General features: G+C 58.5%; 49 protein-coding genes. 17 read left to right on the top strand and 32 right to left on the bottom strand.

Features of this window, described 5'->3' with window-relative positions; genetic code table 11:
- Positions 1-94 precede the first annotated feature (94 nt).
- From GGR28_RS04535 to sucC, 3 genes are read left to right on the top strand one after another with little or no spacing between them, the layout of a single operon-like run.
- Positions 95-982, top strand: a complete 888-nt coding sequence (locus GGR28_RS04535; protein WP_183494554.1) for an AAA family ATPase — start codon at positions 95-97, stop codon at positions 980-982.
- A gap of 5 nt (positions 983-987) precedes the next feature.
- The gene (locus GGR28_RS04540) at positions 988-1,656 is read left to right on the top strand and encodes a DUF3226 domain-containing protein (RefSeq protein ID WP_183494555.1); all 669 of its coding nucleotides are present in this window, start codon (positions 988-990) and stop codon (positions 1,654-1,656) included.
- Positions 1,657-1,711: 55 nt separating this feature from the next.
- Positions 1,712-2,914, top strand: coding sequence for an ADP-forming succinate--CoA ligase subunit beta (gene sucC / locus GGR28_RS04545; RefSeq protein WP_183494556.1), 1,203 nt, complete (start codon positions 1,712-1,714; stop codon positions 2,912-2,914).
- 62 nt (positions 2,915-2,976) lie between these two features.
- Here the strand turns inward: sucC and GGR28_RS04550 are convergent, their stop codons facing one another.
- The gene (locus tag GGR28_RS04550) at positions 2,977-3,669 is read right to left on the bottom strand and encodes a hypothetical protein (RefSeq protein WP_183494557.1); all 693 of its coding nucleotides are present in this window, start codon (positions 3,667-3,669) and stop codon (positions 2,977-2,979) included.
- A 77-nt stretch (positions 3,670-3,746) separates the two neighbouring features.
- Complete coding sequence (locus GGR28_RS04555) at positions 3,747-7,247, bottom strand: pyruvate carboxylase (RefSeq protein WP_183494558.1); 3,501 nt, start codon at positions 7,245-7,247, stop codon at positions 3,747-3,749.
- A gap of 209 nt (positions 7,248-7,456) precedes the next feature.
- Here GGR28_RS04555 and GGR28_RS04560 point away from each other — a divergent pair, with 209 nt between their 5' ends.
- The 4 genes from GGR28_RS04560 to GGR28_RS04575 are packed head-to-tail and all read left to right on the top strand — an operon-like array spanning position 7,457 to position 13,572.
- The gene (locus tag GGR28_RS04560; RefSeq protein WP_183494559.1) at positions 7,457-8,674 is read left to right on the top strand and encodes a DUF4856 domain-containing protein; all 1,218 of its coding nucleotides are present in this window, start codon (positions 7,457-7,459) and stop codon (positions 8,672-8,674) included.
- A 12-nt stretch (positions 8,675-8,686) separates the two neighbouring features.
- Positions 8,687-9,715, top strand: a complete 1,029-nt coding sequence (locus tag GGR28_RS04565) for an imelysin family protein (RefSeq protein WP_183494560.1) — start codon at positions 8,687-8,689, stop codon at positions 9,713-9,715.
- Positions 9,699-11,042 (top strand): HTTM domain-containing protein, encoded by a 1,344-nt coding sequence (locus tag GGR28_RS04570; RefSeq protein WP_183494561.1) that lies wholly within the window; start codon positions 9,699-9,701, stop codon positions 11,040-11,042. The genes GGR28_RS04565 and GGR28_RS04570 overlap by 17 nt, the downstream gene beginning before the upstream one ends.
- Positions 11,032-13,572: a TonB-dependent receptor family protein gene (locus tag GGR28_RS04575; RefSeq protein ID WP_246416352.1), complete on the top strand. Its 2,541-nt coding sequence runs from the start codon at positions 11,032-11,034 to the stop codon at positions 13,570-13,572. Before GGR28_RS04570 ends, GGR28_RS04575 begins: the two co-directional genes overlap by 11 nt.
- On the opposite strand, the gene GGR28_RS04580 is transcribed toward GGR28_RS04575, so the two are convergent.
- The 12 genes from GGR28_RS04580 to GGR28_RS04635 all read right to left on the bottom strand — a co-directional run bounded on the left by GGR28_RS04580 (position 13,573) and on the right by GGR28_RS04635 (position 27,120).
- Positions 13,573-14,061: a phosphoribosyltransferase family protein gene (locus GGR28_RS04580; protein ID WP_183494562.1), complete on the bottom strand. Its 489-nt coding sequence runs from the start codon at positions 14,059-14,061 to the stop codon at positions 13,573-13,575.
- 20 nt (positions 14,062-14,081) lie between these two features.
- The gene (glgX, locus tag GGR28_RS04585; RefSeq protein WP_183494563.1) at positions 14,082-16,358 is read right to left on the bottom strand and encodes a glycogen debranching protein GlgX; all 2,277 of its coding nucleotides are present in this window, start codon (positions 16,356-16,358) and stop codon (positions 14,082-14,084) included.
- Between the two features lie 128 nt (positions 16,359-16,486).
- Positions 16,487-16,846: a CoA-binding protein gene (locus tag GGR28_RS04590; RefSeq protein WP_183494564.1), complete on the bottom strand. Its 360-nt coding sequence runs from the start codon at positions 16,844-16,846 to the stop codon at positions 16,487-16,489.
- Positions 16,847-16,969: 123 nt separating this feature from the next.
- The gene (locus tag GGR28_RS04595; RefSeq protein ID WP_183494565.1) at positions 16,970-17,620 is read right to left on the bottom strand and encodes a MarC family NAAT transporter; all 651 of its coding nucleotides are present in this window, start codon (positions 17,618-17,620) and stop codon (positions 16,970-16,972) included.
- A 198-nt stretch (positions 17,621-17,818) separates the two neighbouring features.
- On the bottom strand, positions 17,819-18,991 hold the full coding sequence (locus GGR28_RS04600; protein ID WP_183494566.1) for a thiolase family protein: 1,173 nt from the start codon (positions 18,989-18,991) through the stop codon (positions 17,819-17,821).
- 21 nt (positions 18,992-19,012) lie between these two features.
- Positions 19,013-21,412, bottom strand: coding sequence for a 3-hydroxyacyl-CoA dehydrogenase/enoyl-CoA hydratase family protein (locus tag GGR28_RS04605; RefSeq protein WP_183494567.1), 2,400 nt, complete (start codon positions 21,410-21,412; stop codon positions 19,013-19,015).
- 94 nt (positions 21,413-21,506) lie between these two features.
- A complete protein-coding gene (locus GGR28_RS04610) occupies positions 21,507-22,280 on the bottom strand; it encodes a hypothetical protein (protein ID WP_183494568.1) in 774 nt (257 codons plus the stop codon).
- Positions 22,277-24,766, bottom strand: a complete 2,490-nt coding sequence (locus GGR28_RS04615) for a YfhO family protein (protein ID WP_183494569.1) — start codon at positions 24,764-24,766, stop codon at positions 22,277-22,279. The genes GGR28_RS04610 and GGR28_RS04615 overlap by 4 nt, the downstream gene beginning before the upstream one ends.
- 9 nt (positions 24,767-24,775) lie before the next feature.
- Complete coding sequence (locus tag GGR28_RS04620; protein ID WP_183494570.1) at positions 24,776-25,816, bottom strand: NAD(P)H-dependent glycerol-3-phosphate dehydrogenase; 1,041 nt, start codon at positions 25,814-25,816, stop codon at positions 24,776-24,778.
- A 60-nt stretch (positions 25,817-25,876) separates the two neighbouring features.
- Positions 25,877-26,278, bottom strand: coding sequence for an RNA-binding S4 domain-containing protein (locus GGR28_RS04625; protein WP_183494571.1), 402 nt, complete (start codon positions 26,276-26,278; stop codon positions 25,877-25,879).
- Complete coding sequence (locus tag GGR28_RS04630; protein WP_183494572.1) at positions 26,278-26,499, bottom strand: hypothetical protein; 222 nt, start codon at positions 26,497-26,499, stop codon at positions 26,278-26,280. The genes GGR28_RS04625 and GGR28_RS04630 overlap by 1 nt, the downstream gene beginning before the upstream one ends.
- A 78-nt stretch (positions 26,500-26,577) precedes the next feature.
- A complete protein-coding gene (locus GGR28_RS04635; RefSeq protein ID WP_183494573.1) occupies positions 26,578-27,120 on the bottom strand; it encodes a GNAT family N-acetyltransferase in 543 nt (180 codons plus the stop codon).
- A 140-nt stretch (positions 27,121-27,260) separates the two neighbouring features.
- Between GGR28_RS04635 and GGR28_RS04640 the strand changes: the two genes are divergently transcribed.
- The 7 genes from GGR28_RS04640 to GGR28_RS04670 all read left to right on the top strand — a co-directional run bounded on the left by GGR28_RS04640 (position 27,261) and on the right by GGR28_RS04670 (position 34,119).
- Positions 27,261-28,166 (top strand): MBL fold metallo-hydrolase, encoded by a 906-nt coding sequence (locus GGR28_RS04640; RefSeq protein WP_183494574.1) that lies wholly within the window; start codon positions 27,261-27,263, stop codon positions 28,164-28,166.
- A 110-nt stretch (positions 28,167-28,276) separates the two neighbouring features.
- Positions 28,277-29,698 (top strand): glucuronate isomerase, encoded by a 1,422-nt coding sequence (gene uxaC / locus GGR28_RS04645; RefSeq protein ID WP_183494575.1) that lies wholly within the window; start codon positions 28,277-28,279, stop codon positions 29,696-29,698.
- Entirely contained in the window at positions 29,695-30,729 is a 1,035-nt protein-coding gene (locus GGR28_RS04650) for a sugar kinase (protein ID WP_183494576.1), read from the top strand. Before uxaC ends, GGR28_RS04650 begins: the two co-directional genes overlap by 4 nt.
- A gap of 37 nt (positions 30,730-30,766) precedes the next feature.
- A complete protein-coding gene (locus GGR28_RS04655) occupies positions 30,767-31,435 on the top strand; it encodes a bifunctional 4-hydroxy-2-oxoglutarate aldolase/2-dehydro-3-deoxy-phosphogluconate aldolase (protein ID WP_183494577.1) in 669 nt (222 codons plus the stop codon).
- Positions 31,432-32,415: a TRAP transporter substrate-binding protein gene (locus GGR28_RS04660; RefSeq protein ID WP_183494578.1), complete on the top strand. Its 984-nt coding sequence runs from the start codon at positions 31,432-31,434 to the stop codon at positions 32,413-32,415. The genes GGR28_RS04655 and GGR28_RS04660 overlap by 4 nt, the downstream gene beginning before the upstream one ends.
- Complete coding sequence (locus GGR28_RS04665; protein WP_183494579.1) at positions 32,405-32,833, top strand: TRAP transporter small permease; 429 nt, start codon at positions 32,405-32,407, stop codon at positions 32,831-32,833. The genes GGR28_RS04660 and GGR28_RS04665 overlap by 11 nt, the downstream gene beginning before the upstream one ends.
- A complete protein-coding gene (locus tag GGR28_RS04670) occupies positions 32,833-34,119 on the top strand; it encodes a TRAP transporter large permease (RefSeq protein ID WP_183494580.1) in 1,287 nt (428 codons plus the stop codon). Before GGR28_RS04665 ends, GGR28_RS04670 begins: the two co-directional genes overlap by 1 nt.
- 72 nt (positions 34,120-34,191) lie before the next feature.
- On the opposite strand, the gene GGR28_RS04675 is transcribed toward GGR28_RS04670, so the two are convergent.
- Positions 34,192-34,884 carry an SDR family oxidoreductase gene (locus GGR28_RS04675; protein WP_183494581.1) on the bottom strand — a complete coding sequence of 231 codons (693 nt, stop codon included), beginning with the start codon at positions 34,882-34,884 and terminating at the stop codon, positions 34,192-34,194.
- A 66-nt stretch (positions 34,885-34,950) separates the two neighbouring features.
- Here GGR28_RS04675 and GGR28_RS04680 point away from each other — a divergent pair, with 66 nt between their 5' ends.
- Positions 34,951-35,361 (top strand): OsmC family protein, encoded by a 411-nt coding sequence (locus GGR28_RS04680; RefSeq protein ID WP_183494582.1) that lies wholly within the window; start codon positions 34,951-34,953, stop codon positions 35,359-35,361.
- 201 nt (positions 35,362-35,562) lie between these two features.
- Here GGR28_RS04680 and GGR28_RS04685 read toward each other — a convergent pair whose 3' ends face one another.
- The 14 genes from GGR28_RS04685 to mraZ form a co-directional block, all read right to left on the bottom strand.
- Positions 35,563-36,489 (bottom strand): DUF302 domain-containing protein, encoded by a 927-nt coding sequence (locus GGR28_RS04685; protein WP_183494583.1) that lies wholly within the window; start codon positions 36,487-36,489, stop codon positions 35,563-35,565.
- Positions 36,490-36,673: 184 nt separating this feature from the next.
- Positions 36,674-38,140: a cell division protein FtsZ gene (gene ftsZ / locus GGR28_RS04690; protein ID WP_183494584.1), complete on the bottom strand. Its 1,467-nt coding sequence runs from the start codon at positions 38,138-38,140 to the stop codon at positions 36,674-36,676.
- Positions 38,141-38,271: 131 nt separating this feature from the next.
- Complete coding sequence (gene ftsA / locus GGR28_RS04695; RefSeq protein WP_183494585.1) at positions 38,272-39,600, bottom strand: cell division protein FtsA; 1,329 nt, start codon at positions 39,598-39,600, stop codon at positions 38,272-38,274.
- 74 nt (positions 39,601-39,674) lie between these two features.
- Positions 39,675-40,487, bottom strand: coding sequence for a cell division protein FtsQ/DivIB (locus GGR28_RS04700; RefSeq protein WP_183494586.1), 813 nt, complete (start codon positions 40,485-40,487; stop codon positions 39,675-39,677).
- Positions 40,477-41,862 (bottom strand): UDP-N-acetylmuramate--L-alanine ligase, encoded by a 1,386-nt coding sequence (gene murC / locus GGR28_RS04705; RefSeq protein WP_183494587.1) that lies wholly within the window; start codon positions 41,860-41,862, stop codon positions 40,477-40,479. Before murC ends, GGR28_RS04700 begins: the two co-directional genes overlap by 11 nt.
- Positions 41,849-42,976, bottom strand: coding sequence for an undecaprenyldiphospho-muramoylpentapeptide beta-N-acetylglucosaminyltransferase (gene murG, locus GGR28_RS04710; RefSeq protein WP_183494588.1), 1,128 nt, complete (start codon positions 42,974-42,976; stop codon positions 41,849-41,851). Before murG ends, murC begins: the two co-directional genes overlap by 14 nt.
- Positions 42,966-44,126, bottom strand: a complete 1,161-nt coding sequence (locus GGR28_RS04715; protein WP_183494589.1) for an FtsW/RodA/SpoVE family cell cycle protein — start codon at positions 44,124-44,126, stop codon at positions 42,966-42,968. The genes murG and GGR28_RS04715 overlap by 11 nt, the downstream gene beginning before the upstream one ends.
- A complete protein-coding gene (murD, locus tag GGR28_RS04720; RefSeq protein WP_183494590.1) occupies positions 44,123-45,445 on the bottom strand; it encodes a UDP-N-acetylmuramoyl-L-alanine--D-glutamate ligase in 1,323 nt (440 codons plus the stop codon). The genes GGR28_RS04715 and murD overlap by 4 nt, the downstream gene beginning before the upstream one ends.
- Positions 45,446-45,452: 7 nt before the next feature.
- Complete coding sequence (gene mraY, locus GGR28_RS04725; protein WP_183494591.1) at positions 45,453-46,709, bottom strand: phospho-N-acetylmuramoyl-pentapeptide-transferase; 1,257 nt, start codon at positions 46,707-46,709, stop codon at positions 45,453-45,455.
- Entirely contained in the window at positions 46,699-48,174 is a 1,476-nt protein-coding gene (locus GGR28_RS04730; protein ID WP_183494592.1) for a UDP-N-acetylmuramoyl-L-alanyl-D-glutamate--2,6-diaminopimelate ligase, read from the bottom strand. Before GGR28_RS04730 ends, mraY begins: the two co-directional genes overlap by 11 nt.
- Positions 48,175-48,178: 4 nt before the next feature.
- On the bottom strand, positions 48,179-50,302 hold the full coding sequence (locus GGR28_RS04735; RefSeq protein ID WP_183494593.1) for a penicillin-binding transpeptidase domain-containing protein: 2,124 nt from the start codon (positions 50,300-50,302) through the stop codon (positions 48,179-48,181).
- Between the two features lie 53 nt (positions 50,303-50,355).
- The gene (locus GGR28_RS04740; RefSeq protein WP_183494594.1) at positions 50,356-50,667 is read right to left on the bottom strand and encodes an FtsL-like putative cell division protein; all 312 of its coding nucleotides are present in this window, start codon (positions 50,665-50,667) and stop codon (positions 50,356-50,358) included.
- A gap of 122 nt (positions 50,668-50,789) precedes the next feature.
- On the bottom strand, positions 50,790-51,692 hold the full coding sequence (gene rsmH, locus GGR28_RS04745) for a 16S rRNA (cytosine(1402)-N(4))-methyltransferase RsmH (protein WP_183494595.1): 903 nt from the start codon (positions 51,690-51,692) through the stop codon (positions 50,790-50,792).
- Complete coding sequence (mraZ, locus tag GGR28_RS04750; RefSeq protein ID WP_183494596.1) at positions 51,693-52,172, bottom strand: division/cell wall cluster transcriptional repressor MraZ; 480 nt, start codon at positions 52,170-52,172, stop codon at positions 51,693-51,695. It abuts the gene before it with no gap.
- A 429-nt stretch (positions 52,173-52,601) separates the two neighbouring features.
- Here mraZ and GGR28_RS04755 point away from each other — a divergent pair, with 429 nt between their 5' ends.
- Both GGR28_RS04755 and GGR28_RS04760 read left to right on the top strand, forming a co-directional pair.
- On the top strand, positions 52,602-53,093 hold the full coding sequence (locus GGR28_RS04755; protein WP_183494597.1) for a sterol desaturase family protein: 492 nt from the start codon (positions 52,602-52,604) through the stop codon (positions 53,091-53,093).
- Positions 53,094-53,105: 12 nt separating this feature from the next.
- Positions 53,106-53,675, top strand: a complete 570-nt coding sequence (locus GGR28_RS04760) for a hypothetical protein (RefSeq protein ID WP_183494598.1) — start codon at positions 53,106-53,108, stop codon at positions 53,673-53,675.
- Here the strand turns inward: GGR28_RS04760 and GGR28_RS04765 are convergent.
- The 3 genes from GGR28_RS04765 to guaA are packed head-to-tail and all read right to left on the bottom strand — an operon-like array spanning position 53,672 to position 57,587.
- Positions 53,672-54,571 (bottom strand): histone deacetylase family protein, encoded by a 900-nt coding sequence (locus GGR28_RS04765; protein WP_183494599.1) that lies wholly within the window; start codon positions 54,569-54,571, stop codon positions 53,672-53,674. The two genes, GGR28_RS04760 and GGR28_RS04765, sit on opposite strands and share 4 nt — an antisense overlap.
- A gap of 3 nt (positions 54,572-54,574) precedes the next feature.
- Positions 54,575-56,089, bottom strand: coding sequence for an ABC transporter substrate-binding protein (locus tag GGR28_RS04770; RefSeq protein ID WP_183494600.1), 1,515 nt, complete (start codon positions 56,087-56,089; stop codon positions 54,575-54,577).
- On the bottom strand, positions 56,046-57,587 hold the full coding sequence (gene guaA, locus GGR28_RS04775) for a glutamine-hydrolyzing GMP synthase (RefSeq protein WP_183494601.1): 1,542 nt from the start codon (positions 57,585-57,587) through the stop codon (positions 56,046-56,048). The genes GGR28_RS04770 and guaA overlap by 44 nt, the downstream gene beginning before the upstream one ends.
- Positions 57,588-57,671: the final 84 nt, after the last annotated feature.

Here is a 57,671-nt window from a genome sequence, read left to right on the forward strand (position 1 = left end):
GTTCGAGGATTTTTCAGGTATATACGGACGATTAGCCGAGCTCTTTGGCGTACAATTGGTCTGATTACGTGTACACCTTACCTGGGGAACTGCTGTGCTAGAACGGCTTCAAATTGACAATTTCCTCACCTTTAGGCACTTGGACATCAAGAAGCTGAAGCAGATCAATTTGATTGCCGGCAGGAATGGGGTAGGTAAAACAGCGGTGCTTGAAGCTATTTTTCTTTATTTTAAAAGGAATGAAACAGCTACGTCATTCATCTTGAATCAGAGGGGCCATTCACTATCTAATCAAACCGACTTAGGCAATCTAATTCATAAGGAAGACTTGACCACCAAAGTTGAAGTAGTAGGAATTAACGATTGGAAATGGAAGTTGAAAACCGCTCCCCGGGCGCTTTTGATACAGAAGTCGGATTTTAATAAGACCCCTGTTTACTACTCGACCTCGACGGTAAATTTTCAATCCATCGAAGATCTTTGGAAACAGACTGTACTCACTTCAAAGGAGGAAGAGGTACTTGACATATTAAGGTTTTCGGTAAGAGACGATATTGCCAGAATTTCTGCAGTGGGTGGGAATGTTTTGGTAAAACTTGAGAAGAATTCCCAGCCCGTACATCTTTCAGCGTTAGGAGATGGGGTTACGCGGATCCTTTACTTAGCTCTTTCGCTGGTGAATACAAAGGATGGAATCTTGCTCATTGACGAGATTGAAACCCACCTGCACTACACGGTGATCCAAAAGCTCTGGCAGATGCTATTCAAGTATGGCAAAGAGTGGAACATTCAAATCGTAGCCACGACCCATAGTGACGATGTGATCCGGCAACTGTTTTATGTGGCATCCGCTAACTCTGAATACAGAGATATGGCTCAGTTTATCCGCTTGCAACTTAGTCGCCAGGGCCAACATGAGGCGCTGCTGTATCCCATTGATGACCTGGAGAAAATGTTGCAGCTGGAACTAGAAATCCGCTAGTCTCGATGGCGCAACGGTTAATAATTGAAGGCAAGGATGCATACGTACTTTCTGAACTCTGCAGACTTTGGAGACTGGGGTTGCCGGTTGGTTATAACGCCGCAAGCTATGGCAGAGAATTTGTGAAATCCGCCGGTGGAATTGACAACGTTCCCACGATCATAAGGGAGGAACTACGATCACCTGAAGTAACTAATATCGGTATTGTTGTGGACGCCAATAGTGTTGGAGTCCGGACTCGTTGCCAGAGTATTGTTGCTATCATTGCTGATACACTGCCAGAGGCTTCTCAACCTAAAGTTGAAACCATCGGATCTGAAGGATTGGTTTGGGATGCGCTTGGAGGTCCGGGAAGACTTCGTGTTGGAATATTCATCATGCCAGACAACAGACACGAAGGATACCTCGAACACTTTCTGGAAAGTATTATCGTCAAAAATACTGAGCAACTCAGAGCAAGTCAGGCTTTTCTTGACGAACTTTCAGCCGCGAGTCTTTCACTCTTCAAACCCACCCATAGGCAGAAAGCCCTGATGTATACTTTTCTCGCGATTCAGTATCCCCCCGGGGATTCCGCGACCACCGCTCTAAAGAAAGGAATCTTCGATTACCGAGCGAAACCTGCCGAGCATTTCATCAATTGGTTTCGAAACACCTTTCAGTTAGAAGGCTGACGTGGGTGACCTACCTACCTTTTCCCTACCTTCACGACCCACTAAAATCTACTCCATGAACCTCCACGAATACCAGGGCAAATCCATCCTCACGAAGTACGGCGTACCGATCCAGAACGGCTACGCGGCCGATACCGTCGAGGAAGCCATGACCAAATACGACCAACTGGCCAAGGAAACGGGCAGTCCCTTCGCCGTAGTCAAGGCCCAAATTCACGCCGGCGGGCGCGGTAAGGGGGGCGGAGTGAAACTCGCCAAGAATCGGGAAGAGGCCAAAACCCACATCTCCAACATCCTGGGCATGCAGCTCAAAACGCCCCAGACCCCGGGCGGAATGGAAGGCGAGGGCAAACAGGTCAATAAGATCCTGGTAGCCGAAGATGCCTACGCCCCCGATTTCGACGCCAACAAGGAATACTACGTTTCGATTCTGATGGACCGGGAGCGGAAGCAGAATGTCATCATTCACTCCACCCAGGGGGGAATGGACATCGAGGCCGTTGCGGAAGAAACGCCCGACCTGGTACACAAGACCTACATCGACCCCGAGCTCGGCATGCAGGGCTTCAACGCCCGCGAGGTGGCCTTCAACCTTGGACTGGAAGGCACCGCCTTCAAGAACATGACCAAGTTCATCAGCAAGCTCTACCAGGCCTACCTGGCTGCCGACGCGAGCCTGATCGAGATCAACCCCTGTCTGCACACCGGCGACGATCGCATCATCGCCGTCGACTGCAAGTTTAGTGTAGACGACAACGCCCTCTACCGCCACAAGGACATCGCGGAAATGCGCGACACCACGGAAGAAGATGCCACCGAAGTCGAAGCCCAGAGCTACGGCCTGAACTTCGTCAACCTCGACGGCAACGTAGGTTGTATGGTCAACGGAGCCGGACTGGCCATGGCCACGATGGACATCATTAAGCTTTCCGGGGGGGAGCCAGCCAACTTCCTCGACGTGGGAGGTACGGCCGATGCCGCTCGCGTGGAGCAGGCCTTCCGGATCATTCTGCGCGACGACAACGTTGAAGCCATCCTGATCAACATCTTCGGCGGTATCGTGCGCTGCGACCGGGTCGCTCAGGGGGTGGTCGACGCCTACAAAAACATCGGCGACATCAAGGTTCCGATCATCGTTCGCCTGCAGGGCACCAACGCCGACATCGCAAAGGACCTTATCGATAATTCCGGACTGAACGTACGCTCCGCAATCTCACTCCAGGACGCCGCCCAGGAAGTACAGGCCGTACTCGCCTAACGGGGGCGTTCGCCGAATTCAGGGGGGGGGCTCCGGCAGATGCCGGAGCCCCCCTTTTTGGTTTACCGCAGTTCCGCCTCCCGTTTACTGATGTCGATGCGGATCTCACGCACGTTCATTCCGATGGACTGGATCGCCGGGTGGTTGCTGGCAACCGGCACATCACCCAGCAACTGCGGATCGAGTCCTTCGGCGGGCAGTCGCTCCGGAGCGTAGGTGAGACGCACCAGGATACCCTCCAGTTTACCTCCCTTCCAGTCCGTTACCGTGCCGCCGTAGTCCCAGCCAAAGCCGGTGAATTCAAAGGGCTTACCGTTCATTTTACGCAGCTCGGTTAGCGTAGTTCCGATGGTGAGTCCGGTCGTTTCTTCCACCCACTTCGACCGCGGATTACTGAAGCTCACGGTCGCGGGTTGCTTGTCTTCACCGAGTTCGATGAGCAGTTCGTCGTGGGTATTCGGGAAAAGTGCGTATCCGGGGACGGTTTGCCCCTCCCCCACCTCAATCTCGCGGCTTACCAGTTCTCCGGTGCCGTAGAGGTTCTCGATTTTCGCCATGGGCATTCCGGGGGTGATCATGCCGACCCGGCCGTCGGCCCGAAAGGTACGGTCACTCTGGGGCGGGACTTCGACTCCGTCCGACGTGCCGGTGTACAGGGAGGCGGCATCGTTCTCTCTTCCAGCGGGATCGTCCCCACTTTCCATACATCCACCCAGCAACAGGGCTCCTACGGCAATGGCAATACATCTATACATTCAGGTCACTTAGCTTACCAACGGAGACCGCCGGAGGTACCGAAAGGTTCAGCCGCGACTTTCGGCGGTGCGGGTCGCTATTCTACTCTGATGATCAGGTCGTTTGCCTCCACGAGGGTTTTCTCCTTCAGCGGGATCAGGGTTACTTCTCCGGCGATCGGACTGGTAATGGTCGATTCCATTTTCATGGCTTCGATCACGAAGAGCGGATCGCCCGCGGCTACTTCATCTCCAACCTTCACGAGGATGCGGCTGAGGTTGCCCTGCAGGGGGCTGCCTACTTCGTTCTTTCCTCCCGCCTTGACGTTGACCGCCACCTTGCTGTCCACCTTCCGGTCGCGTACGGTGATGCTCCGCGTCTGTCCGTTTAAGCTGAAAAAGACCAGGCGGTTGCCGAGTTCGTCAGCATTCGTCATGTTCAGGTACTTGATCGTGATGCGCTTACCCTCGCTGATCCGGACCAGAATCTCCTCATTGGGCTTCAGCCCGTAGAAAAAGGCCGGGGTGGGGATATTGGCCACTTCGCCGTATTCCTGCTGGAAATCCTTGAAGTCGGCAAACACCTTGGGATACAGTTGCTGACTGAGGAGGTCCTTGATGCTAGGCTCCTCGTCGAAGGTCGTGCGGTATTCCTTCGCCACGGCATCGAAGTCTACGGGCTCGAGGTGGGCGTTCGGCCGGTCGGTGTAGGGCTTTTCACCCTTGAGCACCATTTGTTGTACTTCCGGGTCGAAGCCACCCTCGATCTGGCCGAGGTCGCCCCGCATAAGGCTCTTTACACTATCGGGGAAGTCGAGTTTGCTGCCGCGCTCCCGTACGTCGGCCTCGGTAAGCCCGTTGCTGGTCATGAACATGGCCATGTCACCCACGACCTTTGAGGACGGCGTGACCTTGACCAGGTCACCGAACAAGCGGTTGGCGGCAGAATAGTTCTCGCGGATCGTGCTGAACTGCTCCTCCAGGCCCAGTCCACGCGCCTGGGGCCGCAGGTTAGAGTACTGTCCGCCCGGAATCTCGGTGTCGTAAATGGTTGCCGTACCGGCGCGCAGCTCGGTTTCAAAGGGGTAATAGTAGTTGCGGACGGTCTCGAAGTAGTCGGCGTATTTGTTGAGCAGTGGCAGGTCGACGGGGTTCTCCCGCGGGTGGCCCTGCATCATCGCTACGATGCTGTTGTAACCGGGTTGCGACGTGAGGCCGGACAGGCTATTCAGCGCCACGTCCACAACGTCGACTCCCGCGTTGATGGCCTCCAGGTAGGTGGCACTCTGGATGCCGCTGGTGTCGTGGGTGTGCAGGTGAATGGGCAGCGAAACTTCTTCCCGCAGGGCGGTAATCAGTTCACGCGCGGCGAGGGGTTTGAGCAGACCGGCCATGTCCTTGATGGCGAGGAGGTGGGCACCGGCACTTTCGAGCCGCTTGGCCAGGTCCACGTAGTACTGCAGCGTGAATTTGGTCTTCCCCGGATTGGTGAGGTCACCGGAGTAACAGATGCAGGCCTCGGCCAGGCTGTTGGTATTCTCCCGGACGGTTTTGATGGAGACCTCCATGTTCTTGACCCAGTTCAGGGAATCAAAAATGCGGAACAGGTCGATGCCGCCGGCTAGTCCCTTCTCCCTCCCTTCGGTATCGTAGAGCATGGAGCCCTGGGCAGCCTCTTCGATGAACTTGATGATGAGGTTGTCCGGATAGGCCTTGTAGCCAACGCCGTTGCTACCGCGCAGCAGCATCTGGAAGATGGTATTGGGAATAGCGGTGCGCAACTTCCGCAGCCGCCGCCAGGGGTCTTCTTTAAGGAACCGGAGGGCAACGTCAAAAGTGGCCCCCCCCCACACTTCCATGCTGAACAGGTCGCCGGGCCGGTTGGCGGCATAACTGCGCGATACGTTCAGCATGTCGATCATCCGCATGCGGGTGGCCAGGAGGCTCTGGTGGGCGTCGCGGAAGGTCGTGTCGGTGTACTGGATGCGGTTCTCCTGCTTGAGCCAGTCGACGAAACCGTCGCGGCCGAGCTCGATCAGCCGGTCGCGACTGCCCTTCGGCACCTCGGCGTAGGGATCAAATTTGGGGACCACGGGTTTGAGGAAGGTCTTGCTCGAATCGATGTAGCGAACGTCGGGGTTGTCGTTGACGATGACTTCGGCGAGATAGCGGAGCAGTCGGGTACCGCGGTCCCGGAACTCAGGAAGCTCCATCAGTTCCGGATGATCGGGGATAAAGCGGACGGTGGCCCTACCCTCCTGAAAATCTTCGTTCTCGAGCAAGTTGAGCAGGAATCCGATGTTGGTCTTCACGCCGCGCACCCGGAATTCACGCAGTGCCCGGTGGAGTCGCTCCGCCGCCCCCTTGAGGGTACGGCCCGAACCGGTCACCTTCACCAGCAGGCTATCGAAGTAGGGCGAAATGATGGCACCGGGGAAGGCCGAGCCGGCGTCTAGGCGAATGCCCATTCCGCTGGCCGAGCGGTAGGCAATGAGGGTGCCGTAATCCGGCTTGAAGTCGTTGCTCGGGTCTTCGGTAGTCACCCGGCACTGCACGGCGAAGCCGTTGGCCCGGATGTCTTCCTGACTCGTAATGAAGATCGTCGGGTGATCGAGGCGGTAGCCCATCGTGACTAAAAACTGGGTACGCACCAGATCGATGCCGGTGATCTCTTCGGTGATCGTATGCTCGACCTGGATGCGGGGATTGACCTCGATGAAGTAGATCGAATCGTCCTGATCGACCAGAAATTCTACGGTGCCGGCGCAGTAATAATTGACCTCCCGGCCGAGCCGCAGGGCGTAGTCGTAGAGCTTTGCCTTGGTTTCATCGCTGAGGTTCGCGGCCGGAGCCACTTCGACCACCTTCTGAAACCGCCGCTGTACCGAGCAGTCGCGTTCGAAGAGGTGGACCAGGTTGCCGTGGCGGTCGCCTAGCAGCTGTACTTCGATGTGACGGGGGTTTTCGATAAACTTCTCCAGGAAGATCGTGCCGTTACCGAAGGCTTTCTCGGCCTCGCTGCTGGCTTCTATGACTTCCGCCCGTAGTTGTTTTTCGTTGCGTACTACCCGCATGCCGCGCCCGCCGCCGCCGGCGGCGGCCTTGATGATCACCGGATAGCCGATTTCCGCTGCCTCGGCGGCGGCAATCTCCGGATCGGAAATGTCCCGGTCGCTGTCCTGGATCAGGGGCACCCCTACCCTTCGCGCCAGCTCCTTCGCGGCGACCTTGTCGCCGAGCTGGTCCATGCTATCGGGGGAGGGACCGACGAATTCGATTCCTTCGGCCAGGCAGGCGCGCGCGAAATCAACATTTTCCGACAGGAAACCGTAACCGGGGTGAATGGCATCGACATTTTTTTCCTTCGCCAGCTTAATGATGGCCTGAATATCGATGTACGGCCGCAGCGGCTCATCGTCGGGACCGATCTGGTAACTCTCATCGGCCTTATACCGGTGGAGGCTGTACCGGTCTTCGTAGGTGTAGATCGCCACCGTCCGCATCTGTAACTCGCTGGCTGCGCGGAGGATGCGAATGGCGATCTCACCGCGGTTAGCGACGAGGATTTTCTTAAATCTTTTTCTTTCCTGGGTGGCCATAGCTTCTCATTTGGGGTGGGCCAATATACCGCTTCCCCTGCGACCGGCTCCGGCCCGCCCCCAATTCCCTTGCCGCTATTTACGATGGGGCACAGTACGGGGAATTTTATTTAGACCAGTTCAAAATAGTTAGCGAATAGCTTGGCGGTGTTTGGCCCTTAGGGGTACTTTTGCCCTTATTAAGATTCAGTACAGATAATATCAGCATAATGACCCGCACCTCACTTCTACTGCTCTGCCTGACCGTCTTCCTTACGTCCTGCCAGGACGACGACGACCCCATCTCAATTATCGACGTTCCGACGAGCTATTCGTTCGAACGAAACGGCAACCAGACCGTCAGCTTCGACGGTCAAACCACCCGTATCGCCATGGCGGAAGAGTTGGTTGCAGCGTTCTCCGATCCCGGCAACAGCCAGGAGGACCTGATGAATATGTTCCGCAACGCCGGACCGAACGACGAAGATGTAGCCCCGTTTGCCACCGCCGAACTGAACGCTTCCGACAAATCGATCCGCAGTAAGATCGCCGCAAGCGCCGACTACTTCTCGGCCAACGCCACCGGGTCTACGGCCGTACGCAATGACTTTGAAGGTTGGATTGCGGGTCAGGCCACCGAGGTATTCCCCCGCTGGAACGAACTTGCCGCGCCCGGCGAGGCCGGTCAACTCGCGGTCGGTAGCCGCGTCCGTTACGTCAACGCGAAGGGGCTGGAATACAACCAGGTATTCGCGAAATCTTTACTGGGCGGACTCATGCTCGACCAGGCACTCAACAACTACCTCAGTCCGGCAGTCCTCGACGCCGGCACCAACCGCGCGGACAACCTAGCGGCGACCACCGAGGACGGCAAGCCCTACACTTCCATGGAACACAAGTGGGACGAAGCCTACGGCTACCTCTTCGGCCAGTCTGCCGACCCCGCCAACCCACTGGCTACCCTGGGTGAGGACGACCAGTTCCTCAACGAGTACATTGCCGCGGTCGATGCCGACACCGACTTCAACGGCATTGCCCAAACCATCTTCGACGCCTTCCTCCGTGGCCGTGCCGCCATCGTTGCCGGTGACTACGGAGAGCGCGATCGTCAGGCTGACATCATTCGCGAGCACCTCAGCCGCGTGATTGCCGTACGGGGCACCTTCTACCTTGCCCGGGGAGCCGATGCTACTGAAACCGAAACGACCCGTGGCGGTGGCTTTCACGCACTCAGCGAAGCTTACGGATTCGTGTACAGCCTGCAATTCACCCGCAAGCCCGGGACCGGAGCGCCCTACTTCAGCCGGGAGGAAGTGCAGCAACTACTTGCTACCCTGACCGAAAGCTCTCCGAACGGGCTGTGGGATGTAACCCACGACGACATCCGCTCCGTAGCCCAGCTGGTTTCCGATCGCTTTGGCTTCTCCTTTGACGCCGCCGCCAACTAAAGACCGCCGCTTATGTACCGCTACGTTTTATTGCTATTCCCCATTTTCCTCTGGACCTGCGACCCCGCCCAGGACGACGATACCACTGCGGGCAACACCTTCGACCGGGAGTTGATGCTGGCTCACTGGGCCGACGATATTGTCACACCGGCCCTCAATGACTTTACCTTTGAGTACACCGAGCTTTCCGCCGCGGCGGAAGTCTTCGAAGCTTCACCCACCGCTGCCGACTTAGCAACGCTGAAGGACCGTTTTGAAGCAGCCTATGTATCCTGGCAGCGCTTCGCCCCCTTCGCGGGCGTGATCGGCGATGAATACCGCCTGGTCGAGCGACTCAACACCTACCCCACCGACACCGAGCGGCTGGAGAATGAAGCGGGGGCCAACCTGGAGCTTCCCTCCAACGATGCCATTCAGGGCTTTCCGGCACTCGACTACCTGCTCTACGGCACCGAGGATCCGGCGAGCTACCGTACGCAAATACGGGAAATCGTAAACAGCGTTGCGCTCGATAGCCCCCGACAGGCCTGGCTCAACGGCGGAAGGGATCGCTTCGTCAGCAACTCCGGCAACAGCGCGACGGCTTCGGTCGACCGTACCGTGAACGACCTGATCTTCTACTACGAAAAGCACCTGCGGGCCGGCAAGGTGGGCATTCCGGCCGGCGTGTTTTCCAACGGACCCATGCCCGAACTCGCCGAGGCGCCCTACCACGGCGAGCTGTCCCGGCAATTATTTCTCGCGGGACTTGACGCTATTTCCGACTTCTTTTCCTCCGACCCGAGCCTGGCTTCCTACCTCGATGCCCTGTCGGTCGAGCGCGAGGGTCAGTTGCTCAGTGCACGGATCGATGCGGGTTTCGCAACCGCGCAGGCGGCTGCGGAGGGTCTGGATCAGGACTTTGCCATCCAGGTAAGCAACAACAATACCGCCATGCTGCAGCTTTATGACGCGCTACAGGCCAACGTCATTCTCCTTAAGGTGGACATGCTACAGGCACTGGGCATCAACGTAGACTTCGTGGATGCGGACGGAGACTAGCGCGGCACCCCTCATCGTGTTTCGCACGGGATTCGGGTTGATGATGCTGCTGAGTATCGTCCGCTTCTGGTCCTATGGCTGGATCGACAAGCTCTACATCCAGCCCGACTTCTTTTTTACCTATCGTTACTTTGAGTGGGTAACCCCGCTCGGGCCCTGGACGTATCTGCTGTTCGCAGTTGTCGGGGCCGCCGCCTTTTGCGTGATGATTGGGTACCGTTACCGGATTGCGATGCTGGTATTTTTCCTCGGCTTTACCTACATCGAGCTGTTAGACAAGACTACTTATCTCAATCATTATTACTTCGTTAGCTTACTTTCCCTCTTGCTGTTCTTTATTCCAATTCCCGCAGGATTTGGGTCGGAGCACCGGCGGGACATGCCGACGACGCATCCAATTTACATTCATGCCCTCCGCCTTTTCGTAGCCGTAGTTTACTTCTACGCCGGTCTCGCGAAGTTGAACTCCGACTGGCTGCTGCACGCCCAACCACTGGCCATCTGGCTGCCATCCAAGTACGACATTCCCCTGCTCGGCGACCTGCTGCAGCAACGCTGGGTGCACTTTGCCTTTGCGTGGGGGGGAGCGGTGTACGATCTGCTCATCCCCTTTCTACTGCTGTGGCGGCGCACCCGGGTAGCGGCATTCATCCTGGTGGTCGTATTTCACGTACTCACGCGGGTGCTGTTTCCGATCGGGATGTTCCCCTACATTATGATTGTTAGCGCACTGGTTTTCTTCGGTCCGGAATTTCACGAGCGCATCCTGGCTGCAATTCACCGAACGGCAAGCCAAATTCGCCACTGGTTGCCCATCAAGAAGCTCGGTATCTCCGTGCTAAAAACAGGTAGCGGTACGGCGCATTCGTGGCGGCTGGTACCGATCGGGGCGCTGCTGATTTTTCACCTGTTGTTCCCCTTTCGCTACCTGGCCCATCCGGGCGAACTCTTCTGGACCGAGAATGGCTACCGCTTCTCGTGGCGCGTCATGCTGATGGAAAAGGCGGGGCTTGCGACCTTCCGGGTGATCGACGCGGCGAACGATCGGCGGGTGATCGTCGACAACCGGGACTACCTTACCGTGTTCCAGGAGAAGCAAATGGCGACCCAACCCGACTTCATCCTCCAGTACGGCCACTTCCTGGCCGAACGTTTTCGGCAACGGGGGTTTGCCGAGCCGCGGGTGTACGTCGACAGCTACGTTGCGCTGAACGGTAGGCTCAGTCAGCGCTACGTCAACCCGGACCTCGATTTACTTACCATTGACCGGGACGATCCCGTGGAGGAGTGGCTGCTTCCGTTTAAAGACACGATTCATGGCATGTAGAAGCTTTACCCAACGGACAATTCGGAGGGCGGGGGCGCAGGTGCAATGTAATTCCCTACGCAAAGCCATCTTCCTGTACCTGATGCTGCTGGTGACCAGTAGTGCAACCGCCGTAGCTCAAACAACCGTAGAGCTGACCATCGTGGACACCGCCGCCGTGACCGTAAGCGGCGTTGAGGTATTTGCGGAGGAGACCGGTGAGCTATACAACGGCGGCGGCAGCGGCAGAGTAGTGGTCGAATTTCCCGAGCCGTACGACCGGATCACGGTGACCGTCTTCGCCGCCGGTTACACCACCCGGCAACTAATGATCGGGGCAAGCGAGGGAGATCGAACAATCACGCTTTCTCCCCTCGTTCGGGACCTGAGTTCCGTGACCGTAGTCGCCGAGGCCCGGCGCAGGGAAGCGCTAACCAGGCTGCGGGCCGTGGAGGGCACGGCCATTTACGCGGGACGCAAGACGGAGGTAGTCGCACTCGAGGCACTGACCGTAAACCTCGCCAGCAACCAGGCCAGACAGATCTATGGAGAGGTATCGGGACTGAACATCTACGAGAACGACGACGCCGGCCTGCAGCTCAACATCGGGGGGCGCGGCCTCGATCCCAACCGTTCGGCCAGCTTCAATACCCGGCAGAATGGATACGACATCAGTGCGGACGTACTGGGTTACCCGGAAAGTTATTACACTCCTCCGGCGGAAGCCCTATCGCGTATTGAGGTGGTCAGGGGTGCGGCCAGCCTGCAGTACGGCACTCAGTTCGGCGGACTGGTCAACTTTGTCTTTCACCAGCCAAACCGGACGAAGAAGGTCGAATTGATTACACGGCAGACTATCGGCTCATATGGGCTGTTCACTTCATTCAATAGTGTGAGCGGTCAGGTCGGTCCGCTGGGGTACTACGGTTTTTACAACTACAAGCGCGGCGACGGATTTCGGCCCAATTCCGGCTTCCAGTCCCACAATGCTTTTATCCACGTCGACCTTGCTTCTGCGTCCGCGCCCGGAACGAAGGTCAGCTTTGAGTACACCTACCTCGACTACCTGGCCCAGCAGGCCGGCGGGCTTACCGACGCGGAATTCTACCGCGACCCGTTTTCCAGCAACCGGGAACGCAACTGGTTTGCCGTGGACTGGCAACTGTACAGCCTGCGCCTCGACCATAAATTCAGCGACCGTACCCAATTCAGTCTCAATGTCTTCGGACTGGATGCTTCGCGGCAGGCCGTCGGTTTTCGCAGCAACCGGGTCAGTCAGGTCGACGATCCGACTACGCCGCGGGACCTGCTGATCGGCGACTTTCGCAACTACGGCGCCGAGGCGCGCTTACTCACCCGTTACCAGCTCGGCAGTCGGGATGCCATCGCGCTAGTCGGCCTAAAATACTACCGGGCCAACAACAGCGCTGTGCAGGGTCCGGGGACAGCCGCATCCGACCCCGACTTCAGCCTGGCCACGGCGAGCTTTCCGAGTTATCCCAACCAGTCCTCCTTTACCTTCCCGAACCGCAACGTGGCCCTGTTCGGCGAGCACATCTTTTACCTCAACGACCGCCTGAGTATTACCCCCGGCGCGCGATTCGAGTACATCCGTACCGAGAGTGAGGGCAGCTATAACCGCTTCGATTTCGACCTGGCGGGCAATCCCATTCGTGAGCAGGAATTCACGGACAACCGGGTGTTCGGGCGCAGCCTGCTGTTACTGGGTCTGGGCATCAGTTACCGCCGTAATGCGGAGCTGGAATTCTTCGCCAACCTCAGCGAGAATTACCGCTCGGTCACGTACAACGATATTCGGACCGTCAATCCCAGCTTTCAGGTCGACCCCGATATTCGGGACGAACGCGGCTACACCGCAGATGCGGGAGTAAGGGGACGGGTTAGGCGGTGGTCCTATACTGCGAACGCCTTCCTGATCCGCTACGGCAACCGACTGGGAGAAGTGCTCACCCCCGAAGTGCGGCGCACCGCGGACGACCGGGAGGTGGAAACCGGCCGTATTATACGTTTGCGCGGCAACATCGGGGCGGCCCGTATTTATGGCGTCGAAACGCTGGTAGAATGGCACATTCTGGAAAGGCCGGAAGGGTCGGCGGTACCGTATACGCTCACGGCATTTGCCAATACAAGCCTGACGCATTCCAATTACATCGAGTCGGAGATCGCGGGAGTCGCCGGTAATGAGGTGGAGTTCATTCCGCGGGTAAATTTCAAGACCGGTCTACGCTTCGGTTACGGCAACCTCCTGGGATCCGTGCAGTACACAAGGCTGTCGCGGCAGTTTACCGATGCCAGTAATGCCCTACAAGATCGTAGCGATAACCAGAGTGGCATCGTAGGCAGCATACCCGCTTACGGCGTGGCCGACCTTAGTCTCAGCTACCGGTGGAAGTGGCTTATCCTGGAAAGCGGCGTCAACAACCTCACCGACGAGCGGTACTTCACACGCCGCGCTACCGGATATCCGGGCCCCGGCATCATTCCAAGTGCTCCGCGAAGTTTTTACCTGACGGTGGGCGCCCGGTTCTGATTATTCCAGAACAGCGCGGTCCTCGGTGCCGAATTCTACGAGAATGTTGTCCCCCAGGGTAGTCGAGAGCACCATGCCGCTGTAGGTGACGTAGATGGGCCAGGCCTTGTGACGGCGGTCCACCAGCACGGCTACTTCGATCTTCTTCGGCAGCACGTCCTGTAGCACCCCCATCGCGTAGAACAGCGTTCGTCCCGTATTGGCCACGTCATCAACCACCAGGACCGGCTTGTTCCGGAGTTCGGCCACGTCGTGGTCGAGGGTTGGTCCGAAAGCAAGCGGGTCCGAGGGGGAGATGTTGAGGTTCCACAGGTGTAGGGGGGCATCCGAGAGCCGTTGCAGGTCCTTACTGAGCCGGCGGGCCAGTTCCATGCCGCGATTGTTAATGCCGAGGATATAGAGTTCGGTTTCCTCGGTGTTACGTTCGAGGATTTCCATGGCCAGTCGGGTCACTTTGGCACCGATCTGAAAGTCATTAAGTAGCTGCACGGCGGAAGCGGTTTGGGAGGTTACTCCTGAATCATTTGCAGCAATTTACGCACCTGATCGACAATGGTGACCTTACGCTTGCCCTCCGCGGTACGGTTCGCGCGACGAAGCTTGAGGCGGAAGAGGTACAGGCTGCGGGGCCCCAGGAGGAACGACTCGTCGGCCAGGTAGTCCTTGCCTACCGGAATTTCGTCGGTATGAGTATCGACGAGCATTTCCCAGCGGGTAAATTCCTTCACGCCAGGAAGGGTGAATTCGACGCCCTCCCAGTATCCGTTGAGGATGAGCAGGAAGATATCGTCCTTAATGCGCCGGCCGCGCTCATCGTACTCTTCCATGCCCTCGCCGTTCAGGATCATGCCGAGACTGAGTTGGTTTCCGTCCGCCCAGTTGTCTTCGGTCATTTCGTGGCCGCTAGGGTTGAGCCAGATGACGTCGCTCAGGTTCTTATCCTGGATTTTGCGTCCGTTAAAGAAGCGGCGGCGGTGGAATACGGGATTGTCGCGACGCAGTTCGACAAGCTTGCGGGTGAACGAAAAGAGCTCGGTCTGCTCTTCGGTCCAGTCCCAGTCGAACCAACTGATGGGGTTATCCTGACAGTAAGCGTTGTTGTTTCCCTGTTGGGTGCGTCCGTACTCGTCGCCCATGGTGATCATGGGTACGCCCTGGCTCAGTAGCAGGGTTGCGAGCTGGTTACGCTGCATGCGGGAACGCAGGGCGTTGATGTCGGGATCATCGGTCGGTCCCTCTACCCCACAGTTCCAGCTATGGTTGTTGGATTCCCCGTCGCGGTTGTCCTCGCCGTTGGCTTCGTTGTGTTTGTCGTTGTAGCTGTAAAGGTCACGTAGCGTGAAGCCGTCGTGGGCGGTAACGAAGTTGATGCTGGCTGCCGGGCGACGGCCGCTGAGTTCGTAGAGGTCGCTGCTGCCGGTCAGGCGGTAGGCCAGGTCCGATACGCCGTGGGCATCGGCCTTCCAGAACTCGCGTACGCTGTCGCGGTACTTGCCGTTCCACTCCGACCAGAGGACCGGAAAGGCACCTACTTGGTATCCACCGGGGCCTACGTCCCAGGGTTCGGCGATCAATTTCACCTGACTGATAATGGGATCCTGGTGAATGGTATCGAGGAAGGTGCTCAGTTTGCCGACTTCGTAGAGTCCGCGGGCCAGCGCACTGGCCAGGTCGAAGCGGAAGCCGTCGACGTGCATTTCGGTCACCCAGTAGCGGAGGCTGTCCATTACCAGCTGCAGGGAGCGGTTGTGCACCATGTTTACCGTATTGCCGGTACCGGTGTAGTCCATGTAGAACTCCTTGCTGTCGTCGACCAGGCGGTAGTAGGCCTGATTATCCAGCCCCTTCATGCTGAGCATCGGACCGAAGTGGTTGCCTTCCGCGGTGTGATTGTAGACAACGTCGAGGATCACTTCGAGTCCGGCCTTGTGGAGCTTTTTGACCATATCCTTGAACTCGATTACCTGCTCGCCGGCCCGCCCGGAGGCGGCATAGTCGGCGTGGGGAGCGAAGAAACTCTGGGAGTTGTATCCCCAGTAGTTTCGCAGGCCCTTGTCCTGCAGGTGGCTGTCCTGAACGAAGTGGTGGATCGGCATCAGTTCCACGGCCGTTACGCCCAGCTTTTTAAGGTATTCGATCGTGGAGGGATGGGCGAGTCCGGAGTAGGTTCCCCGCTGCTTCTCCGGTACATTCTTATTCAACTGGGTAAGTCCCTTGACGTGCATCTCGTAGATGACCGTCTCGTGCATGGGGGTTTCTAACTGACGGTCTCCTTCCCAGTCGTAGGTCGTATCGATGACCACCCCTTTGGTGATGTAGGGAGCGGAGTCCTGCTCGTCCATCGTGAGATACCGGTGGGGATCGTCGCTCTTGATCGGATAGGGGAACACGGCCGGGTGCCACTCTATTGTACCGTCGATCGCCTTGGTATAGGGGTCGATCAGCAGCTTATTGGGGTTGAAGAGGTTGCCTTCTTTCGGGTTCCATTCCCCGTGGGCGCGGAAGCCGTAGCGCCAACCGGTTTCCAGTTTCGGGATAAAACAGTGCCAGACCTGGTCGGTCTGTTCCATCATTTGGATGCGATACTCTTCTTTATTTGGTGTTTCGCGGCGGAACAGGCACAGGTCCATCCGGGTAGCCCGTTCGCTAAAGACCGCAAAATTAGTTCCCTTTGGGGACCAGGTCGCGCCGAGGGGATAGGGGCGGCCGGGCCAGACTTCAATGTCAGTAAACTTACCGTAAGGCTTGGTGCCCTGTAATTCCGCAATGGTTTTCGTTTGAGTCATATAACTGTATTTGCCGGAGCCTGGCTGGTCTTCCGGACATTGGGATAGTTCGTTGTAAAGTGAATGGGTAGTGTTATTTAACCCTTACTAATGCCGTGACGTTCGAATCAGTTTCCAACATTATACCGTTAGTAGCTACCGCTAGCCAGCATCACCAGTGTACATCCACGTACTACTTCGATGCCCTGATCGTGGGCGAGCCGCATCAATTCGGCATTTTCGGTGCCCGGATTAAAAATGATACGCTGGGGAGCTACCCGTAGTAACCAGTCGTAGTATTCGGGCTGGTGGCGCGGTCCTACATACAGAGTGACGGTATCGACTTCGGGCACATCGGGCTTTCCGTGCAGGATCTCGTAGCCGAGTACGTTTCCGTGCTTGATACCAACGGGAATGATTTGGTGACCGCCTGCGGTAAGCCGTTCGGCGGCTAAGTAAGCATAACGGGAGGGATTCGTTGTGGCACCCAAAATGAGGGTAGTCTTCAAAACTTGGTTGTTTACGGGGCAAAAATTATTGGCCTACCCTGCATTCGCTGCGCTACCCGGCGGGCCATCATTCAGTTACAACAAATGCAAGCACCGTCTGTGCTACGCCCGGCAAACTTTAGCTCACTTCCGCATCAGCTCCACCTGTGGCCAAACATCTCCGATTAGGCTGACCAGACCGTAGATCAACATTTGAATACCGATCGCCATCACCAGGAAGCCCATGACGCGGCTGAGGGCGGAAAGCCCCGCCCGCCCCAGCAAACGGAACAGCAGGGGGGCGAACTTCAGGGTCACGAAGATCAGTAACGCCATTACCATAATCACCCCTACGATGAGCAGGTTATTGCTCCAGCTGGTGTCTACGGCGGAGAGTCCGATGAGCAAGGAAATGCTACCGGGCCCGGATAGCATCGGCATCGCCATCGGGGTGAAGCTGATGTCTTCCTTCTGCTGCGCTTCCTCCTCAATCTGGTGACTGATCCGACGGCGCTCGAATTTGCTGTTGAGCAATCCGTAGCCGCTGTTCACGATGATCAGTCCGCCGGCGATCCGCAGGGCATTCAGGGAGATGCCAAAAAAATTGAGGATGACGGTACCGGCAAAAAAGAAGACCACCAGGATCATCATGAAATAGATCGAAGTACGCAGTGCCGTAGCTGACCGTTCGGGCCCACTGTAATCGTTCGTCAGGGTAAGGTACATCGGTACCGCACCGAGCGGGTTAACGACCGAGAAGAGGGAGCCGAGCGTAGCGAAGAAGAAACTGATCATGCGGCTGCAAACATAGTGTCGCAGGGCTAAGTTTCCCAGCCTGAGTCGCAGCAGGCTAGCCTGCCGGAGACGGCCATTTTGCAACGACCACCCCCGGCAGCACTTCCCGGAGCCCGGCGTACGGGCGGCGCAATTCCGTTTGGGGGGATGCCCCGGCAGCGGGTAATAATCCCTCTACCCGAACCAGGTTAAATTTTACTAAAGGCGCTCATAAATTCCGGCAATGCCCTGGCCGCCGCCGACGCAAGCCGTTACCATGCCGTACTTCAAGTTGCGCCGCTTCATCTCGTTCAGCAGCTGGATCGACAATTTCGCTCCCGTACATCCAAGGGGGTGACCGAGGGCAATGGCTCCGCCGTTCACGTTCACGATCTCCGGATCAAGACCGACCTCTTTGATCACGGCCAGGGACTGGGTGGCAAAGGCCTCATTGAGTTCTACCAACTGAACGTCCTCCAGCTTCAGGCCGGCCTGCTTGAGTGCCTTGGGGATGGCGACGCAGGGTCCGATGCCCATGTAGAGCGGATCTACCCCACCGACCGAGCAGCTCACCAGGCGGGCCACCGGCTCGAGCCCGAGTTGCTTCACCATTTCTCCGCTCATCACGATGACAAAGGCCACCCCGTCGCTGGTCTGGCTCGAATTGCCCGCCGTCACGACGCCTCCCTGCTGGAATACCGACCGCAGTCGGGCCAGGCCCTCCATGCTGGTCCCCCGGCGTACGCCTTCGTCAACGGCCACCGTATGACTGCTGGTCACCCGCTTGCCGTCCTTGACGAATACATCTTCGACTTCAATCGGAACGATCTCGCTTTCGAATAGCCCGCCGTCGATCGCGGCCGCGGCCCGCTCGTGGCTGCGTACCGCAAACTGGTCGGCCTCCTCTCGGGTCACCTGATACTTTCTGGCAACCGCCTCGGCGGTGATGCCCATACTCACGACGTAATCGGGGGTGGTACTCGCCACCTCGTAGCTGGGGGCCAGTTTGTATCCCGTCATCGGGATCTGGCTCATGCTCTCCGCGCCTCCCGCTACGTAACAGTGTCCCATACCGGCCTTGATCTTGGCTACGGCCATGGAGATTGTCTCAAGGCCGCTGGCGCAGTACCGGTTGACCGTCACTCCGGGCACCGGCTTACCCAGGGCACGCAGGCTGATTTGGCGACCCACCTGCAGCCCCTGTTCGCCTTCGGGGTTGGCACACCCTACGAAAACGTCGTCGACCACGTGGGGATCGATGTCGGCGTTCTGCTCAAACATATGCTTGATCACCCGTACGGCCAGATCGTCGGAGCGAAAGTTCTTGAATCCACCGCGGCCCGCCTTAGCGACGGCGCTGCGGTAACCACTAATGATATATGCCTCTTTCATTTTCTTTTCTTTTACTGGTTGTTAGTTGCGCAGCGGCTTGTTGGTCTGGAGCATGTGCTGGATCCGCTCCAGGGTCTTCTGCTCTCCGCACAGGCTGAGGAAAGCTTCCCGCTCGATGTCCAGCAGGTACTGTTCGCTGACCTGTTGCGTACCGGTGAGGTCGCCGCCGCAGAGCACCCACGCTACCTTCTTCGCGATCTTGATGTCGTGGTCGCTGGCGAAACGCCCCCGCTTGAGTTCGTTTGCCGCGGCGTAGAGCGCGGCCAGTCCTCCACGACCCAGTACCGTCACGTCGCTGCGTTGCTGTGGCATCGTGTACCCGTCGTCGGCAAGGTCGAGGGCCATTCGCTTGGCCTCCGCGATGTTGCGGTCCTTGTTGACCACGACCTTATCGCGTCCTTTGATCAAATAACCGTGGTCGTAGGCTTCGTGCGCGCTGGTGGACACCGCGGCCATGGCGATCGTCTTGAACCGTTCGATGAGGGTCGGGATCATGACGTCGCCCTCGAAGAAACTATCGCTGGTTCGCAGGGCAAATTCTTTCGTTCCCGCTCCGGCCGGGATCAGGCCGATGCCGGCTTCGACCAGACCGATGTAGCTCTCGGCCGCCACGGCCCCTCCGTCGCAGTGCATCAGGCTCTCGCAGCCTCCGCCAAAGACGTAGCCCTGGGTAGCCGCGATGACCGGAATGGAGGAGTACCGCAGACGCATGACACTCTGCTGGAACAGGTTGACGGCCATATTAAGCTCCTCGAATTCCTGCTGGTAGGCAAGTTGGGCGATCATCATCAGGTTGGCCCCGACACTGAAGTTATCGGCGTTGTTACCCAGCACCATTCCGCGCCAGCCCTCTTCTTCCAGTTTGGTGATGGCCTCCTGGTAACCGCGTAGCACGCCTTCCCCGATGCTGTTGTACGCACTGGTGAATTCCAGGCAGGCCACGCCGTCGCCGATATCGTGAAGGGTCACTTCGCTGTTCTGGTACACCGGCGTTCGGTCGCGCAGGTTGTCCAGGATGATGAATTCCTCGGTACCCGGCTTGACCCGGTAAGACTTGGAGTCAATGTCGTAGTACTTCAGCTTACCATCTTCCTGCTTGTAGAAGCTGCCGTGGCCGGCCGCCTGCATGTCCTTCACCCACTGGGCAACGGTATTGCCGTCGGATTCTGCCGCGTCGATTCCGGCCTGAAGTCCCACGGCGTCCCAGTACTCGAAGGGACCCATTTTCCAGGCATATCCGGCGCGCATGGCGTCGTCGATGCTGTACAGGTTGTCGCTCACTTCCGGGATTCGGTTGGCAGCGTAGGCGAATAGTCCGGCCAGGCTGCGGCGAACGAGTTCTCCCCCCTTGTCGTCGGCCCCGAACAACGCTTTGACCCGTTTCTTCGGATCGTCGATTTGCTTTGCCAGTTTGAGGCTGGCCAGGTCTTCGCGCTGGCTGGGTTCGTACTCGAGCGTCTTCAGGTTCAAGCCGAGGATCTGACGGTTGCCCTCCTCGTCGGTTATTTTTTTGTAGAAGCCCTGCCCTGACTTATTCCCTAGGAACTCTTTATCGATCAGGAATTGGTAATAGGCCGGGATATTCATTACGTCCCTGGCTTCGTCGTCCGGAGCGTTCTCGCGGATGCCGGTCATCACGTGGGCGGCCGTATCGTGACCGACCAGATCGCCCAGGCGGAAGGTGCCGGTCTTAGGTCTGCCGATGGCGGGGCCGGTCAGTTTGTCGACCGTCTCGATGCGCAGGTCCAGTTCGTCGGTGAGCGCATAGATTCGGGCCATGCTGTACACCCCGATGCGGTTGCCGATGAAGGCCGGGGTATCCTTGGCCATTACCGTCGTTTTACCGAGGTATAAATCTCCGTACCGCATGAAGAAATCGAGCACCTCCTGCTTGGTGTCCGGGCCGGGAATGATCTCGAACAGCCGCAGGTACCGCGCCGGATTAAAAAAGTGAGTACCGCAGAAATGCTGCCGGAAGTCTTCGCTCATTCCCTCCTGGATCATCCGGATGGGGATGCCGGAAGTGTTGGTCGTGATCAGGCTACCCTTTCGCCGGACCTTATCTACCTCGCCCAGTACTTTACGCTTGATGTCGAGGCGCTCTACGACTACTTCGATGATCCAGTCGTAATCCCCCAACTTGTCCATGTCGTCCGTAAAGTTGCCGACGGTGATCCGCTGGGCAAAATCCTTCCGGTACAGCGGCGCGGGTTTTGACTTGATCGCAGTCTGCAGCGCTTTGGTGGCAACGGAATTTCGGACGGCCGGATTGGTCTCCGTGGCATCCATTTCGCGGGGAAGAATATCGAGCATCAGGACCTCCAAGCCAATATTGGCGAAGTGAGAGGCGATACCGGACCCCATTACTCCGGAGCCGAGAACGGCCACGCGGCGGATGTGACGATTGGTGTTTTTAGTCATAGCTAGATCGTTTAGCGAAAATTCGCTGGCTAAGGTAAATAAAAAGCCCGGCCCCACCTAAAAGTTGAAGCCGGAGTATTTACCCTCGATATTGCTACTCCCTACCGATCAGGGTCTGATGAATGATGTAGCCCTTCTCGGCCTTATCGTTCCATGGCAGATCCACGCAACTCCCCGTATCCCCGTTGCAGCACACCTTACACTGGGTGTGGCGAGCGTCGATGAAGCGTTCGACGAGTCCGAAACCGGGCGCGTACCGCTCGTAGGCCTGCCGCAGGTCGATCAGGTTATCTACGTTCGCCTGCCTTACCGTGATGGCGCTGTCGACGACCAGCCCCGTCTCCAGGGTCAGCGACTCGCCTACGGCGGCGTAGGTGTACTCCCAGCCGTTATAGACATCCAGCAGTTCACCACCCACGCTGACCCGGCGCTGTTCGTCAAAGTCTGCATTGCCGTCCCAGCCGGTTGCTTCCTTAATTGGCAGCACCAATTTGACGAAGGTCAGGTTGTCTTCACTGCGCGACACGGTGCGGTCGCGGCGGGTTACGGTGTAGGTCTGTTTGAAGGTATAGGGCGCCTCTTCCGAGGTTCTTTCCCACCGTTCCCCCCGGTAGATCGTGGAGCCGTCCGCGCCGGCGTACTGTTCGACCAGCGTTTCGCGCGCTTCCACCCGTGCGGTATCGTAGCGGGTGCCCGATACCGTGTTGACCAACACGATGCTATCCACCCGGTAGTAAGAAGGGCGATTGAGTTCGAGGGGATAATACCGTTCCAGGGGAGAGGAATCGGCAGGACCGATGACTTCCTCCTTACAGGATGCGATCAGGGTGACGGTAAGCAGTATGAGAAGCGTAAGGGTACGGGTCATGGGTGGGTCGCGTTTACCGGCACCGCTCCTGCGTCCCCGCCCTTCCTTACAAAAGGATAGACGATAGCGCCGACAACGACCAGTAAAATAAGAACGCTGGAAATGAAGGAGATGGTACGCCCGAGGGCGTAACTGTTGGGCGCAAAGGTCATCTTGATCGTATGAGTACCGGCGGGAACGCGCAGCGCACGTAGGGCGTAGTTGGCACGGATCAGTTCGGCGGGTTCTCCGTCGATGGTCGCTTCCCAGCCGAGGTCGGGACCGTACCAAATCTCCGAAAACACGGCAAGCTGCTCCGCGTCGGAAGTAAAGGTGTAAGTCAGTTCGTTCGGCGCGTATTCGGTGAGGGTAATGGTGCCTTCCCCGGTAGGTTCGAGGGCGGCAAGCGCGGGAGCAAAGGAAGATTCGACAATAGCCGTCCGACGCAGGTCCGCCACCGTCCCGAGGGCGGCAAATTCCGCGTCGGGTCCGCTCACCACTTCGATATCGCTGACGAGCCAGGCATTGCCGAAGGCCCGGGGATTTTGCTGGGCCTGCAGCTCACCGTTTTCGTTGGGGATGAGGAAATACTTCGTATTCAGCATATTGAGCACGTCCTCGTCGCGCTGGAGTAGATAGCCGTCGATCAGGTCCTGGTACCTGCGCAATTTGACCGCCGAGTAACCTCCGATACTCTTATGGAAGTAGCTGGTGAAGGCATCCTTGTCGAGGTCCCGCGAGAGATTGAGCACCCGGTAATTCGGATCGTCGTCCTGCAAAATCAGCTCATCGGCCGGGGTAGGTTGTACCACGTTGTTGACCACCCGGCGGGGCTTAAAGTCGTCGTGGCTGAGGTAGCGCTGGTTAACCCCCACAAAATCCATTAGCCCCAGAAGCCCTACACCCACTGCGGCAAGGGTGAGTGATACCTTGCCACGCCATAAGAGGTAGAGGGCGCCGAAGGTGAGTCCTACGAACAGCAGGCTGCGCATCGCGTCATCGAAGTAAACGGACGCCCGGGTGTCAATCAGTGCGCCGACCAGCTGACCGACATCTCCCTGTCCGCCCGTGAACCGGGCAAGTTGGCCAGCGTCCTGGGGGGTGGTGAAGTCCAATGTCATGCCGAGCAGCACCACCAGGGCACCGAGCGCACCGGCGACGATTCCGGCCAGGCGCAGTTGTTTGCCGGACTCAGTAAGGTCGGTGCTACGGAGGGTTGCCCACCGGTGAATCCCCAGTATCCCGAGCGTCGCCATCAAAAAAGTAGCTACGCTAAGGGCTGAATTCGGGGTACGGAAGTTGTTGAGCAGCGGCAGGTTATCGAACAACAGGCGATTAATCCCTTCCGCATTGTTTCCCAGGCTAAGCAGGAAAATAAACAGCGTGCCGCCGCCGAGCCAGATGCGGGCCGTGGTCGATGCGGTGAACAGACCAAACAGGAACAGGGCCCACACCACCGCGCCGAGGTAAATGGGCCCCTCGGTAAAGGGTAAGCTGCCGTGGTAAAGCGGGGCGGGAAAGACCCGGGGCACCTGGAAGCCGGACCGCGTCATAGCGCGCCCGAAGTCCGATTCTTTGCTCACCTCCTGTCCGCTGCCACCGCCCGCGGCGAGGGGAGCGTAGGTTGCGAGCATATCCTTGAACCCGTTGCTCCACGCCATGGCGTAGCCCCATTCCAGTCCGCCCTCGCGGGTGGTGTTGTCGTTGTCGCCGGCATTGGCTTCGGTGCTACCGGTCAGCACCGCCCCGCCCCGAATGGACTGCGGCAGATACTCCGTAGTGGTCAGCAAATTGCTGGCTCCCGCCCCCAGCGCCAGAACGAGACCGACGACCAGTGCCAGTAGTGCTTTTCCGAAGACGGGTAAGGTCTTATTGCGAAGGTGACGGACAAACTCCGCAACGCCCAGAAACGGCAGGGTAAGCCCGAAGTAGTAGAGCATCTGGGGGTGGTTGGCCATGACGGCCAGGCCCATACCCAGGGCAAACACCGCTCCCCCGATCAGGTAGCGGCGACGGAACGCAAGCAGGATGCCGGCAGCCACGAGGGGCAGGTACATGATCACCCGCACCTTACTTACGTGACCGGCCTCGTAGAGTACAATGTTGTTCGTGGCAATTCCGACCATGATGGCTCCGGCTACGGACAACCAGGGGCTTACGCCCAGCAGGATCATGAGTAGGTAGAAGGTCAGCATTCCGCAAAACACGTAGCCGGCGGGCCCGGACATAAAGCCGAAAAAGGCGCGATCGGCCAGGCGCAGTTGGTTCCCCTCGGTGACGGCGGAGATCTGGTAGGTAGGCATCCCGCCGAACATGCCGTTGGTCCAGTTGGTCCGCTCGCCGGTCTGCTGACGGTACTCGCTCAGTTCCTTACTGGCACCGCGGTACTGCACCAGGTCGCCCTGCTGGAGGCTTTTCCCCTGGAACTGCGGCAGAAATAGCACGACCACCATGACCAAGAACAGGACGACGGCAATCAGGTGGGGCAGTATAGTCTTAAATTTCATGCAACGGGCTTATAGAAAATCAACGTCGACGTCGTAGGGATACGTGATGAGGTAGTTCATGGCTTCGTTCACGGGGTGGCCCTCGAATACGATTTGGTAGAGCATTTCCGTGATCGGTACCCGCAGCCGCATGCTCCGGGCCAGGTGACGGGTAATCATGAGGGTGCGGACTCCCTCGGCAAGCTCCGGGCTCGTGGCAGCTACTTCCGCCAGGGTTTCCCCGGAGCCGATGCGGTAGCCGAACATATAGTTACGGCTTTTCTTGGAGGTTGCCGTCGCGATCAGATCGCCAATGCCCGCCGTACCGAAAAAGGCACGCTTGTCGCTGCCCAGCGCCTGCCCGAAGTGCACCATCTCGACCAGGCCACGGGTAATGAGCATCGCCTGAATATTCTTGCCCAGCCCCACCCCCTTCAGGATACCGGAACCGAGGGCGATCACATTCTTGAGGACCCCCGCCAGTTCGGCACCGAGCATGTCGTGGGTGCCGAACACGTGGAGTTGGTGGGATTTCAGTACCAGTTTCGCACGATCGATGACCTCGTCGAACTTGCTCGCGATTACGGAGGCGGACGGCTGACCGTCGAGGAGCTCCCGGGCCAGGTTGGGGCCCGTAAGGGCACCTACGCGCACTACGACGCTTTCCTGGCGGATGACGTCGGTCATGGTGTGTACGTTCTTACGCTCGATTCCCCTGGTACGGATTTGGTCTTCCTGAATGCCGGTAACGTCGAGGCCCTTGGTTCCGTGAATGAGCACGTGGTTGGGCCGCAGGTGATCGGTGATGCTGCGCATCATGCTGCGGAAGGCGTCGGACGGGACGATGGGGAAAATGAGCTGACAGCGTTCGGCGACCAGCGAGAAATCGTTGACTACCGTTACCCGCTCGTGTAATTTCACGCCGAACCGGAATCCTTCCCGATTCAGGCGTTCGGCAAGTTCTTCGCTACGGCTGTACACCATGACCTCGGTGTTGAGAGCCAGCAGGTTGGCCATGGCCGTTCCGAATGTACCCGCCCCGATAACGCCTACGGGCTCCGCTTGTGGCATAGTCTTAATTGTGGGGGGCGAAGGTAAGGGAATTGAATTCCTATTCGAGAATTGCGGGGGCTAATCCTCGTCGTCCCACAGTATGTCGTCCTTAAAGGTCTCGATGGTCCGCCGTTCCCGCTTGGTGGGACGCCCACTCCCCTTCTCCCGAAATTCTCCCTGGGTTTTCCCGACGAACCAGTCCTTGTACTTGTTCATCTCCTCTTCGGTGGTGTGGTTAATGTAGCAGGTGACGGCCAGGGGTGCCCCGACGCGTTTGTTGAGCAGTTTGACCACCTCGAGTTCCAGGTTGAAGCCCTCCTTGACTACGGTAAGGCGATCGCCGACCGTCACGTTGGTACTGGGCTTTACCGGTTCGTTTCTCAGCTTTACCCTACCCTTTTTGACCACGTCGGTGGCCAGCGTACGGCTTTTAAAAATCCGCACGGCCCAGAGCCACTTATCGATCCTTACCTTGTCCATCACTCTACGATTTCGTACTCGATGTCGAGTTTGCGCAATGCCCGGTAGGCCGAACTCTGATTAAAGGAGACGTCGATCTCGACCGGCGACCCGGCCAGCAGGATATCGGTGAACTCGGCGGCCAGGTTGGAATGAACATCGTCGGCAATGTCTTCAATCGTGCGGGAAATGGCACGTCGATCGGGGCGCAGGGCACCGCAACTGATTAGCTTTATCGTCATAACGGTCACAAGTTAGGGCAGACCCAAAATATATACAAATTGTTTGAATAGTTTTTGCAACTTCCTTTTTTGCTGACACTACTTCGTCCACTCCCGGCGGAGGATGCGGTACTGAATGACGGTTTGTACCTCTCCGTTCTTGATGGTATGATCCTCCATCACCGCTTCCCGTTGCATTCCGTTGTTGAGCAGGATTTTACCCGAGGCGTGGTTGTGGTCTCTGGTCATCGCCTGAATGCGTACGAGACCGGTCGTTTCGAACGCCAGATCGATCAGGGCACCAACCGCTTCGGTCACGTACCCCTTTCCGCGAAACGGCGCTCCCATCCAGTAGCCCAGTTCGCCGTACCCGTACTTTGGATCGATGTGCAGCCCCACACCCCCCATAAATTCGTCTACGCCCTTCAGGCGTATGGCGTACATGAAGGCGCTACCCTCCTTCCGGCTGACATTTGCCCGGTTGATGAAAGCGACCGCGTCTGCTTCACCGTACGGATACGGCATGGTCAGCGTCATTTCCTCCACTACAGGGTCGTTGGCGAGTGCAATCATGGCGGGCACGTCCGCCACTCCGGGAAGAGTAAGTCGTAAACGTACAGTGGTGATCTCAGCGGGTAGCATAGTGCAATAACCGAATTTGCCGGCTATTAAGTTGCTTCCACTGCACCCGCGACCCCGCCCCCGTGACGCATGTTCAAGAAATTGCCGGCAGCCACCGAGCGATCGAAGGGTGTACCTTACGCTGACCAACCCGCTCAACTATGTACCGACGCCGTTTTCTCCGCACTTCCGCCGCTCTGGCCCTGGCCGGTCCGCTACTGCCCGTACGTGGCTATAGCAATCTAACCGGTGTCTACAATACGACCGAAATCAGGGGAAACGTAGGATACTACACGAATCGCGGCGGAACCATCGCCTATTACCTACCCCCGGGCGGGGCGGTGGGGGGCGTGGTCGTCGACAGCCAGTTTCCGGAGCAGGCCCGGGATTTCTTGGAAGAGGCAGCAAGCGAAATGGCTAGCCTGGACCTGCTGATCAACACCCACCACCACGGCGACCATACCGGGGGCAACGGCGTCATCGCTCCGCTCGCAAAAGATTACGTAGCCCACCAAAGGACCAGGGAGAATCTGGAAGCCAACGAGGCAAAGCGAACGGAGGGGGAGGCCATTCCACTCCCTACGACAACCTTCGAAAAGGATTGGACCACGGTCCTGCCCAATGGAAAAGAAGTAGTAACGGCGCGCCACTTCGGTCCGGCACATACGGGTGGCGATGCGGTGATTCACTTCGAGAACGCGAACGTCGCCCACATGGGTGATCTCGTGTTCAACCGCCGCTTCCCCTACATCGACCCCGCCGCCGGGGGCAACATGACCAACTGGATCGACGTGATCGCAAAAGTGCGCAAGGCCTACGATCGCGACACCATTTTCGTGTTCGGCCACGCGGCGGAGAGCTACCCCGTGACCGGCGACCGGGACGATTTGCGCGCGTTCCAAGGCTACCTCGAATCGTTGCGGAAGTACGTCAAAAAGGAGAAGCGGAGTGGTACAAGTTTGGAGGCGCTTAAGGCAAAGACCGTGACCATCCCCAACGCGCCCGAATGGCGCTACGGAGAGCGGCTGCGCGACGTCAACCTTGAGGTGATGTGGACGGAAGTCTAGTACCCGTGGCCAAATTCTAGGGGGATATTCGTACCAACCATGGTCTAAAATCGGAAAAACGGAATAGCCCGGTACGGTTTGCCAATCCCGGATTGCTATATTGCCGCACTATGACGCCCACCCGACTCCACAACCCGATCGCTGCGGAGAATTTTCTGCTGCACAGCGATGCCGCCCGTGCCCTGTACCACGACTACGCGGCGGACATGCCGATCATCGACTACCACTGTCACCTTCCCCCCGCCCAGATTGCGGGCGACGAACGATTTGCCAACCTGACGGACATCTGGCTGCGTGGCGACCACTACAAATGGCGGGCAATGCGCGCCAACGGCATTGCGGAAGACGGCATTACCGGATCCGCCTCCGACCGGCAGAAGCACCGCAACTGGGCCGCTACCCTGCCCTACACCATGCGCAATCCGCTTTACCACTGGTCGCACCTGGAACTCGACCGCTACTTCGGCGTGGATGAACTGCTGGGGCCCGACAACGCCGATCGGGTGTACGACCAGTGCACGGAACTGCTCCAGGGCCCGGAGTTTTCGGTCCGCTCCCTCATTGAGCGAATGGACGTTAAAGTTATTTGTACCACCGACGACCCCGTCGACTCGCTGGAGCACCACCGGAGCATCCAGGCCAACCCCTTCAGTTGCCGGGTTGTGCCCGGATTCCGTCCCGACAAATCGATCCTGATCGCCGCGGCGGGCTACAACGACTACATCGACAAGCTGGCCGAAGCCGCCGACCGCGACATTACCGACTACGACGATTTACTGGAAGCCCTGCGCAACCGGATGGAGTACTTCCACGGCCTTGGTTGCCGCATTTCCGACCACGGCCTCAACGAACTCTTCGACGTGGGGTACACCGACGGTGAGGTAAGGACCATCTTTGCCAGTGCCCGTGCCGGCCGCGGCCTCAGCGAAACGGAAGCCCGCAAATTTCAGACCGCCCTGCTCGTCGAGCTCTGTAAGGAATACGACCGCCTGGGCTGGACCCAGCAGTTTCACCTCGGTGCCCTGAGAAACAACAACGACCGCATTCTGCGTAATCTCGGTGCCGATGCCGGCGTGGACAGCATCGGCGACTTCAGCCAGGCCCGCGGCCTCTCGCGGTTGCTCAACACCCTCGACAACAGCGACCAGCTCGCCCAGACGGTGGTGTACAACCTCAACCCAGCCGACAATGAGGTAATGGCCACCATGGTGGGCAACTTCAACGACGGCAGCATGGCCGGCAAGATGCAGTACGGCTCCGCCTGGTGGTTTCTCGATCAGCTCGACGGCATGGAAAAGCAGATCAACGCCCTGTCCAATATGGGACTGCTAAGCCGCTTCGTGGGTATGCTAACGGATAGCCGTTCGTTTCTTTCCTTCCCCCGCCACGAATACTTCCGCCGGCTCCTGTGCGATATGTTCGGAAGCGACATCGAGCGGGGCCTGCTGCCGGACGACCGCCCCTTCATCGGAGGCCTCATCCAGGACATCTGCTACAACAACGCGAAAAAATACTTCAATTTCCCTTCATGAAAGTTGTCACCTTTGGAGAAATCATGCTCCGCCTCACCCCACCCCATCACCTAAGATTCTCCCAGGCCGGCAGCTTCGACGTCGTCTACGGCGGAGGAGAAAGTAACGTTGCCGTCGCCCTGGCAAACTTCGGCATGGATGCCCACTTTGTTACCCGCCTGCCGAACAACGACATCGGCGATTGTGCCCTGATGGAACTGCGCAAGCGCAACGTAAACACCGACAGCATTATCCGCGGCGGTGAACGCCTCGGCATCTACTTTCTTGAGATCGGTGCCGTACAGCGCGGCAGCAAGGTAGTCTACGACCGGGCCCACTCCGGCATGGCCACCATCGAAAAGGGCATGATTGATTGGGATAAAGTCTTCGAAGGAGCCGACTGGTTCCACTGGACGGGCATCACCCCCGCCCTCTCCCAGGGTGCCGCCGATGCGTGTCTGGAAGCCATCCAGGCCGCTAATCGCCTCGGAGTTCCCGTTTCCACTGACCTTAACTACCGTGCCAAGCTCTGGAAATACGGCAAGGACCCGATGGACGTTATGCCCGCCCTGGTCGAAGGCTGCGATGTGATCCTCGGTAACGAAGAGGATGCGGAGAAACATTTCGGCCTGCACCCCGAAGCAGTGGACGTAACCGCCGGCGGCGAAATGGACGGCCAGGCGTACCTCCCCGTACTCAAGGAGCTGATGAAGCGCTTCCCCCGTTGCAAAATGACCATCACCACCCTGAGGGGGTCGATCAGTGCCAGCCACAACAGTTGGGCCGGTGTGCTCTACGACGGCGAAACCCTCTACGAGACCAAGACTTACCAAATTACCGACATCGTCGACCGGGTCGGTGGCGGCGACAGCTTCATGTCCGCCCTCATCTACGGCCTGCTCACCTATAAGGACGACAAACAGCGCGCCCTCGATTTTGCCGTTGGAGCCTCCTGCCTCAAGCACACCATCTACGGTGATGCTAACCTGGTGACGGTAGACGAAGTCACGAAGCTGATCGAAGGCGACGGTTCGGGCCGGGTAGCCCGCTAAGTCAATCCTAATCTAACAACAAACGATATACCTATCTATGGCTAAGCACTCTCGCCTACACGCGCTTTCCGTCATCCACGATCAAGGGGTGATGCCACTATTTTACCACCAAGATGCCGAGCTGGGCAAACAGGTCCTTAAGGCTTGTTACGACGCCGGCGGCCGCCTCCTTGAATTCACCAACCGGGGGGACTTTGCCCACGAGGTGTTCCGTGAACTCAACCTCTACGCCCGCACTGAGTTGCCCGATATGGTCATGGGCGTCGGTTCGGTAAACGATGCTCCAACCGCGGCACTGTTCCTACAGTTGGGAGCGAGTTTCATCGTATCGGCCTCCCTGCGGGAGGACGTCGCCCTGGTCTGCAACCGCCGCAAGGTGGCCTACCTGCCGGGCTGCGCCTCGCTTTCCGAGATCGGCCGGGCCGAGGAACTTGGTTGCGAGATCGTCAAACTGTTCCCGGGCAGCGTCTACGGCCCCGAGTTCATCAAGGCCATTCGTGGTCCCCAACCCTGGACGAGCATCATGCCCACCGGCGGAGTGACGACCGAACTGCACAACCTTAAGGGGTGGTTCAGCGCAGGTGCGGTTTGCTGCGGACTCGGCTCCCAACTGATCGGTAATAATGTGCTCGTAGACCGGGATTTTGCCGGACTGACCGATCAACTCCGCGAAGCAATCGAAACGGCCAAAACACTGCGACAGTGACCCGTTTTCTACTATTACTTATACTGGCCGGGGTGGCCGGTGCGTGTACCGCGGATCAGCAGACGAGCGTTCTGCGACTGTCCCACGGGCTCGATACCGGCCACCCGGTTCACCTCGGAATGGTCTACATGGCCGAGCGGCTCGCCGAGAAATCCGACGGTGAACTGACCATCTCGATCTACCCCAACCAGCAACTGGGCACCGAACGCCAGTCGCTCGAACTGCTGCAGATCGGCAGCCTGTCGATGACCAAGGTGTCGGCGGCGGTTCTGGAGAACTTCTCTCCGGAGGCCACCGTCCTTTCCCTCCCCTACCTCTTCCGCAGCCGGCAGCACGTTTATGACTTCGAGGACAGTGAACTAGGACGGGAGATCCTCACCAGCAGCGAACCCTTCCGCCTGCGCGGGCTGGTTTACTTCGATGCGGGTCAGCGTTCCTTCTATACCAAAGACCGTCCGGTACGCGTGCCCGGTGACCTGCAGGGCCAGAAGATCCGGGTACAACAGAGTGCTACGGCGATCGAGATGGTAAAGGCGCTGGGCGGCTCTCCTACCCCAATCTCCTACGGCGAACTCTATACCGCGCTCCAGCAAGGTGTGGTTGACGGCGCGGAGAACAACCCCCCCAGCTTCTACACGAGCCGCCACTACGAAGTATGTAAGTTCTACACTCTCGACGAGCACACGGCGGTGCCCGACGTCCTCATCATCGGCACCGAAGCCTGGAGTCGCCTGAATCCCGAACAGCAGGGCTGGCTGCAGGAGGCGGCCGACGAAGCCGTAGTCTACCAACGCAAGCTCTGGCAGGAGGCCGAACAGGAAGCCCTCGACGCGGTCCAGGCTGCCGGAGTCGAGATCATCCGGCCGGACAAGGGTCCCTTCATCGAACAGACTGCCCCCATTCTCGACACTTACCGCGATCAACCCCAAATCTATTCGCTCATCGAGCGCATCATCGCAATGGCCCCCAATGAAGAATAAGGTAGACCGAATCCTGGGCGGCGTCCTCGTCATCATGCTCGTCATCATGACCCTGGATGTCCTCTGGGGCGTTTTCACCCGTTACGTCATGTCCAATCAGGCCAGCTGGTCGGAGGAGCTGGCCCGCTTCATGCTCATTTGGATCGGCATTCTGGGAGCGGCCTACGCCAGCGGACAGCGCATGCACCTGTCCATTGACCTGCTTAAGAACAAGCCCGTACGGCTCATTGCGGCCCTGATCATCCTGTTCGCCCTCGGCGTCATGGTGGTGGGCGGCACCCGGCTGGTCATGCTGACGGCTGAGCTCGGCCAGCGTTCTCCCGCCCTCGGCATCCCCATGTCGATCATTTACGCCGTGGTGCCGATCAGCGGACTCCTCATCATCTTCTACCGCCTGCCCGATCTTAAATCTACCTGATGGAAGTTGCCATTCTCGTTTTCTCCTTTGTCGTACTCATTGGCCTGGGAATGCCCATTGCCTGGTGTATCGGCATCAGCGCTACCATCACGATGCTGGTCAGTATACCGACCCTGCCGGCCCTCACTACGGTGGCCCAGCAGACGGCAACGGGCCTCGACAGTTTCGGATTGCTGGCGATTCCCTTTTTCATCCTCGCCGGAGAGATCATGAACCGGGGGGGCATCGCCCGTCGGCTCATCGCCTTCGCCCGTTCGCTGGTGGGCAGCCTGCCGGGTGGACTGGCGCACGTAAACATTATGGCGGCCATGCTCTTCGGTGCCATCGCCGGATCGGCCGCCGCAGCAGCTTCCGCGGTGGGCGGCACGGTAGGTAAAGCCATGGAAAAGGAAGGCTACAGTAAGGAGTTTTCCGCCGCCGTCAACATCACTTCCTCGACCACGGGCCTCATCATTCCCCCCAGCAACATTCTCATCGTCTACAGTCTGGCCAGCGGCGGCGTATCCATCGCTGCCCTCTTTCTGGCAGGGTATCTGCCGGGCCTGCTGGTGGGCTTTCTACTCATGATCGTGGCGGCCATTATGGCCAAGCGCAAGGGTTATACCACCCGGGGTACCTTTTCGGTCGGTGAGGTAGGCCGCAGCTTCATCAGTGCCCTGCCGAGTCTGGCGCTGCTGGTAATCGTCATCGGCGGTATCGTGGCGGGCGTTTTCACGGCTACCGAGGCATCGGCGGCGGCGGTGCTCTACTGCCTGCTGCTCTCCTTCGCCTACGGTGAGGTCACCTTCTCCCAGCTACCCCAGGTATTCCTCAATGCGGTGGGTACCACGTCCATCGTGATGATCCTGATCGCTACCTCCATCTCGATGTCGTGGATCATGGCCTTCGAAAACATTCCCCAGGACATCACCACCTTCCTGCTCGCGACCAGTGACAATCCGATCGTGATCATGATCATCATCAACCTGATCCTGCTCTTCGTCGGGGTGTTTATGGACATGACGCCGGCGGTACTCATCTTCACCCCCATTTTTCTTCCGGTGGCCGTGCAGATCGGGATCGACCCGGTGCACTTCGGCATCATCATGATCCTCAACCTCTGTATCGGGCTGTGTACCCCACCCGTTGGCTCGGTCCTCTTCATCGGGGTCGGCGTGGCGGGCACGACCATCCGCAAGGTGGTGCGCCCCCTGTTGCCGTTCTTCGTAGCCATGCTGCTTGCGCTCCTGATCGTTACCCTGGTTCCCGGTCTCAGTACCTGGCTACCCGCACAGTTCGGCTTTTAGGGCGGGCATGCGGGTGCAAGGAAATTGACTAAGCGCAAGGTGTGTTTGGAAGACCCGTCGTAGCAGTTCAGCTTACCACGGCAGCGGCGCTCCGTCGCGGAAGAAACCACCCGTCGGCCCGTCGTCGTCAATTTCCGCCGCCCACACGATGCTGGCTGCCCCCTGGGCTACGGTGCGGGGTGCATCGGGGCCTCCCATATCCGTTTGCACCCATCCGGGACATACGGCGTTAACCAGTATTTTTTCCTCGGCCACGTCGGCGGCCAGTTTAACGGTGAGCATATTCAGGGCGGCCTTAGTGACGGCATAGGCGGGAGTGCCCGGCCAACTGTCGGCGATGGTGCCGCTCGCGCTGGAAACATTTACGATACGCCCGCCTCCACCCTTACGCAGCAGGGGGTACAGGGCCTTGGACAGTCGCCACGGACCGAGCGTATTCACCTGCCAGGCTTCGTTGACGATGCTAAAGTCGGCGGTGAGCGTAGTCTGGTGGCGGTCGTAGTGAATGCCCGCATTATTGATCAGTACGTCGATCACGGGATGCCGCTCCCGCAGAAACTGGGCAAACTCACCGATGCTCTGGCCGTCCGCTACGTCCAGTTGGTGATAGGCGACATCCATGCCCTGCCCCTGTAGCTCCCGGGCGATGCCGGCTCCACTTTCGGTACGGCTGGTGAGTAGTACCCGATATCCCAGTTTGGCGAGTTGGCGCACGACCTCCAGACCCAGTCCGCGGTTGGCGCCCGTTACTACGGCTATTTTCATGGGGGTAAGTTAACCGCTCCGAACAAATCCGACCCATCTCCGGTAAGCAGCAGTAAAACAAATCACATGAAACGTACTGCAATCGCCGTTTGGAAAGGATCCGGAAAGGACGGAAACGGCAACCTCACCACCAAGAGCGGAGTGCTCGAGAACACCGCCTATTCCTACAAAAGCCGCTTCGAAGACGGCAAAGGAACCAACCCGGAAGAATTGATCGCCGCCGCCCACTCCGGCTGCTTCACCATGGCCCTCACTTTTAAGCTCGATGAAGCGGGCTACACCGCCACCGAACTCCACACCGACTGTGCCATCGACTTCCAGAATCAGACGATCGTCGAAAGCCACCTTAAGGTAAAGGCACGCGTCGACGGCATCGAAAAGGATGAATTCGATATGATCATCAACGACGCCAAGGAAAATTGCCCGATCTCAAAGGTGCTCGACACCAACATCACCCTCGAATACACGCTGAACTAAGCGAACCTCTCAGGTAAAGAAGAAAGCCCCCCGCCAAATCTTGACGGGGGGCTTTTACATATCCCACCCCAAAGGGCGGTGGAATTTAAATAACAGTAAAGTTTGATAAACCATCAAAAGCTAAGTTTCCGACATCGCTTTGATTGAGTTTATACTACTATAGGTTTGTGCGGAAGCACTTTGTTCGAAACCACCCCCTTCCTACAGGCCGACTGCAGTCCGCGCAAGTGCCGAAAGTGCGTCCCGAATCGTAGCGAGTTCGGGAGTATCCTCATCGATGTCGTGACGTTCCGCGAGGTAGTAAGGATCGTTGTAGGCCACCGTGACGTTGTCGTCTCCGAGGGCATATACCAGCATTTTTTGGGGCAGATCGATCCCGACACTCCGCTCTTCCTGCAGCAGGGGGGTGCCGAGTTGCGGATTGCCGAACACGATGAGTCGCATGGCCGGAAGTTCCAGGCCGACGGAGGCTGCATTAGCCTGATGATCAAGCTCAGCGATGATGCGGAGATTAGCATTCCCCACAATCGCGGCGCGTAATTTTGCGTACACGCTGTCTACCGATCCGCTTACCGTGATATCCATCACTCCTTCGTTCAGGCTGACGTCATTATCGGCGGCGTTCACAACATTGTCGTTGCCCACACCGGCAGCCAGTGCCCCAAGGTCGTCTCGCATATCGACCAGGGTGGACGCCGCGGATACCCCGTGCCGATTCGCCAGGTACTCGACGGTGTTGTAGGCCAGGATGACGTCGTCGTCCTCTGCTTCGTACACGAGCATTTTTTGGGGTAGGTCCAGTCCCGCCTGCGGATTGATCTGCATCAGCGGAGTGCCCAGCCGGGGATTTCCGAACAATACCGTTCGCGTAGGGCGTAAGGATTCACCTACGGATTGCGCATTGGCGGCGTGATCGACCTGGGCAACGATCGATACTGCAGTGTTGCCGTTCAGCGTCGTGATTAATTTATCGTAGAGCTCCGTAAAATCCCCTCCTTCCGCTTCTACATAATTCAGGCCCGTAACGTTTTTGGGTTCGTTGCGATTAAGGAGATCGGGCAGGTCGTCGTCGTTACACCCAAATGAAGTAATAAGGATGACGGCATATAGGAGTGTCCTTATGATCATGTTCGTGGCTTTGTTGCACCCATAGGACACGATCGGAAACGGGCATGTTCGACATAAAAATGCGGGCAGTGGGATTGACCCCCCACTACCCGCCTCCAAAGCTAAAATGGTGTGAATAGTTAAGGCTGGTACATAAGCGCACCGGCTTTAACGTGGATATAAAGACATAAAAGTTTAAGCGTAATTAATCGACGTTGTCGTGCAGAAAGGAGTTGTTCCGGCGCAGGGGCATGTCCTCGTCGTCGTTGATGCTCCACCGGCTCATTTCATTCTCTTCGCTGGACTTCACGTTATCCAGGGAAATGTTGCGGCGTAAGTAAGCGGGCTGGTTTTCCAGTTCGTTGACCACTTTGGGGTTGCTCAGTTTGGGCAGTTCGCTGCGCTGGCGGAGGGCCTCCCGGCGTTCCCGATCGCGCAGTTCCATTTCCCGGCGCTGGGCATCCCGGCGGGCATCCTCCTCTTCCTGCATGAAGCTCTGGGTGAAGCTGCCGCTGTCGCGGCGGCGGGCCCGCAACCGGGCCTTTGCTTCCTCCATGTCCTCAAACTCTACCGTGCGGCTGTTGGGTTTTCCGTATCCGACGGGGTCCTCTTCTCCGGTGATTTCCTCCAGGGAGGCCCGACGCTGCTTCTCCCGACGGTCTTCGTCCAGGTGGACGACCTCCCGCTCGGGTGCGACGTTGCGATTGGCTGCCTTGCGGTTACCGAATCCGGTAGCAATGACGGTCACGCTGATGTGTTCGCCCAGCGATTCGTCGAAGCAGTTACCCCAGATAAGGTCCGTACCGTAGCCGGCCTCTTCCTGAACGAACTCGGTGATCTCGAAGATCTCGTCCATCGTCACCTCACGGGTACCGCTGGTGATGTTCAGCAGGATGTGGTTCGCACCCCGGATGTCGTTGTCCTCGAGCAGCGGGCTGTGGAGCGCCTGATCTACCGCCACGCGGGCCCGGTCGTCCCCTTCGGCCTTGGCCGTACCCATGATCGCTACGCCACTGTCGCGCATAACGGTGTTTACATCCTCGAAGTCGACGTTCACGTAACCGGCAACGGTGATGATTTCCGCGATGCCCTTTGCGGCCGTCGTCAGGATGTTGTCCGCCTTGCTGAAGGCTTCGCTGAGGTTGAGGTTTCCGTGGATCTGCCGCAGCTTGTCGTTGGAGACGACGATGAGGGTGTCCACATTGTCCTTCAGCTCCTGAAGGCCTTCCATACCGTTATTGGCGCGGCGGCGACCCTCAAAGGTGAAGGGCAGGGTGACGATGCCGACGGTAAGAATGTTCATTTCCCGGGCCGTACGGGCGATGATCGGGGCGGCACCGGTTCCGGTACCACCGCCCATTCCCGCCGTGACGAACAGCATGCGGCAGTTGTTGTGTAGGTACTTCTTTACTTCTTCGACGCTTTCTTCGCAGGCGAGCTTGCCGACGTTGGGCTTTGAACCGGCTCCCCGACCTTCGGTGAGGTTGGGACCAAGCTGGATTTTAGTGGGCACGGGGCTGAGCTCCATGGCCTGGTGATCGGTATTACAGATGGCGAAATCAACGCCGATGATACCCTGTTCGTACATATTGTTGACGGCGTTGCTGCCGCCGCCGCCGACGCCGATCACTTTGATGATGGGAGATTCTCCCTGTGGAAAGTCGATAGTCATGGTTATTATTTTATATCTCGGTGCGCTGGGTCGATCGCCTGGCGATGTGTGCTTCCTGCTCCGAGTGAGTTATCTGAGTTGGATGGTAAGGCTGCCGTAGCAGCGGATGATAAGAAGCGGTCTGGTTAGGGTTAAAAATCCCGGTCTGGTTCCGCTTCGAACCATTCCTTGGTGCGCCGGAAGACGTTGTCGAACCAGCTCGGTCCGTTGGCCTCTTCCTTAATTTGCTCCTCGAGCTCCATTTCGGTCACGGGCTCCTCCTTCTTCACGGGGGCGGGCTTTACCCGTCCGGCGTCGATGTCGGCAAATCCCTGCAACAGCAACCCTACTCCGGTCGCGTAAATCGGGCTGGTCAGCCGTTCGGTGTAGCCGTGCGCCAGGTGCTCTACCGGCGACCCGATGCGGGCGCTCAGACCGGTGTGCAGCATGGTCAGTTTGTCGAAATCCCGCAGCAGTGCTCCCCCACCGGTCAGCACGATGCCTCCGATGAGTTGACTACCGTCGAATCCGGCCCGGCGAATTTCCCACAGCACGTGGTCGAGAATTTCCTCGGCCCGCGCCTGGATGATCAGGGACAGGTTCTTTTCGCTGATTTCCTTCGGCTCCCGACCGCGCAGCCCGGGTATCACGATCACGCGGTTTTCGTACACCTCACTGGCGAGGGCACTGCCGTAGTTGATCTTTAGTTTTTCGGCGTGCTCCTCCATCACGGTGCAGCCCGCCTTGATGTCCTTAGTGATCACGTGTCCTCCGAAGGGAATGACGGCCGTGTGCCGGATGATGCCCTCCTGGAAGATGGTAATGTCAGTGGTACCGCCACCGATGTCCACCAGGGCGACTCCCGCGAACTTTTCGTCGTCGTACAGGACGGATGCGGAGCTGGCGATCGGTTCCAGAGTCACGTTAGCCATCCGTAGACCGGCCCGCTCGACGCAGCGATTGATGTTGTTGCTGGCGGTGATCTGGCCGGTAATGATGTGGAAATTAGCCTCTAATTTCGATCCGGACATACCGATCGGGTCGACGATCCCCTGCTCGTTGTCCACGGTATACTCCTGGGGGATAACGTGCAGGATCTTGTCTCCCGGAGGCAGCACCAGTTTGTGCATGTCGCCGATCAGCCGGTCGATGTCGCGCTGGCCGATCTCCGAGTGGGTGTTGTCGCGCATCAGCATGCCCCGGTGCTGGAGGCTCTTGATGTGCTGGCCGGCGATTCCGACGTGGACCGTCTCGATGGACTGTCCGCTGGCCTGTTCGGCGAGTCGGCGGGCTTCCGTGATGGCGCGGACCGTCTTTTCTATATTCGAGACGACGCCACGCATGACGCCCTCCGATTCGACCTTCCCGGTACCGAGAATTTCCACCCGGCCGTGTTCATCGCGCCTCCCTACGAGGGCACAGACTTTGGTGGTGCCGATGTCGAGTGCGGCAATAGTTTGTAATTGAGTGGTATCAGTCATTATATCCAAAGGTTTAGAAAAAAGTGAGGGAGCGCGCAGGGTCATTGCCCGCTACCGTGAATGTGGGTGTGCAGTTAGATTTTTTTCGCCACCACCTGGTCGGAGTAGCGTAGGTCAAAGCTCCGGTACTTCCTCCACCCTTCATAGGGAAGTCCTTCGCGGTAAAATATTTTGAGTCTGGTGAGCCGTTCCGGCGTAATTTCTTCGTCGTACCGACCGAGGTAGATGACCTGATCGCCAATCTTGGGAGCCAGGACCAGTTCGCCAGTGGCCGTAACGCTGATCTGCTCGATGAGTGCGTTGAGAAACTCATCTTGTCGCAAATAGTGGCCCAGGGCCATCAGCTGGGACAACTGGTGCTGGGGATCCGACCGGTAGTTGTCGGACCAGGGCACGACATTGCCCGTGACCACCGGCACCCGCACGGTATAGTTCGTGCTGAGCGGCAGCCGCACCCCCTCCCGGTCGAGGTAATAGTTTTGTCCGTTTTCGGCAATGATGCGCAGCAACGGCACGCGCTGGTTTACCGAAATGTTCAGGATCATGCCCGCATCGACGTACGCCTCGGCATCTCCGACGAAAGCCTGTTCTTCGAGTACCTCCTCCACCCGTTCGATGTCGATGTCGGACAGTTTGAGCTGATCGAGGGGCTTGGTGAAGCTGGCACTGAGCAACTCGAGCAGTTCCTCCGGTTCCACCAGGTTGGCGTTCTCGTCGAGGGGCACCACTACCGGCCGCACGGCAACCACGTGGGCCGCTTCCCGCTCGGTAATGGCCGAAATAGCCAGTACCGCTACGCCGAGGGCAACGAATATCCATCCGTACAGCCGGGTGAGTACGAACACCCCGGCAAGGAACCGGCTGATGAACCCGCTTTTAGTGGCCATAGTGTAGTGATTTTCTGCGGTGTTGGGCGACGATGCGGGGCACCAGGGCGTCGATGTTGCCCGCCCCCAGCAACAACAGCACCCCGTCCTTAAGTTCCGCGGTCAGCTCCAGCATTTGGGTATCGGTCAACAACCGGCGTTTTTCATTTTTCATTAGTCCGTACACCAACTGGCTCGTCACCCCGGGAATGGGTTCCTCACGGGCCGGATAGATCGGAATGATGATGGCTTCATCGAGCAGGTCGAGGGCCTTGGCGAAGCCAGGGGCGAAGTCCTGGGTCCGGCTGTAGAGGTGGGGCTGGAAAACGCCTCTAATGGTCCGGTTGGGGTACAACTCCCGCGCCGCCGAAATGGCCGCCCGTAGTTCCGTGGGATGGTGGGCGTAATCGTCGATGATCACCACATCCCCGTTCCGCAGTACCGTTTCGAAGCGGCGCGCAATGCCGTGGAAATTGGCGAGCCCTTCCCTGAGGTGAGATTCATCCCCTCCCGCCAGCCGGGTCACAGCGCAGGCCGCAACGGCATTCTCGACATTGTGGCGGCCGGGCAGCGAGGTGCGTAGGTTCTGGATCAGGTGACCGTCGGGCTCCCGCAGGTCGAAGTGAAACGCTCCGTCCTCTACCCGAATGTTGTGGGCGCAAAAGTCGCCGGTGCCGATCCCGAAGGTGGATACCATCACTTCCTCCAAATCCGTAAAGTGCTCGGCAATGTCGTAGCGCACGATGAGTTGTCCGCCGGGCTTGATCTGCCGGGCGTAAGCCCGAAAACCCGTTTCGATCATCTGCGCGTGGTCTCCGTAGATGTCCAGGTGATCGGGATCCGTCGAGAGGATCACCGCGATCTCCGGCGTCAGGCGCAGGAAGCTGCGGTCGTACTCGTCGGCCTCCACCACCACCCAGTCGCTTTCGCCGTGTACGTAGTTGCCGTCGAAGTCCCGCGCGATGCCGCCCAGGAACGCCGAGGGGTCGAGCCCCGCCGTCATCATCAGGTAGGTCGTGATGGTGGTGGTGGTTGTCTTGCCGTGGGTGCCCGCAATTCCGATGCAGCGCATGTGCCGACTGATGAGGCCCAGTACCTCCGAGCGTTTCATCACCGAATAGTCGCCCGCCGTGACATGCACGAGTTCCGGAAAGTGCTTTGGCACCGCAGGGGTGTACACGATCAGTAATTCACTAGACGGCGGCGGTATTTCCTCCGGACGCGCGGTGTAGTGAATTTCCATACCCTCCTTTTCCAGGGTACGGGTGAGTTCCGTCGGAGTTTTATCGTAACCCGATACCAGCACCCCGCGACGGTGAAAGTAGCGTGCCACCGCAGACATTCCGATGCCGCCGATACCGATGAAGTATACCTGTTTGAGGTCAGACAGCTGCATGGACGGTTGTTTGGGTAGATGGAGAATATAGGAGGTTCAGGGCTTCTTCGGCAATCCGGGTCACGGCACCCGGCTTGGCTAATTTTCGGGCATTTTCACCGAGCTCCCGGCGCCGGTCGGGATCGTCGAGCAGGGCATACACTTCGGGCACGAGGCGCTGGGCTACTTCACTATCGGGCACCAGTACCGCGGCGTTTTCCTTGGTCAGCGCTTCGGCGTTTTTGGTCTGGTGATCCTCGGCAACCCAGGGCGAGGGTACTAGAATGGTCGGCTTGCCGAGATACTCTACCTCGGCAATGGTGGTAGATCCCGCACGCCCGATGACGACGGTGGCGTCTGCGTACGCCTCGTCCATTTTATCCAGGAAGGCCGAGAGGTGTACGTTGGGCAAAGCCGCGGTGGCCGCACTTTCGTAGGTTGCCAAATAATGCTTGCCGCATTGCCAAATCCACTGCACCTGCGGACGCGCCCTGATCAGTTCCGTGCTGCTTGCCATGGCTTCGTTGAGTGACCGGGCACCGCCCGAACCGCCCATCAAAAGTATCGTCTGCGTAGCATTATTTTTCTTATCGGCAAGAGCGGCGGAGCGATCCAGCAACTGCTGCCTTACCGGATTGCCCGTCACGACGAGTTTGTCGGCCGGGAAAAACCGCGACATCCCCGCGAAGGCCACGCATATCTTATCGACCCGACTGGCCAACCACTTGTTCGCCAGGCCGGCAAATGCGTTGGGCTCCTGGATGAGGGTGGGAATGCCCATGCGCGCGGCGGCGTAAAGCACCGGTGCTCCCGCGTACCCGCCCGTACCGATCACGACGTCCGGCCGGAAGTCGCGCAGAATCTGCCGCGACCGGAAGAGGCTGCTCATTACCTTAACGGGGAAGGCCAGGTTGTCCAGGGTAAGGCGACGCTGCAAGCCGCTGATCCAGAGTCCCTCGATGCGGTAGCCCGCGGCGGGGACCTTGTCCATCTCCATACGGCCCTTCGCCCCCACGAAGAGGAACTCGGCATCCGGACGGAGGCGCTTCAGCTCGTCGGCGATCGCGATGGCGGGGAAGATGTGCCCCCCCGTGCCGCCACCACTGATGATGAATCTCGGTGCTCTAGCTTGCATCGGCGGTCATGGCTTCTATGTACTTCGATACCGACATCAGGATGCCAAGCGAAACACAGGTGAATAATGTACTCGTTCCTCCCATACTGATCAGCGGTAGCGTCAGTCCGGTCACGGGTAGTAAATCAAGATTGACGGCAATATTGAGAAATGCCTGGAGGAGTAGCGATAGCCCCAGGCCAAAGGCCACCATGGCCCCGAAGGCTTTACTGCTGCGCGTGACCAGTCGAATGACCCGCACGAAGAGCAGGAGGTAAATGCCGATGATGATCACCCCTCCCAGGGCCCCGTATTCCTCGACGATGATGCTGTAGATAAAGTCCGATTGCGCGCTGTACAGCGTATGCCGCTGGGTGGAATTTCCCGGTCCGACGCCGATCACACCGCCGTTGGCAATGGCGATCATGGCTCCGGTGATTTGCCTGCGGTCGTCCACCTTGGCGGCGGCGGGATTGAAGTACGTCTCGATCCGTTTCTCCCAGGTGGCGGCCCGGGGCACGAGGTTCGGATACTTAGAACCGACCATCACCAGGATGCTGAACACACTTATGCCCAGCAGAATCAACATGAAAATATACTGCATCGCCACCCGTCCCACGATCATCATGAGGATGCAAACCACGAACAGCATAATGGCCGAAGAGAGGTCACTCAGCGCAATCAGCAAACAGATGCCCAGCACCGGCAATATAATGGGAACAAAGGCCTCCTTGAAGTCCTTGATGATGTCCTGCTTCGACCCGATCGCCCGGGCTACGAATAGAATCAGGGCCAGTTTAGCAAAGTCGGAACTCTGGAAAGTGAGCCCGATGCCCGGTACGGTAAGCCACCGCCGCGCGCCATTGATGTCCGTACCGAATACCTGTGTCAGCAGCAACAGCAGGATAGCGATCACGAGCATGGAGGGCGCCCACCGCGAGTACTTCGTGTAAGCGAGCAAGTGCCCGATGTAGATCACCACCAACCCGAAGCCGAGGATCACGCCGTGCTTGATGATGTATCCGCTGACCGCACCCCCCGAGTTCCGGTAGGCCAGGTTGGCCACGGCGCTGTACACCGCAACCATCGACACGAGCGAAAGGATGAAGATGATGGCCCACAGCACGCGGTCTCCCCGCAGCTCGGTCGCGATGCGCGTTGATAGATTCATGCGGTCAGGGTTTTAACGTGGTGGCGAAACTGGTCTCCCCGGTCTACGTAATTCTTAAAGAGGTCGAAACTGGCACAGGCCGGACTGAGTAAAATGCGGTCGCCCGGCTGCGCAAGTTGCTTAGCCTGGCGGACGGCTTCCTCCGCTCCCCGCGTTTCGATAATGTGCCCAATGTGTCCCCGGAAAGCTTCAAGCAGTTTTTCGTTGTCCGCACCCAAACAAATGAGGGTGTGAACTTTATTTTCTACTACTTTATGTAGCACTTCATACTCATTTCCCTTATCGGTGCCTCCGGCGATCCAAACGGTCGGTCCGTCCATCGCTTCCAGAGCGAAGTAGGCGCTGTCGACATTCGTCGCCTTGCTGTCGTTGATCCAGGTGCGGCCGTCCGCGGTGGGTATCACTTCCATCCGGTGGGGAGCCGGCTGAAAAGTAGTCAGTGCGGCAGCGATTTTTTCCGGCGCCACACCCAGCAGCAGCGCGATCCGACTTGCGAACAGGGCGTTCATCGCGTTGTGGCGACCACTGAGGGGGCCTCCGGCAAGATCGAAGGTGTGCCCGTCTACGGTGATCTCCCGGCCGTTCACCTCCCTATCCGGGTTTACCAGCGTCACGGCAGCGTTCACCCTATTGCGGCGGCGCGCAGGTGCAATGGAAATTGGATCAGCAAGCAACAACAGGTGGTCCCCAGACTGCTGATTCAGCGCGATGCGGAATTTACTGTCCGCATATTTCTCCAGGGAATAGCTGTAGCGATCGAGGTGATCCGGCGTGATATTCAGGATAGCGGCGATGTCCGGTCGGAAGGCTACGATTCCGTCTAACTGGAAGCTGCTCAGTTCGAGAACGTAGACGTCCTGTGCGGGATGGTCGACCAGCAAGCGGGCAAAGCTGTCCCCCAGGTTGCCCCCCGCCATCGCCTTCACTCCGGCGCTGACCAACAGGTGATGGGTGAGCATGGTGGTCGTTGTCTTTCCGTTGCTGCCGGTGATGCCCACGATACTCGATTCTGGTGCCACAAAGCGCGCGGCAAATTCGATCTCGGAAATTACCGGAATACCGGCCGCCTTCAGCTCCACAATGAGGGGAACGGTATCCGGAATGCCGGGGCTCTTTACGACTTCAGAAGCAGTCAGAACGCGCTCGCGGCTGTGTCCGCCGGTCTCGTAAGCGATACCCGCCTCCTCCAACTCCTGCAGAAATTTAGGATCCCCCTGCCCCGCATCGCTGACGAACACATCGTACCCCTCGCGCTGCCCCAGGCGGGCGGCACTTGCTCCGGATTCTCCGGCACCGAGGATGATGAGTCGTTGTTCCATGATCGGGCTAGCGTAGTTTAAGGGTGAGGATGGTAGCGACGGCCAGGAGGACACCGATAATCCAGAAACGGATCACGATCTTTACTTCCGACATGCCCCCTTTCTGGTAGTGATGGTGGAGCGGAGACATGCGTAAAATGCGCCTACCCGCGCCGTATTTTTTCTTGGTGTACTTGAAGTAGCTCACCTGAGCGATCACCGATAAATTTTCGATCACAAAGATCCCGCACAGGATGGGAATCAGCAATTCCTTGCGCAGCATAATGGCCAGGGCGGCGATGATTCCTCCCAGGGCCAGTGAACCGGTATCCCCCATAAATACCGCGGCAGGAAAGCTGTTATGCCACAAAAAGCCGAGGCAGGCACCGAACAGACAGCCGCTGAAAACAACCAGTTCCTGGGTGCCGGGCAGATGCAGAATACCGAGATAATTGGCGGCGATCGCATTACTGCCCACGTAAGCAAAGACGGCCAGCGTACCGGCGATGATGGCCGAGGTGCCGGTGGCCAGGCCGTCGAGTCCATCGGTCAGGTTTGCTGCATTAGAAACCGCCGTGACGATGAAAACGATCAGGGGAACGAAGATGATCCAGGCCAGCTGCCGCCCGATGCCGAAGACGTTGGCGTAAGTCAGTACGCTGTCCTTGAGAAAGGGAACGTTGGTGAGCGTCGTGCGGTAATTCGCCCGTTCGACGGTGGTACCGTTGTCCAGGGTAACCGCCTCTACTGCTCCTACCCGCTGTTCGGTAGTAATACCGTCCGCCTCCGCCTGGGCTACGTTCATCCGCACGACCACCTGCTCGCTCATGAGCATGATTAGGGCCACGAGCAGACCCAGCCCGATCTGCCCCATTATCTTGAACTTGCCGGCCAGCCCATCCTTATTCTTGTGCTTGATCTTGAGGTAGTCGTCGATGAAGCCGATCGCCCCCATCCAGACCGTAGCGACGAGCATGGTGATGAGGTAGATGTTGTCCAGCCGCGCAAACAGGATACAGGGAAGCAGCACGGCGAGCAGGATGATCACCCCACCCATGGTCGGGGTTCCCTTTTTTTCCAACTGCCCCTCCAGTCCGAGATCGCGGACCGACTCTCCGATCTGTTGCCGGCGCAGGTAGCGAATGATGCGGCCGCCGGTAACGATGCTGAGCAGCAGCGACACGATAATGGCCACCCCGGCCCGGACGCTGAGGAAGTCCAGCAGGTTTGCTCCGGGGAAGTCTCCGAAGGTCGCTTTCATCCAGTCGAATAGCTCAATTAGCACGGGCAAACTCCTTTAGGGCGTTAGCTAATTCGATCCGGTCGTCAAAGGGGAAGCGCTCCCCGCCGATCTCCTGGTAGGTTTCGTGTCCCTTCCCGGCAACGAGGATGACCTCGTGTCCCATGCGCACCGCCGTACGGATGGCCTGCCGCCGGTCCGTGATCCGCAGTACACGGTGCACCAATTTTGCCGGCACGCCGGCCTCCATCTCGTCCAGAATGGTTTCCGGCGATTCCGAGCGCGGGTTGTCCGTGGTCAGGATGGTCTGGTCGGCCAGCTCGGCCGTCACCCGGGCCATTTCGGGACGCTTGGCGCGGTCGCGGTTTCCTCCGGCACCGATCACGCAGGTCAGTCGGTGCCCTTCCGGCAATAGGGCACGGAGCGTTTCCAGTACGTTGCGCAGGGCATCGGGGGTGTGGGCGTAATCGACCAGGGCGGTTACCCTTCCGCTGGGGTCGGCGACGTGCTCCAGTCGCCCCTCGGCTCCGCGGAGTGCGCTCAGTGCGACGAGCACCTCCTGTTCTTCCTGGCCGAGCAAGACGGCCACCCCGTAGGCAGCCAGTAGATTGTAGGCATTGTAGCGGCCGAGCATTTTGAAGAATACTTCGGTACCGTTTACGTCCAATTGCAGGCCCTGGGGCGTATTGGCGAGCAGGCGGGCGTGAAAGTCTACCATGGTCCGCAGGCTGTAGCGATAGATCTTCGCGTCGGTGTTCTGCACCATGACCGACCCCCGCTTGTCGTCGGCGTTGATCAGGGCAAATCCGGTCTTGGGTAGCCGGTCGAAGAAGGTTTTCTTGGCCCGGATGTACTCCGCAAAGCTGCCGTGGTAGTCGAGGTGGTCGTGGGATAGGTTGGTAAACACCCCGCCCGCAAAGTGCAGTCCGTACGTACGCTGCTGGTGGACGGCGTGGCTGCTCACTTCCATGAATACATAATCAGTTCGGGCATCGCGCATATCCGCTAAAGCCGACTGGATCGCCAGGGCATCGGGGGTCGTGTGGGTGGCCGACCGGACTTCCTTGCCGATCCGCACCTCTACCGTCGAGAGCAGCCCGGCACGGTACCCCAGTGCGGTGAAGAGGTCGTGCAGAAGCGTGGTGACCGTTGTTTTTCCGTTGGTGCCGGTGACGCCTACCAGTTGCAGGTCCTTGCTCGGTGAGCCGTACCAGGTATCGGCCAGCAGGGCGAGGGCAATGGCCGAGTCTTCCACTAAAATGAGGGGAACCCGGTCGTCCGCATGGCTACCGTCACCATACACCGCTTGCTCCGCAACCACCGCCACGGCTCCTGCGTCCACCGCCCGCTGAATGTAGTCGTGTCCGTCCACCTGCGTACCGCGCACCGCTACGAAAAGGAATCCGGCTTGTACCCGTCGGCTGTCGAAAGCAATGCCGCTCACGCGCACATCTCCGGCTTCCGCAGGGGAGCTGAGTGACAGGGGGGATATGAGTTCTCGTAGCTGCATCGGATCAGCGTAGTATGAGTTCGACGTCCTTGCCCCGTTGTCCGCGTCCGTCGCTTTGCCAGCGCATGTTGACTACCCGTCCGACGCCGCGCGGGTGGACGACGTATCCTTCGTTTTCGAGCACGTAGAGGGCATCCCGCAGGCGCATCCCCCTGACGTTGGGAAATTTCTGTTCCGCCGGGTTGATCGAGGAGAGTGCAACCCCTTCTCCCTGGGCCGACACGAGGGCCAGTTCGGAACCGGGAAGTGAATCCACGCTTACGTTGACGTACTGAAGTACGGTAGCCAGTTCCGGAAGGTAGCCGGCGTCGCGGCTGGGCAGCTCACTGGCGTAGAGCACGGGGCGGGGGCCCTGATTGAGCGGCTCGTGCACCTCGATCATGCTGTTGTAGATGTTGTCGGCGATTTCGCGGAAAATGGGTCCGGCGACCTCCCCGCCGTAATACCCTCCTACCGTAGGATCTTTAACGACTACGATGATGCTGTACGTCGGATTTTCCGCCGGGAAGTAACCGGCGAAGCTGGCCTGGTACTTTTTCTTGCGGTTGCGCTGACTGTAATTCTGCTGGCTCGTTCCCGTCTTACCGGCAAAGCGGTACTGGTCCGTCTTCAATCGCTTAGCGGTGCCGCGGTCTACTACTCCTTCGAGGAGGGACTGAAGTTTTTCAATGGTTGCGGGCTTCGCGAGGCGGCGATCGACCACGGTGGGTTTGTACGCCTCGATCACCCGACCGTCGCGGCGTATGTCGGTGACGAGGTAGGGCTTCATCATTTGTCCACCGTTAGCGACGGCGTTGTAGAAGGTGAGCATTTGCAGGGGGGTCAGGCGACTTTCGTAGCCGATGGCCATCCACGCCTTGGAGATGCCGGAGAATTCGTTCCGGCTGGTGTCGTTGATGAAGGGGGCCCGTTCTCCTTCGAGTTCGATGCCGCTTTCCGCATCCAGGTGAAAGTCCTTGAGCCGTTGCGAGAATTCGTTGCCCGAATAGAGGCTATCCACCAGCTTCGCCATACCGACGTTGGACGACTGCTCGAAGGCGTCGCGCACGGAGATGATGCGCCAGCCGCGGCTCTGCGGACTGGAATCCTCCATGGTCAGATCGTAGAAGGTCTTCACGCCATTTTCGATGTCCACCTCGGAATCCAGGTCGACGAGGCCGTCTTCCAACAGGGCCATCATTGTGGCAAGCTTGAAGGTGGAGCCGGGTTCGTTGGACCGGGAGATTGCGTAGTTATACTGTTCGGCGTAGCGGTTGCGGGAGGAGTTTACCGCGCCGAGGTTGGCCATGGCGCGGATGGCCCCCGTTTTAACATCCATCACGATGGCGGCGCCCCATTCCGCGCGGTGCCTGCGTACCCCGTTCTCCAGGGCGTTCTCGGTGATGTCCTGAATGTTGACGTCCAGGGTGGTGTACACGTTGGCGCCGGTGGTCGGCTCCACGATGGCCAGGTTGTCGGTGGGCAGCCAGATCCCGTTGCCCATATTGAACATTTCCTGCTTCCCGCTTTCCCCGGCCAGCACCTCGTCGAAGGCCCCTTCCAGACCGACCTTGGCTCCTTCTTCCTTGCTGTAACCGATGGTCCGGCGGGCGAGCCAGCCGAAGGGACGTTTGCGGGCGGCGCGTTTCTCGACGATCAGTCCGCCGCCCATCCGCCCCTGGTTAAAGATGGGGAATTTGCGGATGCGGGCCAGTTCACTGTAGCTGACGCTCTCCTTCAGTTTAAAATAATGGTTGGCCACGCCGCTGACGCTATCGCGCATCATGAGCAGGCTATCGCGCCAGGCACCGGGCGTGTGGCCGTCGTCGATGTGGCGAGACAACAGCAGCGCCAGGCTATCGATGTTGTCGTAATAGTCGCGGGGACTCGCCACGTAGGGATCGAAGTGCAGGCTGAAGTAGGGCACCGAAGTGGCCAGGAGGTTGTCGTTGTGGCTGTAGATGTTTCCGCGCTCGGCCTGTACGGTCACGATCCGGAACCGCTCTTCCCCCAATTCCTTAAACTCGGCCTGGCGCACTACGGCGATGTCGACAGTACGGTACACCAGCAGTGCCGCCACCGGGACGATGATCACCGCCAGGATAGCGAAGATGCGAATGAGTACCTCGTCTTTAAAATTTACGGCCACGGGGGGTTAGAATGGGTGGATTAGTGGGGGAAAGGGGTGAGTGGTTGAGTGGATTACTTCGCGACCGGGGCGTAGATTTTCTTTGGTTTACCGCGGTGGAGTCGGAGGCCGGCCGGTCGGACCTGGTCGACGACTTCGGAGCGGAGTCCATTGTACATGTTTTCGCTCTGAAGCGACATGTAGAGCCAGCGTTTTTCTTTGATGTCCGATTCCAGTTCCTGGATGCGACGGACGTTGTACTCGGCGTAGTGGGCGTTACCGATGTAGAGCAGGGCCAGTACTCCTAAAAAGGAGATGAAGCCTAGATTATCCAGTATCAGCGAGGGCACGGAGATGGCCGTGGCACGCTTACGTTTAGTTGCCATTCTAATCACACCTTTTTAGCTGCTCGGGGTAGGGGCCGGGCGTATACACATAGTGGCTGCAAGCAGTGGCCGCCGGACTTTCCGCGGCACCGGACGGTGCTGCGGAAAGTGTTCGGCGTTCACTAAAGCCGCTCCCCCGCCCGGAGTTTAGCGCTACGGGCACGGGAGTTTTGCTGAATTTCTTCAGCGGATGGTAGGGCGGGTTTCTTCGTCAGGATTTTGTAGAGACGGTCAATCTTCCCGTAAAAATCCTTGGTAACGTTTCCTTCCGCATTACCGGTTTTGAGGAAGTTTTTGGTGATGCGATCTTCGAGCGAATGATAGCTGATCACGCTGAGTCGGCCGTGTGTTGGTATCAGTAAGTCGGTGGCTTGTGCCAATAAATCAGTAAGTGCGCCGATCTCGTCGTTAACCTCAATGCGTAGTGCCTGAAACACCTGCGCCAGATAGCGCGGGCGTTGTCCCCGGACCCAGGGCGAAACCACCTGCAGGAAGTCCTGGATGGTAACGATGGGTGCTTGCTCCCGGGCCTCCGCGATGGCGAGGGCCAGGGAGCGGGCGTTGCGCACTTCGCCGTATTCGCCGAGCACTTTCTGCAGGTCTTCCGGACTGTAGTTATTCACTACGTCGGCGGCCGTGCGGTCGGTGCCCGCTCCCATGCGCATGTCCAGCTCCGCGTCGAAGCGAAAACTGAACCCGCGTTCCGCCTGATCGAACTGGTGGCTGGAGACCCCAAGGTCGGCCAGCAGGCCATCGATCCGGTCGACTCCGTAGAGTCTCAGGAAATTGCGCAGGTTGCGGAAGTTGGCGGCTACGAAGGTAAATCTGCTGTCGTCCAGGGCATTGGCCGCGGCTGCTTCATCCTGGTCAAAACCGAACAGGCGCAGGTCTTTAGAACCGGCCTGTTCGAGGATAAAGCGGCTATGGCCACCGCCACCGAAGGTAGCATCAACGTAAACTCCTCCCGGGCGGAGGTTCAGAAAACCGACGCTTTCGCCGGCCAGTACGGGTACGTGGTAAGCCATTTAAAATGGCGCCTCATCTCCGGCACTCGAACCACCCAGTACTTCTTCCGCCAGCGAGGAATAGTCGACAACCTCCTCGTTCAGCAGCTTTTCGTACTCGGCTTCCGCCCAAATTTCAATACGATCGTCCATGGCATTCAGCACGATGTTCTTGTCCGACTTCGCCCAGGCCAGCAACTGCTTCGGAAGCAGAATTCGGTCGGCCGAGTCGGGGACCACTTCACTGGCGCCCCGGTAGAAGAGCCGCGTGAACTGCAGGTTCTTCCGGTTAAACTTGTTGAGCGAGTCCACCTCGGTCTTGATTTCGTCCCATACCGGCTTTGGATACAGCACGAGGCAATTATCAAACCCACGGTTGACGACAAACTTCAAGGTATCGCGGTCACCCAGTCCTTTCAGCAAACCACTAGGCAAACGAAAGCGACCCTTGGCATCAAGCGCCACGTGAAATTCGCCCAGTAAGTCGTACTGATGTGTCATAAACGATCAACGGGGATACAGTTACCCACCGCTAGCGCTAAGGTAACACCTTGTCCCACAACTTACCACTTTATGACACTTTTTTTGCCCGCCTCGTTCCTTATTTATCCACCATTACCGGCGCGGGCGCCGCCCTGAAACCTATCTGCTACTACCCTACCCTAAATTCGCATTTAGCTTACGGCTGCACTTTGTTGAAATGCCCTTTTATTTGGCTTTCCGCCGCTTACGTCCCTTAATCGCGCGTACTGGGTGGTGGTAAAAAGTGGGAACGGAAACACCGAATCGCCCCTGGAAGAGGGAAATAGGTGGAGATTTGGCTGCTACAAAGATCACTCCTTTTGCCGGATGTGCCAAGTCGATCCGACTTACCCTGCTCCCGCGCACCCGCCCTGAACTAAGTCTTTTGCCCGCTGTTGAATTGCCGCTATGCAAACCATCCTCTATATCGGAATCACTATCCTGACGGTTGCCGGCATGGAATTCGTCGCCTGGGCCGCCCATAAGTACCTCATGCACGGGGCGCTCTGGGTCTGGCACGAGGACCACCACCGGCCGCACCACGACAAGGAGGGCTTCTTTGAGAAGAACGACCTCTTCTTTCTGGTCTTCGCCATTCCGAGCGCCACGTCCTATATAGTAGGGCTGAACGTCGCCGGCTGGTTCTGGCTGACCTTCGTGGGGATCGGGATCAGCATTTACGGTGCCATCTACTTTTTGATTCACGATGTGTACATCCACCGGCGGTTCCCCTGGTTCAGGCACCTCGACGGAAAATACAGCCGGGCCATTCTGCGGGCCCATGGTCACCACCACGCCATTACGGAAAAGGACGGCGCGGAGAGTTTCGGCTTACTCGTAGTCGCCAAAAAATACTTCGGAAAGCGTTCGGAGTGGGCAGGCGAGGAGTCAAAGGCGTAATTTAGCGTCGGCATGGAAGATCGACTACTGGATAAAATCGCCGAACCCTTCAATCTACAGCTCCCGGAGTACGAAACGCTGGAGGCGATGATCGACGGCATTCTACCCGCCGTTGCCCGGTTCAGCGAGCCCAATTTACTGCCCGAAGACAGCCCCCTCTACGTCAACAGCTGGGTTAGGATGACGGACCGGCCCGGTGCCACAGAGGTAGTGATGTACCGGTTCCAGGGATATCAGCAGGGGGAGATACGGGTAGTGACCGACGGCGAGATCGGCTCGAAGGCCTACGAAGTGGAAGAAAGTGGAGATCGCATCATCGTCGGAGAGAGTATTATGCGGGATAGCTTCCTGTACGAGCTTTCGTTCATCGACGACGATTTTCTCATCCTCCGGCGGCACGGCAACCTGGCCAATATTCCCCACCCCTACCTCTTCTTCTGCCGGGAGGCCATCGGGACCCGGCTTACCTGGAACGAAGCACTTGAGCGCTTGGTCGATAAGTACCGCAACAGTCAGTTTCCCCTGCTGGCCGTGGGGCTTTTCGTGGCCGCCATGATCGCGCTCCTGATCTACTTCCGCTAGTCAAACAGGCTGCTCGCAACCCGGTAGGTATTTGCGTGACCCTCGATGATGGTCGCCAGCCGCTCGCTGTACCCCCCTCCCATACTGATGGCAACCGGAATACGGCGGTCGCGACAGGATTCCAGTACGTAACGGTCCCGCTCCCTGCACCCCGTCAGACTCATCGCGAGGCGACCGAGTTTATCGGTGGCCAGTACGTCTACCCCACTGAGGTAGAATACGATGTCGGGCCGTAGCCCGTCCAGTAACCCCGGTAAGTGACCGCGCAGGGTATCGAGGTAGATGGCATCACCCGTCCCGTCGGGTAGTCCAATGTCCAGATCGGACTTTTCCTTTCGCACGGGATAGTTGCGCGCGCCGTGCATACTGAAGGTGAACACCCGGGGTTCGTTGGCGAAAATTCGTGCGCTACCGTTGCCCTGGTGTACGTCGAGATCGACAATGAGCGCGCTGGAAATTTCTCCGGTATGGAGCAATTCGTTGGCCGCGATTGCGATGTCGTTGAAGACGCAGAATCCCTCCCCCCGGTCCGCGAAAGCGTGATGGGTGCCGCCGGCGACGTTGAGCGCCACGCCATCCTGCCTGGCGTAACGGGCACAGTCGAGGGTTCCCTGGGCAATCACCCGGCCACGTGCGATCAGTTCCGGGCGCATAGGAAAACCGATGGCGCGGGTCTCCTTTGCCGTCAGCGTATTGGTCCGCAGCTTGCTCCAGTACGCTTCCGTATGGGTGCGCAGAATTGCCTCCTCGGTCAGGGGTTCAGCGGTGAAGAACTGACTTTCCGAGAGGGTTCCCTCGTACAGCAGTTGCTCGGGTAGCAGGGTGTACTTCTCCATCGGGAAGCGGTGCTTCGGAGGGAGGCGGTAACGGTAAATCGGACTGTACGCAACGCGCATTCCCTAGTTGACCCGCTTATAGGCGTAATCCTGAAAGCGCAGGATGTTGACGAACTTGTTCTCGAAGCGATCGATGACCGCCTCCTCCAGGTCGGTCGCCGTGGCCGGTACGACCGCTACGGGAGAGAACTGAAAGCTCGTATGCATCATGTCTTCCGGATTTCGCTCCAGCTCGAACTGGAACCGGGTACCGTAGCGGGCCGCCATACGGAAGAAGTAGGAGGTTACGTCGTAACCGATGAAGGCCTCGTCGCGCGGGAGGGCATTGTACCGTTCGTAAAACTTGCGGCGGAATTCGCGGACCTGCGAATTCAGGGGATCGATGAAAACGCTGCTGCTGATGTGCACGTTGGCCCCTTCAATGAAGTCGGCGTTCAACCGTTCGAACTCGGCCCACTGGGGCAGGCCGTATACGGCAACATTGTCCCCGCCCTCGGCCGCGGTGGCCTGGTAGACCTGCCGCAGGAAATTGGATACGAACACCTCGTCTTCGTATACCGGCACCATGAATACGGTACGGCGGCCCCGTAGGTACTGCGACAGATCCGGCACCGCTCCGCTGATGATCATCTCTTCGAGCGGCTCTACCTGATCGTCGCCCGTAAGAAGTTTGTACTCGTCCTGGAAGTAAGCCAGTCGCGCCCGTTGTCCCGCCTGGGCGACCAGTACGATGCGGTCCGCTCCCTGGGTACGGAAGGCGTGGCCGAGTAGGCTGCGTAAGTGAGTTTCCAGGGTAGGATTTACCTGAATGTAGTTGGGGTTTGATTCCGTGATACCGGTGGCGGCGCTGTAAGGGGAGATCAGTACCTTTTCCTGTCCGCGGACGGCTTCGGCCAGTTGGGTTACCTGCTGTTTCAGGTAAGGGCCGATGATGAGCTGGGAACGTTGGTATTCGGGAGATTCGATGATCGATTCCACCTTGCGGGCATTAGCCCGTGAATCCTGCACCCGCACGTCGAAACTGATATCCGGACTACGCAGTTCTTCCATTGCCAATTCCGCACCGCTGTAGAAATGCAGGGCCCAGAGCGAATTGGCGTCCAGGCGCTCGGTCTCCCCGCGGTAACGATCGGTAAGGAAGGGGAGCACGAAATCTACCCCGTAACCGGTGAGCAAGCGCGATCCATTCCGTCCGGTACCGGTCTGGCGTACGGGGGGAAGGCCGGGGGCCAGGGGTGTCGTAGCCGGTGGTGGCGTGTACGCGTGGCTGCCGTCCTCCACGATGGGCGGTGCATCCGCCGTTGCGTTTTCCTTCCACGTGACCGTGTCCATCGGTTCGGTGGGCGCATTGACGTAGATGTACGTTCCGGTTTCGGGATCGAATACGCGGCGGCTCTGAACGGGGTCGAGGTCGTCGCTGCCCCGGTCCGGGCGGGTACCGGTGGTGGGCCGGGTGGAGTCGACCGGGCGGAAGAGCTCGCAGGAAGTGGTCACCGTCGTCAGCAGCAGCGCCAGCAGACAGTAAAACAGGGCATTATTCCCACTCGATGGTAGCCGGCGGCTTGGTACTGATGTCATAAACGACGCGGTTGATTCCTTTAACGTTATTGATGATGGCGCTGGACACGGCGGCCAGAAAATCGTAGGGCAGGTGGCTCCATTCGGCGGTCATGCCGTCCGTAGAGGTCACGGCCCTCAACGCAACGGCCTGCTCGTATGTGCGCTCGTCGCCCATCACGCCGACCGATTGCACGGGAAGCAGGATGGTGCCCGCCTGCCAGACTTGGTCATAGAGCCCGTATTCCCGCATTTTGTTGATGTAGATGGCATCGGCTTCCTGCAGCAAGTGCACCTTCGCCGGCGTGATGTCGCCCAGGATGCGAATGGCCAGTCCGGGACCCGGGAAAGGGTGACGGCCGATGAGGTGGGCCGGCATACCGAGTTCGGTACCGACGCGGCGCACCTCGTCCTTGAACAGGTTGCGCAGCGGCTCCACAATCTTGAGGCCCATTTTCTCGGGCAAGCCGCCGACGTTGTGGTGGCTCTTGATGGTTACCGAAGGACCGTGGACACTCACGCTCTCGATCACGTCGGGATAGATAGTGCCCTGCGCCAGGTACTTGATGTTGGCCAGCTTTTTGGCTTCCCGTTCGAATACCTCTATAAAGACCCTTCCGATGGCCTTGCGCTTCAGTTCGGGATCGGATTCACCGGCGAGGGCGGAGTAAAATTCTTGTTTGGCATCGATGGCCGTGACGTTCAGGCCCATGCCTTCGTAGCTCCGCTCCACCTCCTCGAATTCGCCCTTGCGCAGCAGGCCGTTATCGATGAAGAAGCAGAACAGGCGGTCGCCGATGGCCCGGTGCAGGAGCATGGCGGCAACGGAGCTGTCCACGCCACCGCTAAGTCCGAGCAGCACGCGTTCCTCCCCCACCCGCTCACGCAGGTCTTCCACCGTTTGCTCGATGAAGTGCGCCGGGGTCCAGTCGCCGGTACATCCCGCAATATTCATCACAAAGTTGCGGAGCAATTGACCGCCGTCCAGGGTGTGGTAAACCTCAGGGTGAAACTGAATGCAGTAGACGGGTGCTTCGAACCGGCCGTTGTCGCTGCCGAAGGCGGCCACTTCCACGTCGGCCGTAGAGGCCAGCAGCTCGAATCCTTCAGGGAGGTGCTGGATCGTATCACCGTGCGACATCCAGACCTGCGACCCGGTTTCTATGCTTTCGAATAGTCCATCGGACCTGCGTACCCGCCCTAAGTTGGCTTTGCCGTATTCCCGCTTAAGGCTGCGGCTTACCGTTCCTCCGTAGTAATCGGCGATGTACTGTGCGCCGTAGCAGATCCCGAGTACGGGTACTTTACCGATGAGGGCGTCCAGGTCGGGGCGGAGAGCCCGCTCTTCCTTGACGCTGAAGGGGCTACCGCTGAGGATGACCGCCCGGTAGCTTTCGTCGAGCTCCGGCACTTTGTTAAATGGGACGATCTCGCTGTATACGTTCAGTTCCCGAATTCGGCGGGCGATGAGTTGGGTATACTGGCTGCCAAAATCGAGGATGAGCACCTTTTCCGTCATGGCCGCAAATATAGGCAAGGAGTTCGCTCCTCCTACCAGGGCGGGTGCGCGGGTGCCAGGTAATTCGGAAAAAGCAGGCCCAGT

This window comes from Neolewinella aquimaris (genome assembly GCF_014197245.1).
GTDB lineage: Bacteria > Bacteroidota > Bacteroidia > Chitinophagales > Saprospiraceae > Neolewinella > Neolewinella aquimaris.

Bases quoted from the DNA above. Each gene is read 5' to 3' on its own strand.
- GGR28_RS04570 (WP_183494561.1), top strand. From the start codon at position 9,699: ATGCGGACGGAGACTAGCGCGGCACCCCTCATCGTGTTTCGCACGGGA.
- GGR28_RS04600 (WP_183494566.1), bottom strand. From the start codon at position 18,991: ATGAAAGAGGCATATATCATTAGTGGTTACCGCAGCGCCGTCGCTAAG.
- GGR28_RS04655 (WP_183494577.1), top strand. From the start codon at position 30,767: ATGGCTAAGCACTCTCGCCTACACGCGCTTTCCGTCATCCACGATCAA.
- GGR28_RS04685 (WP_183494583.1), bottom strand. From the start codon at position 36,489: ATGATCATAAGGACACTCCTATATGCCGTCATCCTTATTACTTCATTT.
- mraZ (WP_183494596.1), bottom strand. From the start codon at position 52,172: ATGACACATCAGTACGACTTACTGGGCGAATTTCACGTGGCGCTTGAT.
- GGR28_RS04765 (WP_183494599.1), bottom strand. From the start codon at position 54,571: ATGCGCGTTGCGTACAGTCCGATTTACCGTTACCGCCTCCCTCCGAAG.
- glgX (WP_183494563.1), bottom strand. From the start codon at position 16,358: ATGACTCAAACGAAAACCATTGCGGAATTACAGGGCACCAAGCCTTAC.
- murG (WP_183494588.1), bottom strand. From the start codon at position 42,976: ATGCAAGCTAGAGCACCGAGATTCATCATCAGTGGTGGCGGCACGGGG.
- rsmH (WP_183494595.1), bottom strand. From the start codon at position 51,692: ATGGCTTACCACGTACCCGTACTGGCCGGCGAAAGCGTCGGTTTTCTG.
- GGR28_RS04680 (WP_183494582.1), top strand. From the start codon at position 34,951: ATGAAACGTACTGCAATCGCCGTTTGGAAAGGATCCGGAAAGGACGGA.
- GGR28_RS04665 (WP_183494579.1), top strand. From the start codon at position 32,405: ATGAAGAATAAGGTAGACCGAATCCTGGGCGGCGTCCTCGTCATCATG.
- GGR28_RS04630 (WP_183494572.1), bottom strand. From the start codon at position 26,499: ATGACGATAAAGCTAATCAGTTGCGGTGCCCTGCGCCCCGATCGACGT.
- GGR28_RS04730 (WP_183494592.1), bottom strand. From the start codon at position 48,174: ATGCAGCTACGAGAACTCATATCCCCCCTGTCACTCAGCTCCCCTGCG.
- GGR28_RS04575 (WP_246416352.1), top strand. From the start codon at position 11,032: ATGGCATGTAGAAGCTTTACCCAACGGACAATTCGGAGGGCGGGGGCG.
- GGR28_RS04640 (WP_183494574.1), top strand. From the start codon at position 27,261: ATGTACCGACGCCGTTTTCTCCGCACTTCCGCCGCTCTGGCCCTGGCC.
- GGR28_RS04650 (WP_183494576.1), top strand. From the start codon at position 29,695: ATGAAAGTTGTCACCTTTGGAGAAATCATGCTCCGCCTCACCCCACCC.
- sucC (WP_183494556.1), top strand. From the start codon at position 1,712: ATGAACCTCCACGAATACCAGGGCAAATCCATCCTCACGAAGTACGGC.
- GGR28_RS04555 (WP_183494558.1), bottom strand. From the start codon at position 7,247: ATGGCCACCCAGGAAAGAAAAAGATTTAAGAAAATCCTCGTCGCTAAC.
- guaA (WP_183494601.1), bottom strand. From the start codon at position 57,587: ATGACGGAAAAGGTGCTCATCCTCGATTTTGGCAGCCAGTATACCCAA.
- GGR28_RS04635 (WP_183494573.1), bottom strand. From the start codon at position 27,120: ATGCTACCCGCTGAGATCACCACTGTACGTTTACGACTTACTCTTCCC.
- GGR28_RS04670 (WP_183494580.1), top strand. From the start codon at position 32,833: ATGGAAGTTGCCATTCTCGTTTTCTCCTTTGTCGTACTCATTGGCCTG.
- GGR28_RS04715 (WP_183494589.1), bottom strand. From the start codon at position 44,126: ATGAATCTATCAACGCGCATCGCGACCGAGCTGCGGGGAGACCGCGTG.
- murD (WP_183494590.1), bottom strand. From the start codon at position 45,445: ATGGAACAACGACTCATCATCCTCGGTGCCGGAGAATCCGGAGCAAGT.
- GGR28_RS04760 (WP_183494598.1), top strand. From the start codon at position 53,106: ATGGAAGATCGACTACTGGATAAAATCGCCGAACCCTTCAATCTACAG.
- GGR28_RS04540 (WP_183494555.1), top strand. From the start codon at position 988: ATGGCGCAACGGTTAATAATTGAAGGCAAGGATGCATACGTACTTTCT.
- GGR28_RS04550 (WP_183494557.1), bottom strand. From the start codon at position 3,669: ATGTATAGATGTATTGCCATTGCCGTAGGAGCCCTGTTGCTGGGTGGA.
- GGR28_RS04625 (WP_183494571.1), bottom strand. From the start codon at position 26,278: ATGGACAAGGTAAGGATCGATAAGTGGCTCTGGGCCGTGCGGATTTTT.
- GGR28_RS04610 (WP_183494568.1), bottom strand. From the start codon at position 22,280: ATGACCCGTACCCTTACGCTTCTCATACTGCTTACCGTCACCCTGATC.
- GGR28_RS04560 (WP_183494559.1), top strand. From the start codon at position 7,457: ATGACCCGCACCTCACTTCTACTGCTCTGCCTGACCGTCTTCCTTACG.
- GGR28_RS04755 (WP_183494597.1), top strand. From the start codon at position 52,602: ATGCAAACCATCCTCTATATCGGAATCACTATCCTGACGGTTGCCGGC.
- GGR28_RS04615 (WP_183494569.1), bottom strand. From the start codon at position 24,766: ATGAAATTTAAGACTATACTGCCCCACCTGATTGCCGTCGTCCTGTTC.
- GGR28_RS04605 (WP_183494567.1), bottom strand. From the start codon at position 21,412: ATGACTAAAAACACCAATCGTCACATCCGCCGCGTGGCCGTTCTCGGC.
- uxaC (WP_183494575.1), top strand. From the start codon at position 28,277: ATGACGCCCACCCGACTCCACAACCCGATCGCTGCGGAGAATTTTCTG.
- GGR28_RS04740 (WP_183494594.1), bottom strand. From the start codon at position 50,667: ATGGCAACTAAACGTAAGCGTGCCACGGCCATCTCCGTGCCCTCGCTG.
- murC (WP_183494587.1), bottom strand. From the start codon at position 41,862: ATGCAGCTGTCTGACCTCAAACAGGTATACTTCATCGGTATCGGCGGC.
- GGR28_RS04770 (WP_183494600.1), bottom strand. From the start codon at position 56,089: ATGACATCAGTACCAAGCCGCCGGCTACCATCGAGTGGGAATAATGCC.
- ftsA (WP_183494585.1), bottom strand. From the start codon at position 39,600: ATGACTGATACCACTCAATTACAAACTATTGCCGCACTCGACATCGGC.
- GGR28_RS04675 (WP_183494581.1), bottom strand. From the start codon at position 34,884: ATGAAAATAGCCGTAGTAACGGGCGCCAACCGCGGACTGGGTCTGGAG.
- GGR28_RS04620 (WP_183494570.1), bottom strand. From the start codon at position 25,816: ATGCCACAAGCGGAGCCCGTAGGCGTTATCGGGGCGGGTACATTCGGA.
- ftsZ (WP_183494584.1), bottom strand. From the start codon at position 38,140: ATGACTATCGACTTTCCACAGGGAGAATCTCCCATCATCAAAGTGATC.
- GGR28_RS04595 (WP_183494565.1), bottom strand. From the start codon at position 17,620: ATGATCAGTTTCTTCTTCGCTACGCTCGGCTCCCTCTTCTCGGTCGTT.
- GGR28_RS04700 (WP_183494586.1), bottom strand. From the start codon at position 40,487: ATGGCCACTAAAAGCGGGTTCATCAGCCGGTTCCTTGCCGGGGTGTTC.
- GGR28_RS04565 (WP_183494560.1), top strand. From the start codon at position 8,687: ATGTACCGCTACGTTTTATTGCTATTCCCCATTTTCCTCTGGACCTGC.